Genomic DNA, 48,678 nt, shown 5'->3' with positions numbered 1-48,678 from the left:
GAACCCGAGCCCGCACCACCGGCCGCGCCTCCCCCGCCGCCGCCGGAATCCGGTGGTGATGACGGGGAACCGCGCCAGGTCGCCTACCAGGGGCGCGCACTCGGCTGATCCCGCCGACGTGACGCCCACCCGATCGACAGGAGAACGCCACCGTGTCCGAAGAACAGACCACCCCCACGCAGTCGGCCGCTGCCGCCGTAGACACCGCCTCGCTCACCGAGGAGCAGTCCGCGGCCATCACCGAGGCGATCGACAGCCGCGTGGAGGCCACCTCCGAGGGCCTCAAGGAGCTGGTCGACCGGCGCGAGGCGCTGTTCACCGAGATCGGCGACCAGTACCCGGAACTGGCGCAGGCACGGTCACTGCGCGAGGCGGTGCGCAGCGGTTCCCTCGGATTCTCCGATGCCGCCGACCTCGCGGTGCCGGGACGTGACAAGGCCCCGGCGGGCACGCAGCGCACCATCGGCGGCTGGCTGACCGCCGACGCGACCACCGCGCCGAAGGTCACCGGCCCGTCGACGTGGTTCACCGTCAGCCACTGGCACTGGTTGGCGGCCAAGGGGTTCGTGCGTCAGATTCCCTCGCAGCTCGGCCCGGTGTTCCCGCACCTGTTCGTCTCCGAGGCACAGGTCATCTACGACTTGAAGCACTGGGGCGTGTTCGGAACCGTCGACAGCGACGAAGATGGCGATGGTTCCACCGATGACGAGGCCGACAACACGATCACCGATGAGGCCGCTGACATGTTCGCCGCTGTGACCGGTGACGCCGAGATCACCCTCTACGGCATCGTTTTGCTGCACGGGCAGCGCCGCGCACCTGTGGCGATTCCCAGGGAGCTGGACCAGTTCGGGATGCGCGAGGCGGTGCGCGACGTCCCGCGCGTGAACTTCGCCATCGGCGTGGGCAAACGCGAAGTCGTCACTGCCACGGTGAACAACAACATCGTCGTGTTCACCCGACGCCTGCGGCGCACCACTGCCACCGCCGATGCGGCCGAAGCGCTGCGCACCCTGCTCGATCCGAATGGTGACTGGCCGCCGTTTCCGCTGCCGTCACCGATCACCGTGACCGCCGACGTGGCCGGTCAGCTCGCCCACGACCCCGATACCGCGGGCATCATCGACGCCGAACCGGGCGAAGATGCCGACACTGAAACGCGTGTCGCGGATGAGAAAAGGCGCGCCGCGGCGCGCCAGGCGGCGAAGCGCATCGTCAAGTCAGCGAACCTGCCGACGCGAGCCGCCGATGCGCTGTCGGAGATCGCCACGGCCACGACCCGCGCCATGGCGGTGATCACCGTGCGGACCTGCGACGTTGATGTTTCGCGGGGGCCGAAGTCGTCGCTGTCCATGGCCTTCCTCACCGACCGTGGTGTGGTGGCCTCCTACCCCACCGGCGAGGGCCAATGGCGGCGCATCACCTACGTATCGGGGACCACAGAGGGGGTCGAGAAGGGCATCGTCGCACTGCGCGACGCTTACCGCGGCTGCGGCTGATCTGCTATGGCGGCGAAAATCACCGCTACCATTAGGCGAACGTGATCCGGTGTGATCACCAGAGATACGGGAGGACATCAGACATGGCCACAGTGGTGGGAATCAGCCCAGAAGAAGTGCTTGCGATCGCCGAGAACCTCAAGTCGCACTGCGAGACGATGCTGCACGCGGATACGGTCATCCACCAGAACGCGCAGGAACTGGCAGGGTTCAACTACAGGGCGGCAGTGACTGCCACGCTGTTGGGCAAGTACGAGACCGAGACCAACCCGAAGTTCGTCCCCCTCCTGGAGCGGGCACGGGACGCCGCTCAGGGCGTTATCACCACCTGCGAAGCTCAGATGCAGAACCAGGACGCTGGTGCGAGCGAAGTCGCCAAGCACTGACACCGGACCGCCAGAAAAGAGGAATAACTATGGCTAACGAATTGCACCTCAACATCCCCGGAGCTATGCACAACGTCGCGGAGATGCAGAAGTCGCTGCAGATCATCGACACTGAGGCGGCCGACCAACTGTCGGCATACAAGCGCCTCTCTGACGTGATGCAGGGCGCTGGCATGGAGGATGCCGACGCCTACTCTATTGAGCTGCACGCAGCCATCGGAGGAATCCAGGACAGCGTCAACGGAATGACCGTGGCCACGGAGAACGCCTGCCACGAGACCATCGACTACGACAAGGTGCAGGCCGGATCGAACATGACCGGTCAGGCGTAAGCCTCCTGCAAGAAACCGCCCCCGCCCAATTGTGGACGGGGGCGGTTTCTTGTGCGTGTCACGCCGCCTTCGGGTTCCCGTACCAGCGCAGCTGCGTGCGCAACCAGTCGGGCAGCCGACGACACGGCCCGAGGCGAGCCACCGGGACGCCGCCGCGCACCGACGGCGGCACCGGCACGACGACGTCGCCCGAAGTGATCACACAGCCGCCCACCGTGAACCCGGCACCGGCCACGTCCGATCCCGCTTCGTCGCGGAACAGATACAGACCCCCGCCGCGGCACGACGGGTCTAGCAGAGTCGGCGCGGTGTACTGCTCGTAGCGGTCGCCGCTGGCCTGCGCCGACCAGGCATGCCACTGCGCCATCGCCGCGGCATCGGGAACCTCGACGACTACGAGATTCGACAACGCCACATGAAGCGCCACCGTCGGCGTCATACAGCGGTCCTCCTCGATGAGGCGGCGCACCAGCTTCTCCCCGTCGGCCTGCTTCATGGTGCCTTTCGCCACGGCGGCCAGGCTGCGGTAGTAAGAGTCCACGCGCAGGTTGACGCGGCCGGGATCGGTCTCCACCGTCGAGGCCCCGGCGAGTTTCCCGCTGGTGTCGACCGGCATGGGCGCAGACGGCGGGTAGCACTGGGAGACGGCGGCCAGTGCCCGCAGCGTGTGGTCGTCGGCGGCGTCGGGCACCCGGATATCAGGGCCGAGCATGGCGAGCGCGCAGCCGCCCGAAACCAGTTGGCGCAGATAGACCTTCCACTGCGATTTCGGAGAGTGCGGGTCCAGACCGATGCCGAGGACAGCGGAGAGTGGATCGGAGCCGAGCATAGTGGCCTCCTTCGCCTAAACGGACTTCCAGAAATGGCCGACGTCGTTGGCGTCGACGGCCAGGAACGGTTCGATGCCCATCGCCGCGGCGGCCGCGGCCAGAAACGGTGGCGGAGTCGACATGACGCACTTCAACTCCTCCTCGATGGACTTGTCGGCCACCAGCTCGTCGTGCATCCACAGGTGGATGTGGTCGGACAGACCGAGATCGTCGAGTTCGAGGATGCTGTGGTGCAGCACGTCGAGGGCTGATCCCTGGCAGAAGTGATTCGGGGCGATGTGCTCTTTGATCACCGTGCGCCCCTCGGCCGGGATGAATAGGTCTTGGTTCAGTACACGTCCGGTCAGCGTCATCACGTAGCTGCGCTGTCGCGACTGCGCCTTGATGGCGTCGATCAGCCGGTAGATCACCGGAAGCTCCTCGCGGAGCGTGGCGAAAGTTTCCTCCACCTTCTCCCGCGTCAGGTTGTGGGTGGCCGCGGCCGATTCCGCTCCTTGCCCGTAAAGGTTCGCCAGCATCAGTCGTTTCGCGGACTTGCGGTCGAGTCCGACGCGGTCACCAATCGGCTCATACGGGTCCGCCCCGGCACGCATCGCCGCCAGGAAGTCGCCGTCACCGGCGGCGGTGGCCATGACCACCGGCTCGATCGACTTCCAGTCGACCGACACCCACTCATCATCTCCGTCGGGGACGATCACCCCGCGCGCCGCATCGGTGAACTGTTGAACCTCCGGCCCCCCGCACGACATCCGCCCCGTGGCATTGCCTCCGAGAATGTTGAACTCGGGGTGCATACGTCCGGTGACTTCGGCGTTCTCCAGGGCCTTGGACACGTAGCGGTGGGTCTTGCTGTGCAGCATCCATTCCTGGTGCGCAGCGAGCATCGGCGACTTGTTGTCGCCCTGAATAGACTCCAACCGTTCCATCGCCTTCTTATCCGCCGACAGCCGCCCGCCCTTGGTGAGCGGCCACGGCATCGGAAGCTCCCCGCGCTGATGAAGGGCGGTGACGATGTCGATGCCCTGTCCGGGGCGCACTCCCATGGACTGCAGACGCTGATGCGCTGAGGACCACTCAGGGCCGTACTCACGGTGGAATTTGTCGAGGTAGTCGGTGTCGACCGCGTAGCCGCGGGCGGTGCGCGCCAGCACGATCTGGTTCACCCGCTGGATGTCGTCGACGAGCTTCTCGGCTTCGGCGGCGCTGAGTCGGCCACGGCCGCCGTAACCGGCCCCGTACGCCGAGATGTAGCGCGCCGCCTCTGCGGGCATACCTTGTCCGCCGATTCCGGGCACGCCCCACAGCCGCAGCGTGGCCACGGTGTCGGCCATCGCGCCGACCACGTACGTGGGGCTGTCGATGTCGGCGTAGAAGAACCCGTCGTCCTTCTTGCCGCCGCGGGACGCCATCACCTCGCGCAGCTTGATGCGGTCGTCGGACATCAGCTTGTAGCGCGAGGTCAGCTCCTCCAATGACCGCCCGCCGCGGCTGTGGGTGTTGACCATCCGCGCGGCCACCAGCGTGTCTTTGATCTTGCGAATCTGCCCGGCCGTGATGAGCCGATGGGCGTACAGCGGGGCCACGTCGAAGGTGCTGTTGTGGAAGATCAGCTCGGTGGCGTGGTCGTAGACCGCGGCGAGCAGCTTGCGGTGCTCTGGTCGGCGCAGCGGGTCGAAAAGCAGCGAGTAGACGTCGCCGTTGATCTGGAACGCGACCGTCACGCAGGTGATTTGGAACCGCGCCTGGCCGAGGCCACGGGTCTCGATGTCAGTGGCGACCGGTACAGGTGGACGCGAGCGCAGCGTGGTGACGAGTTCGGCCACCGTGTCATCAGCGGTCACCAGGAACGCGCCCACGTTGTGGTCGTACTGCAGGAACTGCGGCACGTCCACGCGCTGCAGGTCGATGCGCGGGATCGCTGGTTCACGGGTCACTGGGCAAGTAGACCATGCATCTGCACAGTATTTGCTGCTCTGCAACACGACACGCCGATGCATGTTCAACGTGGCGTGAATCGGTGGCCACAGCCGCCCCTGCCAGCACTCCCTCATCACCGTCTTAATGCCCTATAAGCAGGTCATTAGCTGTTTACCTTGCGGACGTGACAGCTACGTCGCGGGCGTCGAAATCCAGGGCTGAGAACGATGGTGTTGTTGCATGTGGTTTTTACACTCGTTGTGGTACCGTCTATCCCGTGCATAACGCACATGACAAATACACACCCGACACCAGGTGCCTGTGAGCCGAGACGGCGACGAGCACCAACACCCGACAACCGAAAACAAGGAGACGACAGTGTCCGCTCCCACCGCCGAAGGCGAAAAAGTCATCGACCTCGCCGACATCGTGTCCGCCATCGCGGCCACACCCGATCCGGCCGGAGTCACCGCGCAGCTGGTCACCGCGGTCGCCGCTCGCGCCGAGTCCGCCGCCGCGCAGGGCCAGACGCTCGCCGCGGTCAAGACCGCGTGCGACCGCGTCCTCAGGCTGGTGCGCGACGCCCTGCTCGACAGCGTCGATTCCGTGCCCGGCGCTTACGAGGGCTTCGTGGTGTTCAGCCGTTCCGGCAGCCGCACCCTCGACTACGACAAGTTCAAGTCCCGCTACCCCGACGCCTACCGCGACCTGGTGCGCACGGGCAAAGACGTCCTGTCGGTGAAGTACACCGGCTGATCAACCCCCACCGATCACGAAGGAGAAACCATGTCCGTCGCCCCCGTGCATCCTGCCGCGTTGCAGGACGTCGCACATCAACCGGCCACGCCGCGCAAGGTGTCGATCACCCCGCCGGTCGCCCCCGGCCCCGCCGAGACCCCGATCGCCGTGTCCGGACCGGTCATCCCCGAGGTCGCGGTTCCGGTGCAGCGCAGCCCCTACAGCGCGGAGCCGCCGGTGGTCACCAAGGCCCCCAGCCCCATCGACGGGCTGGACACCGACGTGCCGGTGATCAGCACGGTCCCCGTCAGTGACCCGGTCGCCCCGGACGCGGCCCCGACCGCAGGAGCAAAAGTGCACGTGACGCCTCCGCAGCAGCAGCAGCAGGACCAGGTGCAGCAGCCGGAGCCGCAGGTGAACCCGCGAGTCTCCGGTGGGCCGACCGTGCCGCCGGTGATCGCCGCGCCACCGGAGCCGCAGCCGGAACCAGCCGCGCGCCCCAGCGTCGCCCCGTCGGTCCTCAAGAAGGCCGAGAGGCACGGCATCGACGTGAACCAGCTCGTCGGCACCGGTTCCGGGGGCAAGGTGGTCGGCCGTGACGTCGACGCCGCCATCGCGGCCCTGGAAGCCAGCGCCAACGGCGCGGATTCCGAGCAGCCCGCCGCGGCGGCCGCACCGCCGGTCGCGCAGCCGCCCGCACCGACCGCTGAGACCGCACCGGTCGCACCGCCGGTCACCGAGGCTCCCCCGGTCGCTGAACCTCCCCCCGGATACTTCGACGTCGACCCGGCGCTGGCGGGCCGCCTGGAAGCCAGCGCGAACGGCGCGGATTCCGGGCAGCCCGCTCCGGTCGCCGAGCAGCCTGCCGCTCCGGCGCGGGAGGGGACGATCTCCTCCGACCTGACGCGTCAGGGTGCCGAGCAGACCGCCCCGGTCGATCAGACGGACGCTGGCGTCGGCGTGGCGACTCTGCGGCTCAAGATCGCGGATCGGCACATCGTCAGTGCCAACGACTTCGCCGCGCTGATGGCCGAACTGAACCGCAAGGCCCACGACCGACTGCCGAATCTGGTCATCGGTACCAGCCGCCTGGACTTCGGTCCCGACGGCGCATACCTGCTGGTGAAGGTGGACCTGAATGTGGCGGTGGAACTGTGACCGCCGCCATGCTGGGAGCCGAAGCGGAAGCGCCGCTGATCCCGTCGATTCCCGCCGGTGGCGGGACGCTGCGGGTGCGCATCTCGCCGTTGGTCAGCGACGCTGCCAGCGGTGAGATGTGGGCGGACACCGATGCGGTCGTCGAGCCGCGCGCCGTGGACATGCAGCAGGTGCTGGTGTCGCTGCGCGCGGTGGCCACCCGCGCCGCCGCATTGGTGCGCGATCGCCACATCGTCACGATCAAGCAGCCGCACCTTCACCCGGCTAACGCCCCGTGCCTGCGCTGCGTGGTCAGCAGCGCGTCGCGCAACGCCACCCTGGCGGCCACGTTGCTGGAGATTCTCAATCTCACCGACGCCACCGAGGAGTGGAACATGTCGCGGGACTGCAACTGGAACAACACCGCGACACAGCTGCGCCGCCTGGCCATCAGCGACGCCACGCTGGTGAACATCTACGGGCTGTACTGGAGCGAGATTATGATCTGCGCGTTGCGGATCGAGAACACCGACTTCTCGATGATCCGCCACCTGATCGACAAGTTCCAGGCTCCCAAGGACATGGAGATCGACGTCGACGCGGCCAACACCCGCCACCGCCTCGCCGCCTATCACCTGGGCACCATCGCATTGCCCAAGCGGTACCGCGACGGTGAGGAAATCTCGCCCATGCAGCGCAACCAGGTGCTGCAGGCCGTCGGGTCGGCCCTGGGCAACGTGGCGGTCGGACGCGCGCCGTACTGGACCGATCACCTCTGCGAACCCGTGCTGTAGGTGGGCCGATGACGCTGACCACCTCAACACCTGAACTCGACCACCTACCACCTGCTGACACCGCCCCGGCCGCCGCACCGACGGCCGAGGCGCGCAAACTGCGCGACTACCAGGTGGATGCGGCAAATGCTGTGACCGCAGCGTTCGACGCCGATGTGGTCGGTCCTGCGGTCGTTCTGCCGACCGGATCGGGCAAGACCACGGTCATCGCCGAGCTGGTGCGCCGCGATGTCGTCGGGGGTAACCGGGTGCTGCTCATGGCGCACCGCACCGAGCTGATCGAGCAGATGTCGGCGGCGGTGACCGCGGTGAACCCGACCGGCCCGGTGCCGTCGATGATCGGTGGTATCTACCGCGACGATCCCGACGCCCAGGTGGTGTCGGCGACCGTCCAGTCGCTGCAGTCGCAGAAGTCGCTCGCGGCGCTGGGTGTGCGCGACCTGGTGATCTGCGACGAAGCACATCACAGTCCGGCTGCGAGCTACCGAAAGGTGTTCGAGCACTTCGCCGGTGCGCGTCGCGCCGGATTCACTGCCACCATGACGCGGCTGGCCCCGGTGAAGGGCGAGCCGACGCTGCGCGAAATCTGGAGCAAGGTGGTCTACGAGCGCGACCTCGTGTGGGCGGTGGACAGCGGGTTCCTGATCGCCCCGCACGGTGTGACCGTCGAGCTTCCCGAACTCGACGTTTCCTCGATCCACGCCGGTTCCGGTGAGATCACCGACGGCGAGGCCGAGCTGGCGATGATGCGCGACGCCACCTTGAACGCGACCGTCGACGCCGTCGCCGAACACACCGCGGGGCTGTCGACCATCGTGTTCGGCGCGTCGGTTCCGCACTGCCGCAAGGTCACCGAGGCTCTCAACGGTGTCGGAGTCTCCGCCGAGATGGTGGTCGGTCCGACATCGCCGCGTGAACGAAGCGCTATCTACAGGCGGTTCAACCACGGCGAGACCCACGTGCTGGTCACCGTCGACGTGCTCACCGAGGGAGCGGACTTCCCCCGCTGCGAGGCCGTCGTGCTCGCGCGGCCGACGCGCAGCCAATCTCGGCTGGTGCAGTGCGTCGGCCGGGCACTGCGCCCGTACACCTTCGACGGAGGCCGGATCAAAGACCGCGCCCTGGTGGTGGACCTGGTCGGTGCCGGGTCGCTGGGGCTGATCGTCGAAACCGAACTCGACAAGGAGCACACAGGACGCGGTTCCACCCAGTGCGAGTGTGACCAGCCCTGCTTCGGCAGCTGCGGCGACACCTGCCGCGGTTCCGGGTGCGGCTGCCGCTGCGACTGCGGCACTCCGCTGGTCGACGAGGAGGACGACGACCTCAAAGGCTCCATCGTCTGCACCTGTGAGTGCTCACTGCCTCATGGGCTGTGCCGGTGTGGATGCCTGTGCGACGCACACCGCATCGACCCGCTGGTCACCTTCGACCCCGTCACCGGTCAGCGCGAGACGACGAAGCTGCGCCGCGGTGACTCGCCGTGGTCACAGCGCACCCGCACCATCCGCTGGTCCAAGCACGACCGCGGCCTGGCGCGTCCGGTCTACCGGCAGACCGGCTCCAAGGGCGTGCTGATGCTCGCCGACATGCGCGGGGTCGCGGGATCGGTTCCGGGCCGGGACTGGGCGCTGGGCTTCTACGACAACGATCTTCGCCGCATGTTCTGGGTGAACACCTCCGGGCAGTGGCAGCAGCCGGGGCCGACCTGCCACCTGCAGGGCTACACCCTCGCCGAAGCCGACATGACCGCCACCGCGCTGTTCGACGGCCACATGAAGGACCAGCCCCGCAAGCCCCCGAGCGCTGCGCAGGTGTCGTTCGCCAAAGCACACGGCATCGACGACGCCGAATCGCTTGACCGGCGCGACCTTTCGGACATGTTCGCGCTCTCGCGCGCCGAGGAACACCTTCCGAGATTCACCACCGCAACCACCGACGATGACTGACACCCCACAAGGAGGAATGATGACCGACAACAATCAGGGCCGCAGTGTCGGCGACGAATACCGCGAACACCTCACCGACCTCGACTGGGTGCGCGACGCCGACGCGGTACAGCTTCGGGTGGCTCTGCACGCACTGTGCTGGCGCTGCGAGCGATCCACCGTCGACGCCTTCGCCAGCGATCCTGTGATCGCGCGCAAGGTGCTGATCGTCGCGCGCGGCATCCGCGACGAGCTGGAGGCGCGCATCAAGGCGGCGCGCGAGGAAGGCAGCAAGAACGTGATGTCGCTGCTGCGGCGGCGGGCGTCGGCGGAAACCATCGTGAGCACCTGCGATGCGGCGATTCAGCTGCGGGCGGTAACCGGCGGGGGCGGCCAGCGCGGCGATGAACTGATGCGCGCCATCGCGCGTCACGCCGAGGCGATCGCGCCCGAAGACGCGTGTGACGCCGACCGGGAGCTGTGGCGGGTGCTCGAAGAAGCACCGGCCGCGAGCTGAGGGGGTTTCCACCATGTCCATGACGGCTGAACTTCGAGACGAACTGCTCAAGGTCGCGCCGGGGCCGCAGAGCTGCCGCCGGGCGCAGGTGGCGTGTGCGCTGCGCATGTGCGCCGAGATCAGGGTGTCGCGCGGCGGATTGAAGATCATCGCTGAGCTGCCGACCGCATCCTCGGCGAGGATGTTGCGCCGCGAGCTGCGTGAGCTGTTCGGCGTGGATTCGGTGACCGTGGGGTCGCGCAGCACCAGCTACCTCGGCGGGAGCTTCATCTTGATCGTCGATGCTGAGCAGGGAGGTGCCCGACTCGCCAAGGAGGCTGGGCTCATCGACCGCTACGGCGACATGGTGTGGGGCCTGCCGACGTCGTCGCTGGCGTGGACTCCCGGCGAGGTGGCCGCGGCGCTTCGCGGGGCATTCATCGTCGCCGGGGCTGTGAGCGGTCCGGTCAACGGGCGCACCTTCGAGTTGAAGTGCCCGTCGCCGGAGGTGGCGCACGCGCTGGCCAGCTTCGCCCGCCGGTCGGGGGTGACCATGATCGTGCGCGAGCTGCGTGGTGTCGCACGGCTGACGGTGCGCGACACCGACCACATCGGCACACTCATCGCGATGATGGGGGCCAACGACGGGCGGATGGTGTGGGAGCGCCACTCCGCACGCCAGGCCACGATCATGCGTGCCCAGCTGGCCCAGGCCAACCAATGCCGCGCGGTGCGCGCCGCGGCCACCACAGCCAACCGGATCGCCGAGGCGCTGGAGATTCTGGGCGCGGACGCACCCGAACACCTGGCGGCAACCGGCCAGTTGCGGGTGGCCAAGCGCCGCGCGTCGCTGGAGGAGCTGGGCCGCATGTCCGATCCGCCGCTGTCGAAGGACGCGGTGGCCGGTCGGCTTCGCCGGTTGCTCGCCCTGGCCGACAAGCACCAGGGGCCGAAGCCGCACCTGGTCTCCGCAAGCTGACACGCGGCGGTACAACGGGCGATACAAAGCGCGATATCTCCCTGGCCTGGAAAACGCGAAAGCCGGGCGACCAAGCAAAACGTGCTGGCTCCCGGCTTCACTTCCTCGGCTCTCCACCGAGGCACCTGTAACAGTACCGCCGCGGTGTGCAACGCACCATTTCTTCCGACAAACGCCAGGTCAGGTAGGGCTCGCGGAGGACGTGACAAGACTTTGTTCCCTATCCGGGTCGCGCCAGCTTAGACTTCTGCTCAGACAGTCACGACGACTCGGTGAAAGGAGCAGAGAAATGTCCGACGACGTGACCATTAGCGGAAAAGAGATCGCGTCGCTGGTTGGGTTCGTGGGCACCGTCTCCGTCGGTGTCTACCAGCTCATCGACGGCGCGCCGGTGGCATTCGGCGTCGTCGGCTGCGTCGCCCTGCTCCTCGCCATCCTCATCTGGGTGATGTCCAGCGGCGACAGCGGCGGCAACCAGCAGCAGCCTCCGCAGCCGCAGCAATTCGTCCAGCCGCCGGTGAGCGGATTCCTGGTGGGATCACGTATCCGGGTCCACGGCCATGACTTCACCATCCTCGACGACACCGCGCCGTCGATGGCCGCGGCTGTGCGCAACGGCGGCCGCGGGGTCGTCACCGCCGCGGACGCCTCGGGCAACGTCGGCCTGCTGTTCCTCGGCTTCGACGCCGCGGGCACCGTGGTGGAGGCGTCCACCAACGAGAGCGGCTGGCAGCGCGCCGACCTAGTCGGCTGAGACCGCCGTACGCACACAGCACGAGCCCGGCTGAATCTTCCGCCGGGCTCGTGCTGTGTCTAGTCGCTGCCAATCACCCCGCCTGTCGGCGTTCCTCGGGCGCAGCGAGGTCGTCGGCAACGTGCCAGCCCTGTTCGTCGTGGTGGCTGGCGAAGGCTTCCCACAGCGGTCCCGCGGTGGTGTCCGCCGACTCGCGGCCGGTTTCGTTTCCCCGATCCTGTGCCATGTGCTGCTCCTGATCCCCCGCGCCACTACCGCGTCGCGGCCTCGGCCTCATCGGCTGCTGCGCGAAGCTGTGCGGCCAGGTCGCGGTGGCCGTCGATCTCCAGACCGTTGGCTATCGCCCGTGCCCCGCTGGGGGCCAGATGTGCGTCGTTGTGCAGGATTCCGAGGACGTCGTTCGGTGACCGGACGATCACCTTCCCGCTCCCCCGGTCAACGTCGAACCGCATGTTCCTGACTCCCCTCTGATGTGCCGCTAGTAACGGTGGCCCACCCAGTCGGGTTGCCGCGGCGGCGGCGCGGGTGTCACGTCCCGTCGGACGCGGCACGTAGGCGGGCGGGTGCGGGCGGTGAATCTAGACGGCGGCGACGGTGACCGGGTGGTTCTCCGGCACGGCGATGTCGCAGATGTCGGTGCCGATGAGAACCAGTCGCTGGGACGGGTCGGTGGCCCACGGCTCGACGGCCTCGACCGATTCCACAATGGCGTAGCGCTCCTCGGCGGCAGCCCGCGACCCGTAGTCGAAGGCCGTCTCAGCGGCGTCCATCAGCGCCAGCAGGTCGATCGCATCGCCCTCCTGCAGTTCCAGCGGCTTCGTCTGCACGGTGCGCATGGCATCTCCTCGTGTCGTCGGCCGATGAGTTATCGCCCGTGTGCCGGATCGTTTCAGCCGCTGCGCCCCACTGCCGCCCGCGGCGCGCCCCGGTCGTCGGCGGCGTCCACCGCTGCGTACGTTTGGCCGCAATCGCTTCGTCCGCGAAGCGAAACCCTCGACGCGAGGCGGACCGCGACTCCGCTTCGCATCGCGGAGGCAAGCTCCCGTAGGGGCAGCGGACATCGCCCCTGCACATGTTCGGGCGTGATCGAAGGTCGCGGCGTACGGATCACGCCCGATGTGTTCAGGAGGAGCCCCATGACATCGAAACGCCTCAAGGCCGACGTCCGTCGCCACATGGCCGAGAACCCCGACGCCAAGTACACCGAGACACTTCGTGCGCTCACCGCTGACGGCGGGGGCGCGGCACCGGAGTCGGGTCTGATCACTGCCCTCGGGATCAGCGACATCGACACCCACGACTTCGGTTCAGCGTGGCGCGATGCCGCTGTGCGCAACACGCTGGCTTTCCCGCTGGGCGTCGCACACCGCCCATCGGCGGACCCATCACCGGCAGAGACAGTGTGGGTGGACTTGGCGCAGGACCACAACCCACACATGCTGATCGTCGGCCGCACCGGATCAGGCAAGAGCGTGTTCCTGGAGACCATGTTTACGTCGCTGGCCGCGCTGCACGGACCAGACACCGTCAACTTCGCATTCCTGGATTGCAAGGGCGCGTCCACGTTCGCCTTCGCACGCTCCCTGCCCCATACGTTGGTGTGCCTGCAGGCCGACAATGCCCCGGTGCTGACGAAGCAGCTCGGGCAAAAGGTGGGCTATGAACTCGATGCACGCCACCGGCTTCTGGCTGACAAGCAGTGCCGCGGGATCAGTGAATATCGCACCCAATGGGCGCAAAACCGTGGAGACGACACGTGGCCGCCGATGCCGCATCTCATTGTCGCACTCGATGAGTACACGCCGGAGCGCGAGAACGGGATCACAGCACTTCGTGAACTGATGGACCGAGTGACCGAGGATGGAGGTGACGTGGGTGTGCATCTGGTGTGGGGACTCCAACGCGTTACTTACATGTTCGCTCACACTGACATCGCCCCGCGCATGGGATGTCGCGTAGTGCTCAATCCGCTCGGCTCGCGGTCGCTCTCACAAGATACGGTCGGAGACCCCGCGGCCGCAGAGCGCCTCATGCCTGGAGAGGCCGTCTGCGCACACGTTCAGTGCCGCCCGCCACACCCAGGGTGGGACGACGATCACCCCGTCAACTCCATCCGCGCGCGCAGCCGTGCGTCAGACCCGCGGCACGTCGATCTGTACGTCCGCAACCACGCATCCGATCTGCAGGAGCGAATTACCGCCGCTCCCTGCGCCAGCCCGATTGGGCAGTGGAAGATTCCCGACATCGACACACGGCTGGCGGTCCTCCAATCAGAAGTCGACACGCTCCCCGCCGCGCTGGGTACCGAGATCGAAAGCGTCACGGCCGCGGTACGCTGGGGCGCCGAAATGCGAAGCCGCGGCCTTCACAGTGGGCCGATTCCCGCGGCGCGCACCCTGGTCTTCTCCGGACCAGCCGGGTCAGGAAAGCGACGGGCCGCCGAGGTCATTGCTCGGCTGCTCAGCGGGCTCGGGATGTACGCATCGGCCCATCTCGTCGACGTGCGGCCTGGGCAGGTGACTCATACCCCACCTGTTGATGTCGTCGACGATCACCGGGGCGAGGTGTTGTTCATCGACGTGGACTCGTTCGCAGTGCCCGGCGTGCCGCAGTATTCGCCTGCGACCAGTCGGTTCGATGTCGAAAAGATCGTGAACTGTGTGCGACAGGCCGAAGCCCACGGCGGTGATACCTTGCTGATCCTGTCGGGCACCCCGGTCGCCATCGGCGCGCTCGTGGAGCACAGCCCTGACGTGATGCGCGCACAGACCCACATCGAGTTCGCATCGGCGAGCGCCGATGAACTGTGGCGTCACCTCATCCGGTGCGCCAACCGGGTGCATCGCACCGTCGACGCGGAAGCCGAGGGCGGTTTCCGCCAGCAGATCGAGACGCTCCTCGATGTGGACGCCGATGGAGTACCGGCGATCGACAGGCTCGGGAACTACCGATTCGCCGAGGCCGTCGCTGATCTCGCGATGCGCCTGGGCACCCGGCGGCTGGCGGAGGCTTCCTTGTCCGAACTCACCGATGACGAGCTGACGACCCTGACTGTCGGCGACATCACCGCCGCGGTGCGCCAGGCCGCCGCCTCCGTGGGCTGACACCCGCTCCCCGGCACCGCCGACGCCGCGGTGCCGGGGAGACGAGGACGTGACATCTCCGGCGGGTGGGCGACACGCGAACCGAAAGCGCGCCGCGGGCAGCTGGGTTCACCTGGGGTCGATAGACAAGGTGGCCGCACCCCCGACGGGTGCACACCGCCGATCCCACCGGCCCACGAGAAAGGTCACTCATGTCCGAGATCACCGTGTACACCGCCCCGCAGTGCCCGCAGTGCACCATGACCAAGAAGCTGCTGGACAAGCGCGGTGCCGACTACACCTGCGTGGACCTCAGCACCGACTCCGACGCACTGGCCCTGGTTCGTGAACTCGGGTATTCCGCTGCTCCGGTCGTGGTGGCCGGTGATGTGCACTTCTCCAGTTTCCGTCCCGATGCACTCGACCGCCTGGTCGCCGACCAACTCGCGTCCACTGCTGCTGCTGCCGCTGCGTAGTCGCGGTGGTCGCGCCGCGGCCGTCGCTGGCGACTGTTCTCTGATAGTCTCCACTTTAGAGACGGCGAGGAGGGCTCGATGGAGATTCCCGATTCAGTAATTCCACCAGCCTCGGCTGTGGTTGGCCGCGACTACACCATCGCCTTCGCCGACGACGACTGGCACTTCTGGGACCACATCGACCAGGCGCTCCTCTACCGGGGACGCCGGTCGCCCAACGGGCGCTGGGACATCACTTCTTTGGACGGCGAGGACGTGGAGTGGGACTACGCCGACGACGAGATCGTGGTGATCGCATGAGCGCGAACATCACCGCCGCAGGCACCTGCACCTGGGGTCACAACGTCACCTGCTCACGCTGCGGGGTGAGGCGCTGGCATGTGGTCAGCGGAGCGTGGACCTGCACCAACTGCAACAAGCCGATGAACATCGCCGAGGTACGTAGCTACCACGACAGCCTGGAGGGCCGATGACCGTCGCTGAACTCATCGCCCAGCTGCAGAAACTGCCGCCGGACACGGGGGTCGTGATCCCGGACGCCCACCATGCAGCAGCGGAAATCTCGTCAGTAGAGCTGCGCGATGTCCCCGGCGGCATCGAGGGCGGCCGCATCGTCCACACACGGCGGGTGGTGATCGCATGAGCGCGAACATCACCTTGGAGACGCTCGCTCGCGAGCAGCTGGTCGTCATCGGACGCGACTACGTGACCGGCACCGCCGCTCGATTCCCGTGGTACCGATGGGCCGACCAGTACCGTTCGGTCGTCAGCCTCGCCATCCGCGCTTACTCCAGTGTGTACGGCCGCAGAATCAGCCTGCGCGGAAACGCCGAACGCGGGGCCGTAATCGTGCGAGAGGCCAACGGATCGGTTGTGCTGCACGTCGATTGGGACTCCGCGTTCATTTCATCGGGATGACCCTACACGCCAGCTTGCGTTGTGTCAGTGCCATGGTTTAGTCTCGATTTTAGAGACATTCACTACCTCAAGGAGCAACTGCCCATGAAGCTCGCAGACCCCACCTCGACCCTGGTCAACAGCACCGAAGCCCCGGCGCTGCCCACCATGACCAGCCGAATCGACCCCGACAGCGCGGCGCGCATCATGGACATGCTGATCAACGCCTACAGCGACCAGCGCCTCGCCGTCGTCCGCGAGAACGTCTCCAACGCGGTGGACGCCACCCGCCGCGCTGGCTCCACCGAGCCGGTGCAGATCACCTCCCCCACTCTCATCGAGCCGAACTTCGTGGTGACCGACCGCGGCACCGGGATGTCGGCGGCCGAAGTCGAGGCCGCGTTCCTCACCTTCGGCGGCAGCACCAAGCGCCACACCGATGACGAGATCGGCGGCTACGGTGTCGGCGCGAAGTCGCCGTGGTCACTGACCGAGTCCTTCCTGATCGACACCGCCAAGGACGGCAAGCGCACCCTGGTGCGGGCCTCCCGCGACCTCAACCACCAGGTGCTCATGCTCGACGAGCCCACCTCGCTGCCCAACGGCACCACCATCAGCATCCCGGTGGACGTGGAAGGCCACGCCTCCGACTGGGCGCGGGTGATCCGGGAGGTCTCCATCGCCCACGACAGCGGCATGATCGAGGTGGACGGCTCCCCCGCCGCCAGCATCGCCGACAGCCCGACGTGGATCGGCCCGGTCTCGTGCGCCCGCATCCCCGGCCGCGAACACGATCAGGTGATCATCCGCAGCGGCGGCACCCTGTTCGCCGCCACCCGCGACGTGGCCCGCCGCGTCCTCGACGCGACCGGGCTGATGCACTGCATCATCGAGCTGCCCATCGGTTCGTTCGACCACTCCCTGACCCGCGAGACCGCGACCACCACCGACCGCACCCTGGCCGCCGTCGATGCCGCCCTGGCCAGCTATGCGACCGCCTACGCAGCGCTGGAGGCCCGCGTCAACGAGCTGGCCAGCCGCGACGTGTACGCGGCGGTCACGCTGCGCAACGAGACTCTCGGCGAGGCCGGGCGGCCCAACCACCTGCGCATCGAATATCGGATGGGGGTGCCCGAGGGCATCGGCGCGTGGAATTGCCGCCGCAGCTCCGGTTACTCCAGCCGCCAGCGGTGGATGTCCGCCGACACCCACCACATCGAGGACCGCTTCGCAGCCACCTCGGTGGCGGGCGAGATGCGCCGCACCCTGGTGGTGACCGACGTGCCCAAGGGGCGCAAGCTGCGCGGTTTCGCCACCTGGATTCGCGACAACCACCCGAGCATCACCCGCGTCGTCCCGGTCCCCGAGGGCCAGACCCACATCCTGGCCGACGTTGTGAACGTCGATGGCGACCCCACCGGCCAGACCTGGAAGCTCGGTGCCGACACCGACGGCGTGACGCACTACAGCTTCGCCGAGTGGGCCGCGGAACTGCGCGCGAACCGCAAGCCGAGCAGCCGCGCCACAGGCTATCTGTGCCAGGTGATCGCCATCGACGGCGAGACCGCCCAGGACGCGGAGCTGACCGGCCAGGAGATCGTCGATCTCGGGCTGCCGGTCTGCTACGTGACCGCGACCCGTCCCAGCTACCCCAACGTCACCGGACCTGCCGTTGTGGTGGTCTACCTGGGGCGGCGCAAGGTGGAGCCGCTGCTCAAGGCAGTGCCCACCGCGGTGACGCAGTCCCGGTGGAATCAGATGCGCTTCGAGAAAGCCATCGCGGGTATGACTCACCTGCAGATGCTGGCCGCGGCATCGGATCACGGTTATGGGTTCCGGGCGCGCGGCCGGTACATCCGGCTGGCCGACGCGGTGCTCGCGGCGTGCCCAGACCACCCGCTGCAGGAGACCCTGCAGACGCTGGTTGCGGTGCACGACGCCGATAAGCAGGTGACCGCCGCGCAGCGCGAAGCCTTCGGCAGCGCGCAGTACAGCGATCGCGCACAAGAACTCACCGCCGAACTCAACGGGCTGCAGGAGAAACTCACCGCCGCTTACCCGCTGCTGGCGAACATGCCCTACAACGGCGGCGACGATGTGCTGCCAGCCGCCGTCGACTACATGGTGCACACCCCGCCGCGGTCCTGACCGGGCCGCAGTGGGGAAGCCACCCAGCCACCCAGCAGAACAGGAGCTAGATGTGCCGGACGTGAACACGCCACTGGCAGACATCATCTTGAGCCGCGCCGTCTGCGAGGGGCGCGAAGGCGGCGGCGTCACCGCCGCCGCCGACCGCGACTGCGAGAGCTACCTGCACTGCCAGCTCGCCGCCGACATGATCCTCGACCACATCCGCGATCACCTGATGGTCTACGCCGAGAGGCTGGAGGTAAGGCGATGACGGACGCAGCCGAACACAGGCGTGATCGTGCCCGCGAGGCCGCAGCTGGGCTGGAGTACCTGGCCGGGTTGGCACGCGGAAACGACTACGCCGACGAGTACCACCTCGGCGGCAGTGAGACCGCAATGCTGCTGGGCGACGCTTTCGAGAAGTTCGCCGAGGCACTGGAATCGAAGGTGCACGGCGATGAGTGAGGTTGCTTTCCTCATCCACACCGAAGCATCGGACGTGCATTCGTCGTGTGTGGCGTGCGAGCGCCCCATTCACAGCCACGATGGCAAGCGCGGATGGATTCACACCTCGTCGGGAACCTACCGCTGTCCGACGTTCCCGTTCGGATGGGCCGATCCCGGCAAGCCCCGCGACATCGAGGCCGTCATCGAGGCGGCTGCCGCTGAGGCCGAAGCGGAGGGCCGCCAGAACGGCTACGACGAAGGCTTCGCCGACGGCAAGGCCGAAGGCCGCGACGATGGGCACCAAGAGGGCGTAGCCGAAGGACGTCAGCAGATGCACGACGAGTTGACGCGCGCTCTGACATCGTTCCTGGCCGAACTCGGCGATCGCGTGGCCGGTGACCCCGCAGTAGTACGCCGCGCTCTCGTGCGGGCATGGAATCGGGTGACGCCGTGACCGAGTACACCGAAGTCGTCGAAGCCGCGATCGAGCACGCCGAGAAGCCGAAGCGCACCGCGCAGCTGCTGGAGGTCGCCACAGAACTGGGCGTCACCGCGGTGAGCATCGACGTGCGCCACCCGAGCCTTACAGAGCGGGACTGGCCCCACAGTCCGCGCGGCTGCATCTTCACCCCGCCCGATGAGTACGTCGGAAGTTGGCCCGCCGCCTGGGCCATCGCCGATCGAGCTGGAATCAGCCGCGGTGCGGGAAGCACCGGCTCACACCAGGCCGACACCAGCGGCCTTGTGCCCGGCATCTACGAGCACCGCGGTGGCCAGTGGACGCGTTTCGACGAGGAGGAAATCTGATGGGCACGACGACGACGATGCGGTGGACCAGGCCGGAGCCGGGCCGCTACACCGCCGGTCCATACACGGTGTCCCGGTCGCCCTCCGGCGGCTGGCACGCCGCGGGTCCGGGCTGGCGGCCAGAGACCGGCTGGCCGCTGCTTGCCGAAGCGAAGGCCGCGTGCGCCGAGGCAGCGTTGCACCGCCTCGATGACCCGCACGTCGAGCCGGTCGTGGGCGACCTCGCAGTCACCGGCGAGGACCGCCAAGGACGCATCACGGCGATCTTCCCCACACCGGGAGGCCAGGTGTACTGCATCAAGCTGCCGCGGGGACGGCGGGTGTGCCTGTCTCGGGCCGAGTTCGCGGTGGTTTCGGCATGACGGACACCGCTGTGCACACCGTGTCCGGGCTCGGGATCGCCGCGGCCGACCATCACATCGAGGTCCGCGAGAATTTCGCGGCCGACAGGTTCTACGCCCGATGCACCTGCGGATGGAGCGCGCTCGATGTCATCCATCCCGACACGGCGGCCAGGGTCGGCCGCGAGCACGTGGACAAGATCGCCGACGTGGACAAGCGGGTGGCCGGTCGGCACCGCGACGGGCATCACGCGGTGGTGGTCGCGGCAGGCGGACGCATCACCGTGGCTTGCTCCTGCGAGGGGTTCCGCATCACCGAGAAGAAGGCCGACCAGGTGGTCGCCGCATGGGGCCGCCACCTCGACGCCTGCCCGCCCGCCGAACAGGCCACCGCAGCTGGCAAGCGAGCCCGGCGGTGCCCCACACCGGGGAAAGTCGGGTTCAACAGCCGTCGCTCCGCTGAGAAGGGCCTGGAGCGGTTCTGGCGGACGTTTCGCGGCAAGAAGGCCCCGGTGCGCTGTTACAAGTGCCCCTGCGGGCGCTGGCATCACACCTCCAAACCCAAGGCGGCGGGGGTGCCCCGATGAACGATCCAGTCCGGCCTACCGCCGCCCAGCGTGCGGAGATGGCGGCCTACATCGACACCAACGATCCCGGCCTGCTCTATGAGCTGGGTATCGCTCGGGAGGTCGACGCCGAACTGGCTGAGGAGTTCATCCCCGCTTTCGACGCGGTCTGGAGGGCCGGGCGATGAGCAGCGGAGCGGAAACCCGAGGACGTGACAGTGTGCGGCCCTCTGAGCTTCCCGCCCTACAGTTGCCCGTCGCGGGGTCGCCCGTGGACGGTGACCTGGCGGCCGATATCGCAGGCATCCTGCGCGGACAGTTCCCCTCCGATCCCGCTCACCAGCTCCACTACGCCGCGCACTGCTTGGTCTCCTACCTGCGTGAGCATCTCGCTGAGCACGCGGAGGAACTGGGGCTGCGCCCGGAGCTGCGCGTGCTGGAAGACGGGTACGGCGGCATCGCGACGTCTTGGCCCGGCGGTGAGACCAGGCTTATCCACCGCCCCGCTACCCGGCAGATTCGCTACGCCACCGACTGGAAGGAACAGAGATGAGCGTCGGCATCTGCGCCGCCTGCTTCGTGCTGGGCTTATTGGTGCATGAGGTGTTGAGCAGCTGGGACGATCCGGCGTTCCGGTGGGGGTTCACCCACCCGTTCGGCCCGCCGCGACCCTGGTGGCCGCGCGAGAGGCGGACACGCTATTTCATCGAGCACGGCGCTGCGTGGCGGAAACGTCCGCACCGTGGCGAGCGTGGCGTCTGAGCGGCGGCCGCGACGGTCGCGCCTGATGCCGAAACGCGCCGCCGGTGATGGTTGCGTGGAGATGCAACCCACTATAGTCTCTGTTTTGGAGACATCATGGAGGAGCGTAGCCGGATGGCGAGTGACGACATTATCGACCGGGCAAGGGCGTCGATTGAACTGTGGGCCGCCACCCCCGGCGTGACCATCGAAGTGCACACCGGGATGGTCGCCGCCGAGGACGCCTACCGGAACGCGCCCGAGCTGGTGTCCGAGATGGCCGCCGAAATCGAACGCCTCCGCGCCGAGGTGGAGCAGCACGAGATAAACGTCAGGATGCTCGGTCACTGACATGGACAGGGATGAGGAAATGACCACGATCACCGACGAGACAATGCCCCAACGCGAAGCAGCCGACATCCTCGACACCGCAAAGAAACTCATCACCCGCGACCGCAACGAGGACTACGGCGAGGCGATCGACGACTTCACCCGGACCGCAAAGATGTGGGAGCAGATTCTTGGCATTGAAATCAGCGCCGAGCAGTTCGCGCAGTGCATGATCGTGGTGAAGCTCTCCCGGCTGGCCCACACCCCGAATCACGACGACTCTTGGGTGGACATCGCCGGGTACGCCGCTCTCGGCGGGTCGATCGCCGCCGTTCCAGGGAGGCACGGGTGATGAGAGGCCCAACGGTCGGAGTGTGTCGCGAGGGCTCTTTGCCCTCCGGCGGGTGCAACCCCAACGGTGGGCACAGGTACGCAAGTGCTGCCCTGCCGCACCCATGCCGCGTTGTTCCAGATGACTGCGCTGGTCGACACCTGCGAGATGGAGCCCGATGATGATGATGATGAGTGAACCGCCACACCACCGTTTGCGCGACGTTCCCGCTGAGGTTGCGTGGGTTCGGTCACGTTGCTTGTGTCAGACCCCTTTGTTAGTCTCTGTTTTAGAGACGTTCCGACGGCCCCACCGCCACCACAACGAAAGGTCACCGCAGCCATGCACTCACTCATCGACGACAACTCGATCATCGTCCGCTCCGGCGACGAGACTCTGATCGTCTCAGCATCTGACCCCACCTACACCGCGGTGCGCCGGTACCTGCTCGATGAGCGCGGCGAGGACTTCGACGAGCTGCGCGCGATGATCGACGGAATCCGGGTACCGGTGAAATCCGCCGCCGCCGACGCCGTGGCCGCGGTCGACGGCGACGAAGGCAGCGCCTACCGCATCGAGCACGGCGACCCCGTCGAGGAGATCATCCTTGCCTCGGCCCTGCGGGTGGCGCGTGAGAACGCCGACATGGCCCCGCTGGGCCGCTTCCTGCAGCGGCTGGAGAACAACCCGTCGCAGGCTTCCCGCTCACAGCTGTTCGGCTGGCTCAAGGCCGGTGGGTTCACGATCACCACTGACGGGATGATCGTGGGCTACAAGTCGGTGCGCAGCGACGGGCGGTCGTCCAACGGCGGCCGTGAGCCGGTCACCGTGGCGTACCAGGGCGGCCGCAGCGAAACCATCACCGGACACATTCCCTACCCGCTGGGCGCGTGGGTGTCGATGCCGCGGGAGCTGGTCGACGACAACCGCGACTCCGCGTGCTCGGTCGGCCTGCACGTCGGCACCTACAACTACGCGGAGAACTTCTCCGAGAAGATGCTGGTGGTGCTGGTCGACCCCGCCGACGTGGTCTCGGTGCCGCGGTGCAGCGGAGCGCAGAAGATGCGGGTGTGCCGCCTGTACGTGGCCGCGCAGCACGACGGCGAGCAGATCAGCGAGACCGTGGTCGATAACATCCGCACCGTGCCGGACTTCGACGCGGCCGAGGAATACTACGGCCGCGAGGAGAACCAGGCTCCCGCCCTCGCAGGGTGCGACTACAGCTACGACATCGACGACCTCGACGACGATGACGACCTCGACGACGATGACGACCTCGACCTCGACGACGACGATGACGACCTCGACGACGACGAGGATGAGGACGACGAGGACGACGAGCGCGAGAACTCGGAGTTCGGCGAGTACGCCAAGGCCACGTATGCGGGCGACGATGATGGGTGGGACGACCGGGCAGCGTCCGTGACCATCTAGTCGCCGACACAGCGCCCGCAGCCGCTACCGAAGTGGCGGCTGCGGGCGCTGCTGTGTCTGCGGCTCCTGCGGCTCCTGGCCCTGCTGCTTGCACTGCTCGGCTGCCGCCTCGGTGGCGGTGGCCAGGCACAACGTGGCGTAGACCTGGGCCTGCTGCATCAGCACGGCGTGCAGCCCGTAGCTGGCGTCGGCGGCCTCCAGCTGGTCGCAGCAGGCGATGGCCAGCAGCGCCGCCGACTCGTAGTCGCGGCGGCCTTCGGCCTCCAGCAGCTTCTCGCGGGTGCGCGACGGTGCCGGTCGCTGCCAGCGCCCCGCCGCCATCAGTCCTCGGCCCCGACGAACTGATCCCACTCCTGCGGGGTGATGCCGGTGGCGATGAACTCCCGCAACCCAGGTGCCAGGTCCGGCATGGCCTGCTGGATTAACGCGCCGCGCTCATAGGCGCGCATCTGCTCCTCGGTGATCGGCAGATCGAGCGTGTGCGTCACCCCGGTGATGCGGGAAACTCGCGTGACCTCCACGGTGGCCGGTCCTTTCGGTCGGGTCTGGCTGTGCCGTCGAGCATCCGACACCGGCGGTGCGGACACCGGACGCGGCGCGGCGGGCAGCGGACGGGGGACGTGACAACCTCCCCGACGGTCAGGCCCCGTCGCCGACTTCGACCCTGTCCTCCTCGTCGACGGAGCTGGAGAGGATGTCGACCGCCACCGGATCGGACAGACCCCGACAGCAATGTCGCGGCTGCGTAGGAATCTCCCGCCTTTAGGCGGGAGAGGATGTCAACTCCGCTTCGACAGCCGCCACCAGCCGCTCTAACTGGGCATGGGAAATCGAGGAGTCCGCGGGCAGATGGAACCGCATATCGCGCGCTCCTATGATCGGGGCCGCGCATGATGTGCGAGGTTCCGCGCAGGTCACCTCTCGGCCGCTGTATCGGTCGGCGTCATGGAGGAGCCTTTGCCGGAAGATGGCACGAAAACCGGCTTTTCACGCGGAACCTCGCACACCAAGCATCGTCGACCGCCCAGGCAATCCCGCCCCGAGTAGCGCGACACGCCGAGAGATGCTTTCAGGCTGCGCAGCAGCAGCAGCAGCGCTTCACATCGCCGCGGGGCGATACGTCGCCACCGTCTCCGGCCTCGCGCTCATCACCGCAGTGTCGGCCTCGTCAGCAGAAACCCGGCACCGCACATTCGACAGTCCCGCGTCGCCGCGCTGGATGAGCCACAGGGTTCCGTCGCTGGACACCGAGCTGACCTCGAACAGGTGGCGAAACCCGCGGTCGGCGTCGTAGCGCAACTCCACCAGGTCACCGCGCCGGAAGTAGCTCACCGGGCCATCTCCGCCGCCAGGTGCGCGAAGAAGTGCATGGCGTCGCCGTTGCGGAAGTCGATGGCCACCAGCGTGTCCTTGATCTTGTCCTGCTCGGCGGTGCTGCACTGCTTGGCCACATCGACCACCGATCCCAACGGGATCGAGTTCCAGCCCCACTGCGGACCTTCCACGTCGAACCGGTGGTCGAGGTCCAGCCCCTTCTCGCCGATGAACGTGTCGAGCCACGTCGCGAAATCGGCCATCAGAACAGCTCCCCGTTTCGAGCCTCGGTGATCAGGTCGTCGATCGAGATTCCGGGGGCCGCCACATACAGCGTGTCGCCGACGATCGCATGGCCGCCCCCACCGGCGGCGGAAACCGCGTCGGCCACGATGATGTCGCGGGCCGCGTCCAGCGCGTCGGAGCCTTCCGGCGTGATCTGAATCCCGCGGCTGGCGGCCGCCGCGTTGATCGCCGCAAGAACCGCGGAGTCGGTAAGCCTCGATCCGTCCGGGGCCGCCACGACGAGATACGCGAAGCCGAGTGCGCGCGTGCTTGCCATCAGACTGCCACCTCGATCAGCTCCGCGCTGTCCGCCTCAGCGGTCACCAGCCATTCACCCATGGCGTTTCCTTCCTGTCGGGGAGTCGGTTGAGCGTCCGCATCAGCCGCCCTCCCAGTCCAATTCGTCGGGGAACGCGTGCGCGCACGCCCCGGTTCCGGTGCCGGTGCCGGTGTGCTCAACCTCGAACATCTGCCCCACCTCGGCGAGGTCGCGTTCGCCGTCACCGAGTTCACGAGTCACCTTCACGCGACCGGCCGCGGCCAGCACCTCCGGCGTGGTGCTGCCTTTCGGGGCAAAGTGCGCGTACGCGCCCACTTTCGACATGGCCTATCCCACCGCCTTTTCCAGCACGGACAGCTCGGCGATGATCGACCCGCCGCGGTCAACCGCGACGATTGCGTGCGGATTGTGCGCCGTGGCCCAGACCACGCGGTCGGTCTCCGGCACCGCGTCGCGCACCTCGGTGACTGTCCCGCGGCACATCGCACCGCGCATCGTGAACATGACGCGGTCCCCGGCGGATAGCTCACGCATCGGCGGCCTGAGCATTAACGGATTCGGGCGGGCCGCTGTCGGCGGGCGACTCAGTTGCTTGCCCACGAATCCGGCGAACCATAGGCGACCAGATGCGGTCACGCCACTCCGACGTATTCATGGCGAAGATGATGTGCGCCGAAACCACGGACCATGCGAGCGCTCCAACCACTACGCGGGCCACCGCACCGAATACGAGAATCGTCGACCAGAGTCCGTCGCCGTCTCCTACCGGCTCCGTCATCCACTGTTCAGTGACGACGGGATAGCCACGTGATGCTGCGATATGTGCGACCACCACGGCCAGAGACACCAGGGCCGTCGAGAGCCCATACAGCCTGTATCCGAGCCGGAGCGTTCCGTCACTCATGTCGCGCATCAGGCGGAGAACGTGGCGGTAGAACCTCGGGGTATTGGCCAGCAGGACACCTGCCAGCACGATCAGCATCAACGAGCTGCTGATGAGGAAGGTGAAGCAGGCGATGTCATTGGGAGTCATGTTTGTCACGTCCTCACTGTCGGTTCGGTTTCCTCGGGAACGATCTCGTCGACCGCAGCGAAGACCCGGCCGCCGGTGTCGGCCGCGATCGCCACGTGCGGCGAGTTGTCGAAGTTCGAGATGTGCGGATGTGTGCGCGCAACCGCGGAGCGCACCTCGGTCACGGTGCCCACCCCTTCACCACCGGTGATGGTGTAGCGCACCCGATCACCGACACGCGGCCAGCTCACGCGACGTCCCGCCGGTACAGGTCGCCTTCGATGTACTCGACGACGCTGCCGTCGCTTTTCGCGGTTGCCTTCCACCAGTAGTCGCCTTCGATCCAGTCGATGTGCCAGTGCCCGCTGTCGTCGAGCGCCTCGACGAGCTGGTCGTCTCCACCGGACCCGGCGAAGAACGCCTCCCCCGACCCAGCGGACTGGTCGGGGCCACGGCTCACCGCGGTGATCAGCTCATCGGCGGTGCGCGCCTTGCCCGCCGCGGCCAGCACGGCGGCGATCGAATCCCAGAACCCTTGACTCATCTCGGTTATCTCTCCCGGCGCGCTCTCCAACTCGTCGCGGCCAGTGCACCAAAGAAGTGGGCGGCGCAGCGGGTGAGGCGCGGCTGCCCGATTCCTCCGGCGTGTCGCGCGCCGCGGGGCGGGCGCACCGTCGCGGCCGGGCAGCATAGCTATCACCCACCTACCGACGGAGGAGGTCGGACGCCATGATCGTCGGAACCCAAGCAGGCATGATCACCGTGCGCGACGCCCACACCGAGCTGGGTGTGCGTGAGCCGTTCACCGTCAGCCGGGCGCAGGCACGCATCATCGCCAGCTGCCTCGACCACAAGGGCCTGCACCCCCTGGCCGCCGCCGACCTGCGCCGCGCAGCCGAAGAAGCAGAAATCGGTTGACCATGCCTGTGTGCGACGCGATCATCGAGTACCTGCGGATGTTCGACGCCGGAGTGGCACCGTCGGCCAACGACATCGTGAACAGCTTGATGGGCACCCACGGTGCTTCCGACATCCGCCGTGGCCTCACCCAGCTCGACCACGCCGGTGCCATCAGCTCCCGCTGGGACGGCGACGCCTTCGTCTACTGGTGCGATTGAACGAGAAGACCTGACATGACCGACAACCCGCTGAACTCCCCCGGCCCCGACCGCATCGTCGTGGCCGGTGACTGGCACGGCAACACCAGCAGGGCCTGCGGAGCGATCTGGTACGCCGGTCTGCGCGGCATCCCGCTCGTGCTGCAACTCGGCGACTTCGGCTACTGGACGCCGGGAGCGTGGACCGACCGCTACCTCACCGCGGTGGAGTCGGCGTGCGCCGAGGCGGACGTGACACTGCTGTGGGTCGATGGAAACCACGAGTGCTACCCGAACCTGTACGAGACGCCCGTCGACCCGGATACGGGACTGCGCACCATCAGCGAACACGTTCACCATCTGCCGCGCGGCCTGCGCTGGAGCTGGCACGGCAAGACGTGGATGGCGCTCGGCGGGGCGCACTCAGTGGACCGGCACATGCGGATCGAGGGCCGCTCCTGGTGGCCGCAGGAGCATCTGTCCGACGCCGACGTGGAGGCCGCGATCGCAGGCGGCCCAGTGGATGTGATGGTCTGCCACGACGCCCCCGACGGGGTGCACATCCCCGGCCTCATGCCGGGCCAGTTCCCAGACGATCAGATTGCCACGGCCGAGTGGCACCGCCGCCAGCTGGGCAACGTGGTGCGCTCCGTGAACCCGAGCCTGCTGCTGCACGGCCACTACCACGTGCGCTACAGCGACCGCCTCGGCCAAACCTCGGTGATCGGCCTGGCCGACGACTCCGCGATGCAGTCCGACAACCTGCTGGTGCTGGACCTGCAGGGCCAGCGGTAGCTGCTGATGCGGATTAATCACCCATCCGACTGCTTCATTGCTTCACGGGCGAGGATCGACACCGACCAGTCGAACCTGCGGAACCCCTCCCACACCTCGGCGATGAGGTCACGGTCCGCCTCGGTGTACTGGCAAACCTGCGCCTCGCGGCCATCGACGTCCACCGTCTCCACCGGCGGCGGGGTGCCATGCGCCTCGATATGGGCCGCCTTCACCGCCTTGCCGAACGCGGAGCGGTACCGGTCGGCGTAGTCAGCGTCGCCGGTCACCTCAACGAGGAAATCCGACAGGTACAGCGGCCGATCTCTGGCGTCGGCGTCGACGTCGGCGGAACTGGCCGCTCCCCCACCCTCAGCCGCGAGACGGTCCGCGAAGTATCTGCGCACCGCGCTGTCGGGTCCGAGCAGCGACGCCGCAGCGATGTACGCGGCCAGCGCCGACAGGCGAAGTTCGATGTAGGTGTGCAGAACGTCGCCGCCGGTGGACTCCCGCACCTCGACACGGTCGACACTTGCGGGTCCGGTGCCGGGAAGCTGCGCGAGCACATCGTGCGGGGCACGTGCGCCGATGGCCGAAGTGACTGCTGACAGTGGCCAGCTGACCCTGCCGCTGTCGTCGACCCGGCGGGTGGCATCGAGCACGGCGGTGGCGATGTCGGGCAGTGCGGCGGTGTCGGTCACGGTGGCATCCTCTCACAAACGTCTCTATAGTGGAGACTATTGGATACCGCCGACACCGAGCAACTAGGGACATCGGCGTGCCGCGCGCCGCGTAGCGGTTATGTCACACGAGTGGGCGACACTGGTGGCAGTGTCTGATTTAGAGACGAAGTAGGCGTCGGTGCGCGGTATGATGCACCGACACAGCACTGGGAGGAGGTGAACCGATGGAGACCTTGACGCTGAGCACCGCGACTGTCGCGATGGAGCACGCCTACGCGCTGCTGCTCCGGGCCGGGCTGCTGACCGTGGACCCAGAAGACCCGTCCAGTACCGCGCACATCTCCACCGGAGCCCGCCTCTCAGGCAATGGACAGTCCACCGACGCCGTGACCTCCTGGTCACCGGCGTTGATGAATCGTGCCGAAAAAGACCTCAGCCGCTCGCAGCGGGGGACGTGGGCGATTCACCAGCCCGCCTTCTACGAGAGGCTTCGCTCCGTGCCGACTTCGGCACTCGCGCACCGCGGCATCTGCCCCGGCACGGAGGCTCCCTCGCAGATGTGTGACACAGATCACTTCAACTTCATCTTCGCTGGCAGGAACGTCGCCTGACGTTCCTCGGCTCGTTATACCCGAAACGCCCTGTCGCATACCGCAATTCGACGTATCGACGCTTGACAGCCGCGATTCTTGGCGTAGCGTTTCACCCATCACGTACCGCGGCCTCGGCCCGGAACATGAAGCGCCGCATACGGTTCGCCGGATGCACCGCGGCGGGACATCCTCCCGCAGCGCCTTGAGAACTACACAGTGAACGGCATGAAATCCCCGGACACCGGACCGCAGCACACCGAAGCCGCGGACCGACACCGCACGTGTCCGGGAAATACGCCGAGCGGCCCGGAGCCCCGCGCAAGCGCACGCACCTACAGGTGCGAGTGTCTGCGCGATATGTCTCTGGCTCCGGGCCGCTCGACACCAATGCGTCCTTGACATCCTCCCCGCCCTCAAGGGACGGGGATTCCCGTGTGCCGAAGCTCTAGGCGACGGCAGGAACGGGTGGTTTTCGCTTCGTCGCGGCTGCGATACCGGCCTTGGCTGGCAGCGTCTTACATCGGCTCCGCGCAGGAGCTGTCCACCCCTGATGGTATTTCGCGGCGATGTTTTTCGCCGCGTTGATGTCAGCGTTGTCGCTGTGGCCACACGCAACGCAGCAGAAAACCGCTTGGCTCTCGCGGTTCTCCGCTGCGATGTGCCCACAGCCGTGACAGCGCTGCGAGGTATAGGCGGGGTTCACGGTCACCGTGTTGCCGCCGGTCTTATAGGCCAGCTGGTGAAGCAGGGTCGCCCAGCGAGCGTCACGGATACCGTGGTTGGTCGACCCTTTGCGCCGACCTTCGCCCTTGCGTGACATCGCTTCGGCGTGCAGGTCTTCACAGATCACCAGGCCGTAGGTCTCGGCTGTCCTCCGGGTGAAGGCGTGCAGGGCGTCGTTGTTGATCGCAGCTCTGCGGGCCTGCAACCGGCGGTGACGGTCACGCAGCCGACCGTAGCGCTTGCCGCGACGCCAATCCCGGCCTTCCCGCTGTGCAACCACCCGCGATTTCGCCATGCGCTTCTGCACAGCGGTGATGTCATGGTCGAGTTTGGTGGTGTCGGGCAGGTCGAAGAACTCACCGTCACTGGTGACCGCAGCGTGTTCCACGCCGCGATCAACTCCGACGTCACCGGTTGCCCGGCTGCGATCGGCGGTCGGTGGTGGGCTGGTGAACACGAGCGAGCGTTTCGCCAGATCAACGTGCACCGAGGTGTAGTCACGGATCGGCTGGGAGACGATCACATGAAACCGCAACATCCACTTTCCCGGCCGGGAGCAACCGTGAGGGTTTTGCCCGCGGATCACCACCATCCCCGAACGCCGACCGGTCGGGTGGAACACCGCGTTGCGCCCACCGTTGAACCAGCAGGTGAACCGCAGGTCACCACGCTTGCGGGAACGAAACCTCGGCATCGCACCACCACGGCGCTTACGCCGCTTCGTCGCGGCGAACCACTCACCGTTCTCGATCTTGGCCGGGGCCTGCAGCACCAGCGACGGCATGGCTGCCAAGTGGGGAAACTGCTCGCGAGCTTGGCTGTCGGTCAACGTGACCGGATCACCGCCGAGGAACTCCAACTGCGGGGAACCGTCATCGCTGAGCAGCCGCTCACCGTCGCGGTAGACGTAGCGTCTGCGATGTGCGCGGTGCTGGTTGAACCGTGACCGGAAACCGTCGCACAGCCACGTCGCCACCTTTTCGGGGTTGCCGGAGAAGACCGGCTGACCGTGGCGCTCACCGAGAAACACAGGTGTTCCGCGAAACGAGACCCGACGGATACGCACCACCTGCGACATGACCGGAAACGTAACGAGAAACCGGCGGTGCATTAGCTCGCGGCGCGCTCACCGTGGTCGCCAGCAGTTGGGCCATTCCTCCCCCCGGCTAAAGCCGGGGGCTCCCTGGCCACTCATGGTGGCGGAACTGGGAGACACGCCAGGCTTAGACCCTGGTGCTCGTGGGAGCGTGCAGGTTCGACCCCTGCCGGGCGTACGTTCATGCGCCGGTGAGGCACCAGTTGGCAGGTGCGGCGGGCCGTAACCCCGCTGCCTTCGGGCTTCGGGGGTTCGATTCCCTCCACCGGTACGCAACGCCTCGCTAGCTCAGTTGGCAGCAGCATCCGACTCTTAATCGGAGGGTCCGGGGTTCGATTCCCTGGCGGGGCACGCTGTGTGATCGCCTCCTGTGGCGAGCGCACAAGGACAACCGGCACGTCCTAAAACAGCAGGCCGGAGGAGCCGAGAGTGCCGATCGAACAAACTCCGCGGTCTTGGCCCGAGCCGCGTGCACAGCGATCGGCGACCGCCCCTTCCAACGGAGTCGGTGCTTCATCGGGCTGCCAAACGTCCAGCGCCTCGCTAGCTCAGCTGGTAGAGCTGCCGACTTTTAATCGGTAGGTCCGGGGTTCGATTCCCTGGCGGGGCACTTTCCGGCCTGGCGGATAAGCACGGGTGACCGTGCGAAAGGCGGGTTGACATCCGCCGCCGCGCAAGCGGTGATCCAGGCACGTCGCATCGTTGAGTAGTCCGGCGAAGAAGTCGGGCTACCAGCTGGTGAGCCAGTCAGGGGCCAGAGGCAATCGCTGAGGCCAGCATCCCACGCCGGGTGAAACTGACGCGTCGGCGAGCTGGCTGTCGGTGCGGGAGGCGTAGAGGTCCGAGGTCGCCAGCCGAGGGCGTACGCCACGACACTCACCGATGGACCGGCGGGTTCACGTCCGCGAGTGGAGAGTACAAGTAGCTTGGCGGCGAAAGTACGGAAGGTGTGAAGTATTCTTTGCCCCAAAAGGGTTCGGAGCTTCGAGGCAAGCACATCTTCGGTCAACGAACACTAGCTCATCTGGTAGAGCATCTGTTTATGGGACAGACGGTAGTCGGTTCAAACCCGACGTGTTAACCAAGCGAAAGCCTTGTCTCGCTGCGGTGCGAAAGCGCCTTAACGCTCGGCCCCTCGGGGAACCGAGCCACCGGGAAGCCCGCAAGGCCAACGGTGTCGGTAGGGCGGTAGTGCAGCCAGGAGCTTGCAACTCCTCGGCGAATCGAAACCCGCTGAGTAGCACCCAGCGTAGGGAGTGGTCGGCCCAACCGACCAGGCGCGACGGCTACCGCCGGGAGGCGGTGGACAAGTCGGGAACTCCGAGCGGAGATAATCCGGCGAAAGGCCGTCACTGGCGGGCAGAGTCTAGGCCCGCTCCCCCATCCCCTTGGTGTAGTGGTAGCGCGGCGGATTCCAAACCCGCAGGCGGGGGTTCGATTCCTCCAGGGGGTGCCAAACCCGTGTAGCTCAGCGGAGAGAGCGCCTGACTACGGATCAGGAGGCCGGGGGTTCGATCCCCTCCACGGGTGCTCATGCCTCCGTAGCTCAGCGGACCAGAGCGCCCGCCTCCGGAGCGGGAGGACGCAGGTTCAATTCCTGCCGGGGGTGCGTGCGGGTGTGGTCCAACGGCAAGACACCTGGCTTCCGACCAGGCGACGCGGGTTCGATTCCCGCCACCCGTTCCAATACCACCCACCGCGGCGGTGCACATCTTGGCCCTGTAGCGCAGTAGGTGAGCGCGCCGCCCTGTCACGGCGGAGGTCGCGGGTTCGATTCCCGTCAGGGTCGCTTCAACGGCACTCGCGTCTGTTCCGGCCCGAGTGCCGGTCGCAGGACTGACCTGGCTGCGACGCCGCGCCGCGTGAACGGAACAGTTCGCGGGTCTCGTGGAAACAGGGTTCGGCGTGAGGACGCCGATGCGCAGCTGGGGTCGCTCCCGAGCCGCGAATGAACACCCGACGATGTGTACGCCTCAATGGCAGAGCGGCAGCCCCTTAAGGCTGCGGGTGCGGGTTCGAGTCCCACCACATCCGAGGGTGCCTCACGCGGTGCTATAGTCAGCTCAACGATGCCCGCCAAGGCTAGAGCCACAGCTTCCTTACTTCGGCGGGCCTTCTCATCTCCAACTCCCGGTCTGTTGGAGTAGCTGGTCACCTCGCCGACCTGTCACGGCGGGATGTCGCAGGCTCAGCGCTGTCAGAATCACCGCGCACGTCGCGCGACGTGGCGGCCATGCTCCCGTGGTCCATGGGTAAGATTCCTGGTTCTCAGCCAGGCGAAGCGGGTTCAAGTCCCGCCGGGAGTGCAGACGTAGATTCCTCGGGGCCATAGCTCAGTCGGAAGAGCGCCTGTTTTGCAAACAGGAGGCCGGGAGTTCGATCCTCCCTGGCTCCACGTCCCCGCCTCGTAGCTCAGCTGGTAAGAGCGCCGCTCTGATAAAGCGGAGGTCACAGGTTCAACTCCTGTCGGGGCGACCAACGAAACCCATTGCCGCGTGATGTAATCGGCAGCATCGCTGACTCTGATTCAGTGGGTCTAGGTTCGAGTCCTGGCGCGGCATCCACGCCTTCTTAGCTCAGTCGGGAGAGCGTCCGGTTCACATCCGGAAGGTCGCTGGTTCGATCCCAGCAGAGGGCACTCAAGGTCGTGTAGCTCAGTCGGGAGAGCGCTGCACTGAAAATGCGGAGGCCGCTGGTTCGATTCCAGCCATGACCACGTCCACACGAAATGCCGCATAGCTCAGTCGGTTAGAGCGCATCTCTGATAAAGATGAGGCCGGAGGTTCGATCCCTCCTGCGGCAACTGTGATCGAAGTCGAAGTGGCCGAGACACCTGGCTGTGACCCAGGAGGAAGCGGGTTCAAGTCCCGTCGATCACCCCAACTGTGCGGTCGAGGTTCCGGTAAGGACCAGGGGTAGCGCGCTGAGGAGTTGGGCGCGAGGCGTCAGTCTGCCCCTGGTCACCGCGCACGCCGGATTGGCGCAACTGGAAGCGCAACCGCCTTGTAAGCGGAAGGTTGCGGGTTCGACTCCCGTGTCCGGCTCCACCAAACTTGGGCTGTTGGCGCAGTCGGTAGCGCGCCGCTTCGGCAGAGCGGAGGTCGCGGGTTCGATCCCCGCACGGTCCACGCAGTTCTCGCTCGGTTCGTCTAGAGGCCCAGGATGCCGCACTTTCAATGCGGGCGGCGCGGGTTCAAATCCCGCACCGAGCACCACGCCGACGTAGTCCAGCGGACACGACACCGCCTTGCCATGGCGGAGACGCGGGTTCAACTCCCGCCGTCGGCTCCACGCCGCGCTAGCTCAGTCGGAAGAGCGCCGCCTTGGTATGGCGGAAGTGGCGGGTTCGATCCCCGCGTGCGGCTCCACGCCTCCCTAGCTCATCGGGTAGAGCGCCGCCCTCGTAAGGCGGAGGCGGGCGGTTCGAGACCGCCGGGAGGCTCCACCCGGCACCGCGGGCTGTAGCGCAGCTTGGCAGCGCGCCTCGTTCGGGACGAGGAGGCCGCAGGTTCAAATCCTGCCAGCCCGACAGAGAAAAACCCACTTTGAACTGTGGAAACAGGACAGGGCGGGTTTTCTCGTTGAGTGGCAGAGACCGGCTGAGTGGCAGTGGAGTGGCAGGAGAAAAAGTCAGGCCCGTTTCCGCTGGTCGCAGGAGGGCGTTTCATCTCCGTCATGGCGGAATCACCGTTGTATCTAAGCCTCGTTGGGCGGTAACATGTCTCCAGTTTGGGACAACCGAAGCCGAGCGAACGCAATAAGGAGGTGCGAACGACATGACTTCAGAAGCTCGCGCCCGCATTGCTGCTTGGCGCGCATTGTCCGCCGAGGAAAAGACTCGTCGCCGCAGGGCGGCGGTGGTTGACCAGGTAGTCGCTTCCATGTCGATGGAGGGTGAGCCAGTCAGTGCCGCATGGGAACAGCGCGCACGGCAGCGCCGCGCCGCGTTTTCCATCGCACCCTGACACGGTGCGAGAATCTGGCCGCGATCAGGATATCCCGGACCCGCTCGCGCTCTTGGTGAATCAATAGATCACCAGCCTGGCGCAGTTCGACCGCGAATACCCGGGCGCGGACGACGAGTACCCGGACGCGCGAGAACTCATTCGTCGGCACCTCCACAGCAGCTGAACACAGCCAACGCCCGCCTAGCTCAACGGATCAGAGCAGCGATGTCCTACGTCGACGGTTGGGGGTTCGATTCCCCCGGCGGGCACACAGCACCAGGAAGCGTGGCGGAGAGGTAACGCGCCGCATTGCTAATGCGAGGCCCGGACGCCAGTCCGGCGGGGGTTCAACTCCCTCCGCTTCCGCCAGGTCCAGCCGAGGTTCCGGTGAGGGCCGCCACGGGAGGCGTGGCAGAGCGGTAATGCAGCCGGTTGGAAGCCGGTGACGTGTCAAAGCGTCCGGGGGTTCGATTCCCTCCGCCTCCGCAAGACCCGGCCGACATCGCCGGGGCCGTTCAGGAGAGTAGCGCCGGGTGGTCCGGCAGCCCGCCTCGAATGCGGGAGCGGCGCGAAAGCGCCGGGGTTCGACTCCTCTGCTCTCCGCTGAGGAAGGACGCGCCGTGGCGGCGAAGCGGCGTTGAACACCGCGCCGGGCAACGTGTCCCGAGGGTTCGATTCCCTGTCCTTCCGCGCAACGGGGTGTAGCGCAACTTGGTAGCGCGCCTGGTTTGGGACCAGGAAGTTGCAGGTTCAAATCCTGTCACCCCGACAACGCCGACCCGATGTCCGGGCGGCACGGACCCCAGGCTGTGGGGAGAAACGGAGGTGTGTTGCGATGACCGCCACGATCCCGATATCGGTGGAGGTGTTCAACGCCGACTACCGGGCGTTCGCCACGGTGGGATGGATGGACGCCGTGCGGCTGATGCTGCGCGACGCCGTGCACGTCATCGAGACGCACACCCCAGCCGTGCACGTCCACAGCCCCTCGGTGGTGATCGAGCTTCCGGCCTCGGTGGTGCTCAAGCGCTACGCACATCGCCCCTACCGGCCGGTTCAGGTGGAGCGGGCCACCCGCGAAGGCGTGCTGGTGCGCGACAAGCACACCTGCGCCTACTGCGGCGGGCGCGCCAACACCATCGACCACGTACTGCCGCGGTCCAAGGGCGGCGGTGACGGGTGGCTGAACCTGGTCGCCGCGTGCGAGGCGTGCAACGGGCGCAAGGGGGACGCGGCCCCGCAGGAGCGCGGGATGCGGCTGCTGTGGGAGCCCTACGTTCCCCGTGAGAAGGACCGGTTCGCCCTGATGTGTTGAACCACCCGCCGGGCCTGCGCTGTTCTGCGCAGCGCAGGTCCGGCACCCCGAAGCGGTGTAGCTCAGCTAGGTAGAGCGCCGGGCTCATAACCCGGACGTCGCGGGTTCAAATCCCGCCACCGCAACCAGTGCCCTGTAGCTCAATCGGCAGAGCAGCGGATTGTTAATCCGCAGGTTGCAGGTTCGATTCCTGCCAGGGTAGCCAGGTGCCCGTGACCGAACGGCGAGGTAGCGGCCTGCAAAGCCGCCGATGCGGGTTCGACTCCCGCCGGGCACTCCACGCGCGGCCCCTGTAGCTCAACGGATCAGAGCAGCGGGTTTCTACCCCGCCGGTTGCGGGTTCGACTCCTGCCAGGGGCACAGCCGCCTACCGGCGTCCGTGGCGGAACAGGCAGACGCGCCGGACTCAAAATCCGGTTCCCCTCGCCGGGAGTGCGGGTTCGATCCCCGCCGGACGCACCGGTGCCCGCTAGCACAATTCGGCAGCTGCGCCCGGCTTTGGACCGGGAGGTTCCAGGTTCGATCCCTGGGCGGGCAACCGATTCATGCCGCTCACTGTGTAGAGGGCGATGTCTCAGACCTGCCCCGTCCAGCGCAGCGTGGCGGTGTCGTCGCCGCCGTCATGGTCCAGGACCACACCCGATGCGTCACGAACCTCCCAGCGCCCCTCGTGCGCGGCGCGGGCCAGGTGCGCGCCGCGGGCTGACGGATAGTCGGCCAGCTCGTCGTTGACGCGGCGGACCTCATCGGCGGTGAGAGGCTCTGCGCGGCTGATGGTGAACTTCACCTCGGTGGAACCGGTAGGTCGGTGCACACGCAGCATCACGCTGCCGCGGCTGTAGCTGTCGATCATCGGTGCTCCCTCTGTCTGCTTGAACCATTTCCTGCGTCACGAAGCCTGAGCCTCGGCGTTGGGGTCGATCTCCCAGCCGTAGCTACGCGCCAAGTCGAGCGCTTCGTGGATGGCAGCCTTCTCCTCCGGGGAAGGTCCGTCCGCGCCTGCGATGCGACCGCTGGGATGCCCGAAGCTATGCAGCTCGCCGCGGGTCCGGGTGACCGCGGCGGGCCACGCCGAGTGCAGCACCCCGACCACCTTCTCCTACTCGATCACCAGTACTTCACCGGAGTGGATGTCGTCGCCGACCTGGGTGCAGTCGTAGCACTCGCCGGTGGACGGGAAGTGGTGGGTCGTCATCAGCAGTGTCCTGTCTGGAGGCGGGCGGGTAGGTGGATCACGTCGCCTGTTTCCGGCAGTGTTTCCCGGCTGAGCCGCGTGGATCGAGCGAGGCGCGTGCGCGTCAGTCGTCGCCGCCGTGTTCGAGGCGTTCGCTCTCGCAGACGGCGCACTCGACGTTCTCGCCCAGATCGGTGCGGTGCCAGTGCTCCTCGCAATAGGATTCGCCGCAGGTCAGGCACGACCACCACGCGCCGCCGCAGGTGTCGGGGGTCGGCGTAGTAGCAGTCCTCGTGGGCGGCCATCAGCCCGACACCGCGATGCGGGCCGACGGACCGAGCAGCTCCTCGGTGATCCGCGCCGCCTGCTCGGGCGTGGTCTTCCCAGCGAGAAGGGTCTCGACGACCTCCTGGGCCGCCAGGCGGCCGCGGTTGGTGGTCACCTCCACGGTGAGCCGGTGTACGTCGGCCATTTCAGTCCTCCGTCCTGATTCCGAAAACCCAGGTGTCTTCCAGCGCCCCGTATCCGAGGACGACCTTGCTGAGGTAACCGGCGGCCAGGTCGTCGAGTGCGCCCTCGTAGTTGTCACGTCTCGGTGCGGTGTAGCTGGCGTGGTACTGGAACGCCACCCACGGCCCGGCGGTGAACGCCACCCGGCCGTGTTCATCGGCGTCGGGGTGCACCTCGTAGCTGGAGCCGATGTCGGACACGTATGGCCCGCCGCGCACGTCGGTGATGGTGAACCGGTCGCCGCCTGCGCAGGTGATCTCGATGTCGAGGTCATCGAGGTGCAGATCGTCGATGTGGGTGTGCAGCTCGTCGCGCGTGAGAGTCATCGGGTGCCTTTCTCGTCCGCAATCCCCGGCAACGGCAACTCCACCACCATTGGGTCCGTTCTGGAGACCGCGGCGCGCTCCGCCGCCACGCGCCGCGAGCCGGGTCCGCGGCGCTCCCCCGTTACGTTTCCTTCCACGCCGGGGTCGGCACAAACTCGAACGGCGGCGGCGTCGGCCACCGGTGGAGACGCACTGTTATAGTCTCTGTTATGGAGACGTTTACGGGATGGGGGTCACGCCGGTGAGCGCTGCGGAAGCACTGAACCTGCCACCGCGTCCGCTGCGGGCGCATCAGCGCGCCGCTGTCGCGGCCGTGGACCCCACGCTGGCGCGCCAGCAGGTGATCATGGCCTGCGGCACCGGCAAGACCCTGACCGGGATGCACGCCGTCGCCAAACTCCTCGGCGCGCAGTCGACGTCGGGGCGCGTGCTGGTGCTGGTGCCCACACTGACGCTGCTGGAGCAGACCTACCGCGCCTGGCGCGATGACGCACCGCTGAGCTTCGACGCGATCGCCGTGTGCTCGCGGCTCTCGGCGGCGCAGCGTCGCGGCGTCGGCGTCGAGTCCGACGCCGATCCCAGCGAACTGTCCCTGCACGCCACCACCGCGCCCATGGAGATCGCGCGGTTCCTGTCCGGGGCGGGCCGCAAGCTGGTGTTCGGCACCTACCAGAGCCTGGGCGCGCTCGTCGACGCCCACCGCAGCGGTGCCCCCGGTTGGGACGTGGTGGTCTGCGACGAGGCCCACCGCACGGCCGGGGCCGCCGGTAAGGCTTTCGGCCGCGTGCTGCACGACGAGCACATCCCCGCTGACCACCGACTGTTCCTCACCGCCACCCCGCGTGTGCACAGCGCACCGGCCGCCGGGAGTAAAGGCGGAGCGCAGATGCTGGCGTCCATGGACGACGAGGCGCTCTACGGACCGGCGGTGTACACCCTGTCGGTCGCCGAGGCGATCCGGGACAAAATCCTCAGCCCCTACCAGGTCGCGGTGATCGGGGTGAGCGACGCGGAGATCGAGGCCGCCACCAGCGGGATCGCCACCGTGACCGTCGGCGGCCACCGGCTCGACGCCGACCACGTGGCCTCCATCATCGCCTTGTCGAAAGCCGCCCAGCAGCGCGGCCTGCACGCGGTGATCGCCTACTTCAACTCGATTCGCGCCAGCCGCGAGTTCGTGCAGGCGTTCCAGGTGGTCCACGCCGCGCGCACGCTAGGCGGCGGCACCGCCGAGCACATCGACGGGTCCATGAAGCTCGCGCATCGCGGGCAGGCGCTGTCGCGGCTGGCCGCCGAACGCACGGGGCTGCACCTGGTGTCCAACGCGCGGTGCCTCACCGAGGGCATCGACGTGCCGGTGCTCGACGCCGTGCTGTTCGGCCAGCCCCGCACCTCCCAGATCGACGTCGTGCAGTGCGTGGGGCGCGCGATCCGCCGCAACCCCCGCAGCGACGCCCCGGCGCTCATCGTGCTGGCCGTGCGCATCGGTGACGGCCAAGACCCCGAAGCCGCGGTCGCCGAGGCCGGATTCACCAAGGTGCGCCAGGTGATAGCCGCCCTGGGTGACCACGACCCGCGCATCGAAGAGGCCGCCCGCACCCTGTCCCGCGACTGCGGCCGTGACGGCAACGGCCCGAGCGACGACGACCTGGACAGCGCCCGCGGCATGATCAGCCTCGACATCCCGCAGGAGCTGTTGCACAACGGATTCGGGCTCCGTCTGCTGCTCGACCACGCCGATCAGGCGTGGGAACGTGGTTTCGCTGAACTCAGCGCCTACGTCGACGAGCACGGCCACAGCCGAGTTCCCCAGAGTTACGTGGCCGACGACGGCTACCGTCTCGGGAAGTGGGTGCGCAATCAGCGCGAGGCGTACCGCAACGAGAAACTCTCTACTGACCGGGTCGCGCGACTGGAAGCACTGCCAGGATGGGCGTGGAACACCCTCGACGACAAGTGGGAGCTAGGTTTCGCTGAACTCAGCGCCTACGTCGCCGAACACGGTCACAGCCGAGTTCCCGTCAGCTACGTCACCGCCGACGGCTACCGACTCGGGAGATGGGTGGAGGCGCAGCGCAGGGCGTATCGGAGCGGAACGCTCTTCGCCGATCGCATCGTGCGACTGGAAGCCCTGCCTGGGTGGACGTGGAGCGACCTCGACAGCAAGTGGGAGCAAGGCTTCGCTGAACTCAGCGCCTACGTCGCCAAGCACGGCCATGGCCGTGTACCCGCCAGGTACGTCACCGCCGACGGCTACTGCCTCGGGCAATGGGTGGTCAATCAACGCGAGATATACCGCAGCGGGGATATCTCCACTGATCGGATCACGCGACTGGAAGCCCTGCATGGGTGGGCGTGGAGCGACCTCGACAGCAAGTGGGAGCAAGGCTTCGCTGAACTCAGCGCCTACGTCGCCAAGCACGGTCACAGCCGCGTCCCGCAGTGTCACATCACCGCTGACGGCTACCGCCTCGGGCAATGGGTGGCGACGCAGCGCAGGGCGTATCGCAACGGGAAACTCCCTGCCAACCGGACCGCGCGACTAGAGGCACTGCCGGGATGGGCGTGGAACACCCTCGACGAACAATGGGAGCGGGGTTACGCCGAGGTCCAGACTTACGCCGCCGAGCATGGCCACAGCCGAGTTCCCACACGCCACGTCACAGCCGACGGCTACCGCCTCGGGAATTGGGTAAACGTGCAGCGCACGGCGTACCGGGATGGGAAGCTCTCCGCTGACCGCGTCGCGCGACTAGAGGCACTGCCGGGATGGGTGTGGGATGCGCGCTGACAATGAAGACGCCACCGCGTCCGCAACTCAGCGTTTCCCGGTATCGTCCACCACCCGGTAGGCGATCCCTCCGGGGCCGAACTTCGCCCAGCCGAACTCGCCGCCGTCGGCCTGCGCCCAGAATCGGCTCATCCCGTCGCGTCCGAAGAAATCCTCCGGGTCGTCCTCGCGATCCTGCAGCAAGGTAACCACAACTCCCTCGCGGTAGACGATCCGGTCACCCGCCCGCAACTCCTCGAACGCAACCTTCTCGGTCTTCATTACCTACCGCCAACCTTTCGTTCCGAATCCCGACCAGTTAACGGCCACCGTTGATGGAATCGCCGAAGAACTCGCCGTCGTTGCCCAGTGCGCGCAGCTCGTCGGCCACCGCAGCGTCGGGAACCGCGACCGTCTCGCGGGAGGTCTCCAGGCCCACGGCGTTGCCGTGGTCGGCCTCGTGGATCGCGACGCCGAGGTCGGCGGGCGGGTCGTCGCTGCGGTGCAACACGGTGAAGGTGAAAGTGGTCTTGCTGATCGTCGCCATCGGGATGCCTCTCTGCGGTGGTCAGCGCCGCGCCCGGACGATCTCGTCGCGGATGAAGGCGCGGGCCGCGCCCGATCCGGGGTCGGAATCGTTGCGCACGAACAGCGCCTGAATCAGCTCAGCCTGCCCGCGGCTGTACTCACCGTGAGCGTCGGCGGTGAAGGCGTCGAAGTCCGCGGCGGCCTGGATGGCGTCACGGAAACCCGGCAGCGTGGCGAACGACATCGCGCATCCTCTCGATCGGTTTCCCCGATTCAAGAGGCCAGACGCCCGTACCGGCGGCCGGGGCGCGACCACGCCGATCCAGACTCACCGAATTGCGCGCGAGAAGCCCCGGCTTTAGCCGTGGGGAGGATTCAAGCCCCCGGAGGCAGGACACGGTCGCGCCGATGCTCAGCGACAGGGGACGTGACACCCACCACCCAGGTACGCTCCCCGCCGCCCAGTCCGAGCGCGGCGGCTCGCGCGAGAGCATCGGGCATGGAATCGGCCACCACGTACACCGACTCGTCGCTCAGGTTCCGCACCCGCCAGGTCGCGCCCTTCATGTCCCCGACCTCTCCTCGTCGACGGCGGCGTCGAGTGCCGCCTCGGCCTGCTGCTTGGCTGTTTCCAGGTCCGAGCACTCGCCGGAAGACAGCGCGCTCTGGTACTGCGGCCCGAACACCGCCCAGCACCAGACCGGCCCGACGTTTGTGATCTCGGCGAAGTGGCTGCCGCGCTGCGTCGTCCACCATGAGTGGCCGGGGCCGATCGGAGTCGACGCCGGTGCCCAGTCGGTCACGGCTGCCCCTCCTCGTCGCGCGGCGTCAGTTCCTCGGCCGGGACCACCACATCGCCGCTGGCCAGGCGCACCTCGTACATGCCGGGCAGGTACTCGCCGATCACCACGCCGTCGTATCCGGCGCGCGTCACCTTGTCACCGGCGGCGAAGCTGCGCCGGGCCGATCCCGCGCTCAACTCACGCTCGTTTCGTCGATCTCGAAAAACTCGTCGCCCTGAGTCGCGAAGTACATGTCGATCGCCGCGCTCGAATCAGCCGGTGGCTCAGCGGGAATATCGGCCCCGATACGGGTGGCCGCCTCATCCCACCATTCGTGCACGTACGCCAGCAGCGCCTCCTCAGCACCCTGCTTAGTCTTGTGCACGGTGGCATCGGTTCCGTGCCGGTGGTCGATCTTCAAGACCCACACCGTGTCACCCATCAGCGCATCCTTTCGCCAGTCCTGTATCGGCCAATACCGGTTCTCACTGATCACTGCGGCAGCACCAACGTCACCGCGACCGGGGACGCCTCGGCTACCTCGCGGATGGCCTGCTCGGCAACGGCGGGGTCGAGGCCGCCGATGCCGCCGCCGATGAGCGGCACCGCCACCGACGCGATGCCGTGTTCGTCCGCCTGTTCCAGCCCGGCGGTCAGCGACTCGCGAAGCCACTGCTCGGTGGCGTCCGGTCCCGGCTCACGCTGGCTGGCGCAGTGGATGATCACCCGACCGCTTCGGTCGCTGGTCAGCAGTGCCTGGCCCGGCCGCAGGTCACCGCGGTAGGCGGCCTGGCTGTACTTCAACATCGCACTGGCGTAGCGGTCGGCCATCGCCGAGGCCAGCCCGCCCACGTATCCGCGGCAGTTCACGCCGTGCGCCAACGCCTCGGCGGGGTGGGCGAACAGGTCGCCGTGTTCGATCGTGAAGCTCATTTGTCACGTCCTCATCTGTCGGGGTCAGTCGTCGATGCGCTCGAAGGTGGCCCAGCCGAGATAGCCGCGGCCGGAGGTCGACAGCCCGTCCCAGGCCGCCTGCACATAGGCGTTGCCCTCGGAGAGGTCCATCGCCATCGGGTACGGCGAGTGCGTCAACTCGCGGCGGAACCCGTCGAGGTCATCGGCACTGGCCACGCGCTCGTTGCGGAAGTCGCCGTGGCTGATCGTCTCGCGGAACCTCACGATCCCTTCCCCTTTCGTGATCGGGTTCGGAACGACACACTGGAAAGACCCAGCTCGGCAACGCGAGCCCGGCACAGCTTCTCGGCTTCGGGCTTCGTGTCGGCGCTGCCGGAGGCGATGGTGTCGAAATGGCCGTCGACCGGGCTGATCTCGAAGAACCACGTGCTGGCCTCATCCGCGGCGGATGCGTCGCGGAACACCAGCGCGTAGCACGGGGTCGCCGCGGTCACGCCGTCGGGAAGCTCGCTGCTGATCATGGGTCTACGGCCGGTCCTCGGTCCAGCCGACCAGCTCCATGTCCTCATCGGTATCCGGGTCGACCAGTCCCCCAGCGGTATCCACGTCCTGCCACGGCTGGTAGTGCTTCTCGCCGGTGGAGTCCTCGTAGATCAGCCACATGTTCGATGTCTTCATCACGCATCCTTTCGTTTCACCAGCGCCAACTCACCGGCGCTGACACCGTCGGCGCGCTGCTGTTCGGGGTCGGCCCCGGCCTCCAGGCCGTTGTCGAGCCGGATGTCGTAGCGTCCGTTGCCGTGGACGGCCACCACATAGACGTTCGCGCCGATGTGGGTTTGACATCCTCCCCGCCCTCAAGGGACGGGGAGGATGTCAAGAAGGTTCCCGCCGCGTTGCCGTTGACGTCGAACAGCTTGCGCGGGTGATTCGGCAAGTCGCAGATGCCGTCACCGTCGACCGCGTCGGCCACCTCCCGCAGCAGGCGGGCGATCTCGGTTCCGGGGTACTCGAAGAAGGCGTCGCCCTTGAGGTTGATCGTGACGGTGAACGTGCACGGCGTGCTCACAGCTGCACACCCGCGTCGGTGAGCGCGTCCACATCCGCGGTCTTGAGCGCGTTGGTGATCGCTGCCGGGTTGTACTGGAACTCCACCGGCCCGTCCTTCGGGTGGATCAGCGCCAGCTCGACCAGACCCTTGTCGGTGGCCGCGGCGAACACCTCCACCCAGTTGATGTCGGTCTCGATCAGCGCGTGCGCCAGCGTCGGGTCCAGCGCCGAGGTGCCCACCGCGTCGTTGTGGTAACCGGCGGGGTTCTCCGGGGCGGTCGGGCAGGCGTCGAGGTAACGCCGGTAGGCCGACAGCGCGTAGCTGGCGTCGTCGACGCTGGCGAACCGTGCCGCCGACACGGTGCCGAACCACCCCTGGGTGTCGCCGCCGAACCCGGCCGGGCGCAGGTCTGCCACGTACACCGGAGAGGTGGACTGCACCCGCGGGTCCAGGTCGGTGTCGACCGGCACCCCGCCCCACGAGCAAGCACCCATGCCGGGGTAGAAGTCCATCACCCGGTCGTAGTGGACGATCGGCTGCCAGTTGGCCGACGGGATCGGCAGAGCGGAGACGTCGAACACCGGCGGCGCGGGCTCGGGTGGCCCGAACGGGTCCGCAGCGGCGGAAGGGGCGGCACCCAGGGCGATGGCGGCGGCCGCTGCCGCGGCGAGAAGTCGCTTCTTCATGGCCGCCACGCTAGGTGCGTGCCGCGTGCGAAAACGAGCGCGGCGCGCATCAGCCGATCATCGGCGCGGCTGCAACTCGACACCCTTGAGCACGATGCGGCCGATAGCCACCTCACCATCGTCACGCGCGTCGGCCCAACCGGCGTCTGCATCCAGAATCGTCATGCTCATGGTCCGATCGACATCCACACCGCCGCTGGGGAAGGTGGACACGCTACCGGCACGTTCGGGGCCGATGTTCTGCACGAACCTGCGCCCATCAACATTCCACCGAACCTTCGTGACCAAGGGGCGCTGTGCCCACTCGTCGACCCCGTCCGGCTCGACGTAGTTCCATCCGGGCACAACCGTGGCCGACTGCAGGCGCACCGGCCGAGCGAAGACGATGTTCATCGTCACCTCCCCGCCCGGCTCCGCGCCCCGGCAGGTGACCCACGCCTGTGCGGGATCGTCGACGAACACGCGTACGGGATTGTTACTGGCCGCGGCGGGTGATGGCGTCGAAAACTTCGGGCAGGTCGACGTCGCTGCGGCCTCCCACGGCGTCAACTCCACAGGCTCCGGGGGTGGCCCGGCGATCATGGCCTCCATCGGCGGCGGCGGCGAAGACGCCGTTGAGGGTTGCTCTGCCGCGGGATCGGTGCCGCCGGGAGAGCCGCACCCAACGGCCACGGCCAGCAAGGCGGCAGCGCAGGGCAGTGCCGCACGCACACGTGAGGTCCGGTTTTCGATCCGCAGTCCATTCATGCTGGGCACGCTACGGCGTGCCGCCAGGAGCGCCCGCCCACTGAGCGCGACACGCCGACGCGAGTTCGATCCAGCCACCCCACAGCGGGCGGACGCGACCGCGGCGTGGGCGACCGGCCCCGAGTTACACCGCCGCGTCGGGGAACTGGGCGACCACCAGCTTCCACAGCCGCTCGATCTCCTCGGGCACATCGTCGATCGGACCGAACGGGTCGCCACCCGGTGCGGGCACGCGGTGGTACTTGCCGCTGGCGTCGATGGCCACGATCTCCTCGCCGCCGATCACGCTGTGGCGCGCCACCACCGGGTACTGGCCCGAGCCCTGGACGGAGATGTCCGGGTTGCCGTAGTCGTCGCGTTCGCTGGTCACCGTGGCACCGATGCCGCGCAGCTGGGTGAGTACCTCGGCCAAGATGTCGTCGGTCAGCATCGCTTACCCCCACTAGATTCCGGTCACTGCGGCCGCCACATGCAGCGAACCTCCGCCGATACGCCACGGTAGGGCCGCCCGGCCGCGGTAATCCGGTGCGGCGCGGCGGGGCGGCCCCGGCGCATCAGCGCAGCCCGCGGTGCGCGATCCACGGATCGTCGTCGAGGTGCGCGGGGTCGGGCACCCAGGTTCCGTCCACGCGACGGTCCAAGGTGACGATGTCGTCGCCGTCCATCCACAGCCGCGGGTGCAGCCGCGGCCCCGGCTCGCTGTCGAGCGCCGAGAGGTCGGGAGTGAACACCGATTCCGCCGCAGTCGACTCGCTGCTGCCCTTGGCTCCGATCCCGCTGGGACGCAAGGATGCCGAACCGTCGCCGCGGGTGATGTCACAGACCCACTTTCCGGCCCGATGCCCGTAGCGGCTCGACCTGGGCGGCTCAGGTGCGACGATCACCATGTGAATCGCAACGCGGTGCCCAGAAAGCTCGAAATGATCAGCGTGGTCACTGGCTTTCGAGACCAACTCGCCGTACACATTGCCTCCGGCACCGTCAGGACCATCGAGCACCACCAAGATCGGTACGGTCCTGCTCACCATCTCGCAGCGCTCCTCAACGTCACCGGCCGCCCACACCTGCGCGTACCGGTGGCCGAAGATGCTCCTGGCGATGTCGATAACCGCACCCATCTGGCCTTCACGCACCGGGCCGGACGCTTCCGCGTTGGCGGCCACCAGGTGCGCGTTCTCCAATGGGTCTCCCGCGGAGCCGCTGTACTTGGCGTAAAGAACCGCCCACCCCTGAGCGTGCGCCTGGCGGGCCATCGCCGAAGGCATCGCACTGCGGGGGTCGGCACCGTCGTCACCGTCGCCGGAGACCATCCACAGGTGACCGTCGTCCTTCGGGCTCCACGTGACCGGCTGACCGTCGGTGTCACGTCCCAGCACCAGGGGCTCGTCACGCCACCGCACCACACCGTCGGCCGCGACCGTCAGCGGGTCGCGCAGCGGGTAGACGCCGCCGTCAGCCGACCTCGGCGGCAGCACAAGCTGCGTTTCACCCGACAGCCACCTACGCAGAGCCACTTCACCGCGGGTGCCTTTCAGGGCGAGGTTGATCTTCCTCCACAGCCCCTCGGCATCCCGAATACCCCAACTGCGCATCCGCTCCGTGTCCAGCGACTCCCACAGCGCGCGCGCGCAATGCGCCCGTCGGTGGGCACGAAGCACGGGTCCAGCAGCTGCATCGCCTTCAAGAACAGCTCGCGGTGGGCGGGGCGGGACCGCTCCCCAGTGGATTCACGAAAGTGACTCCGCCGCTGCCCTCCTCAGCCGCCACATCGGACAGGGCCGCCACACTGCCGGTGCCGTAGCGCACCACCAGCTCACCGGCGAGCACCATTCCCAGCCACTTGCCGTCCGCATCGCGCACCAGATACCCCGGCTGCGCATCCGCGGCAGTCGATGCTCCTGACGAGGAACTCGCCGCCGATCCGGAGGACGTGACAGGCACAGCTGCTGGGGCGGGACCGGCACCAGAGGTGGACACACCGTCGGCCGGGGCGGGCAGGTAAGACAGCGGCTTGGCCGCGAACACCTGGTGCGGGGCGTCGATCACCGCGCGGGCGAAGCCGCGCGCGTTGTGCAAAGTGAAGTCCGGCCGGGCGTCCTTGAGCGCCTTGGCCAGCCGGTCGGTGCGATTGGTCGAAGAAACCATGAGAGGAGAGCCTCCCTTTCCGTTCGATGCGACCGCGTCCCCGGCCCGCGACCGCCACGAAAAGGGTGGGTATGACGATGAGCCGGAGCGTGACCTGCGCGAGAACCTTCGGCCCCTCTGGACGATCGACCGGCCCCGCCGGGGAGCGAGCGCTGCGAACGTCCGGGCGCGGGGACCGCTCCGGTCCCACTGCTCGCGAACGCTACGCAGCCGTGCACCGCTGCTGCGAGCGCGGCGCGTCCGGCACTGTCGGGCTCGTTCACACCATCGCGGGCGGCACGCTCGGAGCTGGCAGCAGCGCCACCACAGCAGTCTCGCTGCCTCGCGTCCGGCACTGGCGGCCGAAACGCCCTCAGCGCCCCGCTGCGGGGCCAGCGGCGGCCACATGGGGTCCGGGGGCGTCCGAGAGGCCGCTGCGGTGCCACAGCTGCGTTCAGGGCCGAAACGCGGCACCCACCGGACCACGCCGGTGACGGTGGCCGGTGACGGTGGCCGGTGACGGTGGCCGGTGACGGTGGCCGGTGACGGTGGCCGGTGACGGTGGCCGGTGACGGT

Annotated in this window: 72 protein-coding genes and 35 tRNA genes; 70 read left to right on the top strand and 37 right to left on the bottom strand. The window is 67.4% G+C overall.

From position 1 onward, the window contains the following. The first annotated feature begins 152 nt into the window (after positions 1 to 152). From B8W67_RS14160 to B8W67_RS14150, 3 genes are all read left to right on the top strand, one after another. The gene (locus tag B8W67_RS14160) at positions 153 to 1,499 is read left to right on the top strand and encodes a hypothetical protein (protein WP_085304601.1); all 1,347 of its coding nucleotides are present in this window, start codon (positions 153 to 155) and stop codon (positions 1,497 to 1,499) included. A gap of 83 nt (positions 1,500 to 1,582) precedes the next feature. Further along, on the top strand, positions 1,583 to 1,885 hold the full coding sequence (locus B8W67_RS14155) for a hypothetical protein (RefSeq protein ID WP_085304600.1): 303 nt from the start codon (positions 1,583 to 1,585) through the stop codon (positions 1,883 to 1,885). Positions 1,886 to 1,914: 29 nt separating this feature from the next. Then, on the top strand, positions 1,915 to 2,217 hold the full coding sequence (locus tag B8W67_RS14150; RefSeq protein ID WP_085304599.1) for a hypothetical protein: 303 nt from the start codon (positions 1,915 to 1,917) through the stop codon (positions 2,215 to 2,217). Between the two features lie 58 nt (positions 2,218 to 2,275). Here B8W67_RS14150 and B8W67_RS14145 read toward each other — a convergent pair whose 3' ends face one another. Further along, entirely contained in the window at positions 2,276 to 3,046 is a 771-nt protein-coding gene (locus B8W67_RS14145) for a hypothetical protein (protein ID WP_085304598.1), read from the bottom strand. Between the two features lie 15 nt (positions 3,047 to 3,061). Beyond that, entirely contained in the window at positions 3,062 to 4,981 is a 1,920-nt protein-coding gene (locus B8W67_RS14140; RefSeq protein WP_085304597.1) for a DNA polymerase, read from the bottom strand. Positions 4,982 to 5,342: 361 nt separating this feature from the next. On the opposite strand from B8W67_RS14140, the gene B8W67_RS14135 reads away from it, so the two are divergent. The 7 genes from B8W67_RS14135 (at position 5,343) to B8W67_RS14105 (ending at position 11,787) form a co-directional block, all read left to right on the top strand. Beyond that, positions 5,343 to 5,720, top strand: coding sequence for a hypothetical protein (locus B8W67_RS14135; protein ID WP_085304596.1), 378 nt, complete (start codon positions 5,343 to 5,345; stop codon positions 5,718 to 5,720). A gap of 30 nt (positions 5,721 to 5,750) precedes the next feature. Further along, on the top strand, positions 5,751 to 6,860 hold the full coding sequence (locus tag B8W67_RS14130; RefSeq protein ID WP_085304594.1) for an E3 binding domain-containing protein: 1,110 nt from the start codon (positions 5,751 to 5,753) through the stop codon (positions 6,858 to 6,860). After that, on the top strand, positions 6,857 to 7,633 hold the full coding sequence (locus B8W67_RS14125) for a hypothetical protein (RefSeq protein WP_085304592.1): 777 nt from the start codon (positions 6,857 to 6,859) through the stop codon (positions 7,631 to 7,633). The genes B8W67_RS14130 and B8W67_RS14125 overlap by 4 nt, the downstream gene beginning before the upstream one ends. Before the next feature lie 8 nt (positions 7,634 to 7,641). Continuing rightward, positions 7,642 to 9,579 (top strand): DEAD/DEAH box helicase, encoded by a 1,938-nt coding sequence (locus B8W67_RS14120; protein WP_085304590.1) that lies wholly within the window; start codon positions 7,642 to 7,644, stop codon positions 9,577 to 9,579. Positions 9,580 to 9,598: 19 nt separating this feature from the next. After that, complete coding sequence (locus B8W67_RS14115; RefSeq protein WP_133056123.1) at positions 9,599 to 10,075, top strand: hypothetical protein; 477 nt, start codon at positions 9,599 to 9,601, stop codon at positions 10,073 to 10,075. A 13-nt stretch (positions 10,076 to 10,088) separates the two neighbouring features. Continuing rightward, a complete protein-coding gene (gene whiA, locus B8W67_RS14110; protein WP_085304586.1) occupies positions 10,089 to 11,033 on the top strand; it encodes a DNA-binding protein WhiA in 945 nt (314 codons plus the stop codon). Between the two features lie 289 nt (positions 11,034 to 11,322). Beyond that, a complete protein-coding gene (locus B8W67_RS14105) occupies positions 11,323 to 11,787 on the top strand; it encodes a hypothetical protein (RefSeq protein ID WP_085304584.1) in 465 nt (154 codons plus the stop codon). Positions 11,788 to 11,860: 73 nt separating this feature from the next. On the opposite strand, the gene B8W67_RS20910 is transcribed toward B8W67_RS14105, so the two are convergent. The 3 genes from B8W67_RS20910 to B8W67_RS14095 form a co-directional block, all read right to left on the bottom strand. Continuing rightward, the gene (locus B8W67_RS20910) at positions 11,861 to 12,013 is read right to left on the bottom strand and encodes a hypothetical protein (protein ID WP_163797042.1); all 153 of its coding nucleotides are present in this window, start codon (positions 12,011 to 12,013) and stop codon (positions 11,861 to 11,863) included. 25 nt (positions 12,014 to 12,038) lie between these two features. Then, a complete protein-coding gene (locus B8W67_RS14100; RefSeq protein ID WP_085304582.1) occupies positions 12,039 to 12,239 on the bottom strand; it encodes a hypothetical protein in 201 nt (66 codons plus the stop codon). A gap of 126 nt (positions 12,240 to 12,365) precedes the next feature. Further along, the gene (locus B8W67_RS14095; RefSeq protein WP_085304579.1) at positions 12,366 to 12,623 is read right to left on the bottom strand and encodes a hypothetical protein; all 258 of its coding nucleotides are present in this window, start codon (positions 12,621 to 12,623) and stop codon (positions 12,366 to 12,368) included. Between the two features lie 300 nt (positions 12,624 to 12,923). Here B8W67_RS14095 and B8W67_RS14090 point away from each other — a divergent pair, with 300 nt between their 5' ends. From B8W67_RS14090 to B8W67_RS21130, 19 genes are all read left to right on the top strand, one after another. Beyond that, on the top strand, positions 12,924 to 14,891 hold the full coding sequence (locus B8W67_RS14090; RefSeq protein WP_163797044.1) for an FtsK/SpoIIIE domain-containing protein: 1,968 nt from the start codon (positions 12,924 to 12,926) through the stop codon (positions 14,889 to 14,891). Between the two features lie 191 nt (positions 14,892 to 15,082). Beyond that, positions 15,083 to 15,346 (top strand): glutaredoxin domain-containing protein, encoded by a 264-nt coding sequence (locus B8W67_RS14085; protein ID WP_085304575.1) that lies wholly within the window; start codon positions 15,083 to 15,085, stop codon positions 15,344 to 15,346. A 78-nt stretch (positions 15,347 to 15,424) separates the two neighbouring features. Further along, a complete protein-coding gene (locus tag B8W67_RS14080) occupies positions 15,425 to 15,646 on the top strand; it encodes a hypothetical protein (RefSeq protein ID WP_085304573.1) in 222 nt (73 codons plus the stop codon). Then, the gene (locus tag B8W67_RS20905; RefSeq protein WP_163797046.1) at positions 15,643 to 15,819 is read left to right on the top strand and encodes a hypothetical protein; all 177 of its coding nucleotides are present in this window, start codon (positions 15,643 to 15,645) and stop codon (positions 15,817 to 15,819) included. Before B8W67_RS14080 ends, B8W67_RS20905 begins: the two co-directional genes overlap by 4 nt. Then, positions 15,816 to 15,989, top strand: coding sequence for a hypothetical protein (locus tag B8W67_RS20900; protein WP_163797047.1), 174 nt, complete (start codon positions 15,816 to 15,818; stop codon positions 15,987 to 15,989). The genes B8W67_RS20905 and B8W67_RS20900 overlap by 4 nt, the downstream gene beginning before the upstream one ends. Continuing rightward, a complete protein-coding gene (locus B8W67_RS14075; protein ID WP_085304572.1) occupies positions 15,986 to 16,264 on the top strand; it encodes a hypothetical protein in 279 nt (92 codons plus the stop codon). Before B8W67_RS20900 ends, B8W67_RS14075 begins: the two co-directional genes overlap by 4 nt. Positions 16,265 to 16,348: 84 nt before the next feature. Further along, entirely contained in the window at positions 16,349 to 18,391 is a 2,043-nt protein-coding gene (locus tag B8W67_RS14070) for an ATP-binding protein (protein WP_085304571.1), read from the top strand. Between the two features lie 61 nt (positions 18,392 to 18,452). Beyond that, positions 18,453 to 18,644 carry a hypothetical protein gene (locus B8W67_RS14065; protein WP_133056122.1) on the top strand — a complete coding sequence of 64 codons (192 nt, stop codon included), beginning with the start codon at positions 18,453 to 18,455 and terminating at the stop codon, positions 18,642 to 18,644. Then, positions 18,641 to 18,838, top strand: coding sequence for a hypothetical protein (locus tag B8W67_RS14060; RefSeq protein WP_085304569.1), 198 nt, complete (start codon positions 18,641 to 18,643; stop codon positions 18,836 to 18,838). The genes B8W67_RS14065 and B8W67_RS14060 overlap by 4 nt, the downstream gene beginning before the upstream one ends. After that, positions 18,831 to 19,274 carry a hypothetical protein gene (locus B8W67_RS14055; RefSeq protein ID WP_085304568.1) on the top strand — a complete coding sequence of 148 codons (444 nt, stop codon included), beginning with the start codon at positions 18,831 to 18,833 and terminating at the stop codon, positions 19,272 to 19,274. The genes B8W67_RS14060 and B8W67_RS14055 overlap by 8 nt, the downstream gene beginning before the upstream one ends. Next, positions 19,271 to 19,627 carry a hypothetical protein gene (locus tag B8W67_RS14050; RefSeq protein WP_133056121.1) on the top strand — a complete coding sequence of 119 codons (357 nt, stop codon included), beginning with the start codon at positions 19,271 to 19,273 and terminating at the stop codon, positions 19,625 to 19,627. The genes B8W67_RS14055 and B8W67_RS14050 overlap by 4 nt, the downstream gene beginning before the upstream one ends. Continuing rightward, positions 19,627 to 19,989: a hypothetical protein gene (locus tag B8W67_RS14045; protein WP_085304566.1), complete on the top strand. Its 363-nt coding sequence runs from the start codon at positions 19,627 to 19,629 to the stop codon at positions 19,987 to 19,989. Before B8W67_RS14050 ends, B8W67_RS14045 begins: the two co-directional genes overlap by 1 nt. Further along, entirely contained in the window at positions 19,986 to 20,555 is a 570-nt protein-coding gene (locus B8W67_RS14040) for a hypothetical protein (RefSeq protein ID WP_085304565.1), read from the top strand. Before B8W67_RS14045 ends, B8W67_RS14040 begins: the two co-directional genes overlap by 4 nt. Further along, complete coding sequence (locus tag B8W67_RS20895) at positions 20,552 to 20,722, top strand: hypothetical protein (protein WP_163797049.1); 171 nt, start codon at positions 20,552 to 20,554, stop codon at positions 20,720 to 20,722. The genes B8W67_RS14040 and B8W67_RS20895 overlap by 4 nt, the downstream gene beginning before the upstream one ends. A gap of 83 nt (positions 20,723 to 20,805) precedes the next feature. Continuing rightward, positions 20,806 to 21,087 carry a ribonuclease III domain-containing protein gene (locus tag B8W67_RS14035; protein ID WP_133056120.1) on the top strand — a complete coding sequence of 94 codons (282 nt, stop codon included), beginning with the start codon at positions 20,806 to 20,808 and terminating at the stop codon, positions 21,085 to 21,087. After that, entirely contained in the window at positions 21,084 to 21,296 is a 213-nt protein-coding gene (locus tag B8W67_RS14030; RefSeq protein ID WP_085304563.1) for a hypothetical protein, read from the top strand. Before B8W67_RS14035 ends, B8W67_RS14030 begins: the two co-directional genes overlap by 4 nt. Before the next feature lie 114 nt (positions 21,297 to 21,410). Further along, on the top strand, positions 21,411 to 21,626 hold the full coding sequence (locus B8W67_RS14025) for a hypothetical protein (RefSeq protein WP_163797051.1): 216 nt from the start codon (positions 21,411 to 21,413) through the stop codon (positions 21,624 to 21,626). Positions 21,627 to 21,645: 19 nt separating this feature from the next. Next, positions 21,646 to 21,957, top strand: coding sequence for a DUF6378 domain-containing protein (locus B8W67_RS14020; RefSeq protein ID WP_197747583.1), 312 nt, complete (start codon positions 21,646 to 21,648; stop codon positions 21,955 to 21,957). Positions 21,958 to 22,278: 321 nt separating this feature from the next. Beyond that, the gene (locus tag B8W67_RS21130; protein ID WP_163797053.1) at positions 22,279 to 23,370 is read left to right on the top strand and encodes a hypothetical protein; all 1,092 of its coding nucleotides are present in this window, start codon (positions 22,279 to 22,281) and stop codon (positions 23,368 to 23,370) included. A 24-nt stretch (positions 23,371 to 23,394) separates the two neighbouring features. Here B8W67_RS21130 and B8W67_RS14010 read toward each other — a convergent pair whose 3' ends face one another. The 10 genes from B8W67_RS14010 to B8W67_RS13970 form a co-directional block, all read right to left on the bottom strand. Further along, on the bottom strand, positions 23,395 to 23,691 hold the full coding sequence (locus tag B8W67_RS14010) for a hypothetical protein (protein WP_085304560.1): 297 nt from the start codon (positions 23,689 to 23,691) through the stop codon (positions 23,395 to 23,397). Beyond that, complete coding sequence (locus tag B8W67_RS14005) at positions 23,691 to 23,891, bottom strand: hypothetical protein (RefSeq protein ID WP_085304558.1); 201 nt, start codon at positions 23,889 to 23,891, stop codon at positions 23,691 to 23,693. The genes B8W67_RS14010 and B8W67_RS14005 overlap by 1 nt, the downstream gene beginning before the upstream one ends. Positions 23,892 to 24,468: 577 nt before the next feature. Then, positions 24,469 to 24,702 (bottom strand): hypothetical protein, encoded by a 234-nt coding sequence (locus B8W67_RS14000; protein ID WP_085304556.1) that lies wholly within the window; start codon positions 24,700 to 24,702, stop codon positions 24,469 to 24,471. After that, complete coding sequence (locus tag B8W67_RS13995; RefSeq protein WP_085304554.1) at positions 24,699 to 24,947, bottom strand: hypothetical protein; 249 nt, start codon at positions 24,945 to 24,947, stop codon at positions 24,699 to 24,701. Before B8W67_RS13995 ends, B8W67_RS14000 begins: the two co-directional genes overlap by 4 nt. Further along, positions 24,947 to 25,246 (bottom strand): hypothetical protein, encoded by a 300-nt coding sequence (locus tag B8W67_RS13990; RefSeq protein ID WP_085304552.1) that lies wholly within the window; start codon positions 25,244 to 25,246, stop codon positions 24,947 to 24,949. The genes B8W67_RS13995 and B8W67_RS13990 overlap by 1 nt, the downstream gene beginning before the upstream one ends. 102 nt (positions 25,247 to 25,348) lie before the next feature. Further along, positions 25,349 to 25,573, bottom strand: coding sequence for a hypothetical protein (locus tag B8W67_RS13985; protein WP_085304550.1), 225 nt, complete (start codon positions 25,571 to 25,573; stop codon positions 25,349 to 25,351). A 3-nt stretch (positions 25,574 to 25,576) separates the two neighbouring features. After that, entirely contained in the window at positions 25,577 to 25,753 is a 177-nt protein-coding gene (locus tag B8W67_RS20890; protein WP_163797055.1) for a hypothetical protein, read from the bottom strand. Positions 25,754 to 25,775: 22 nt separating this feature from the next. After that, positions 25,776 to 26,291 (bottom strand): hypothetical protein, encoded by a 516-nt coding sequence (locus tag B8W67_RS13980; RefSeq protein ID WP_133056119.1) that lies wholly within the window; start codon positions 26,289 to 26,291, stop codon positions 25,776 to 25,778. Beyond that, entirely contained in the window at positions 26,288 to 26,512 is a 225-nt protein-coding gene (locus B8W67_RS13975) for a hypothetical protein (protein ID WP_085304546.1), read from the bottom strand. Before B8W67_RS13975 ends, B8W67_RS13980 begins: the two co-directional genes overlap by 4 nt. Next, entirely contained in the window at positions 26,509 to 26,805 is a 297-nt protein-coding gene (locus B8W67_RS13970) for a hypothetical protein (RefSeq protein WP_085304544.1), read from the bottom strand. The genes B8W67_RS13975 and B8W67_RS13970 overlap by 4 nt, the downstream gene beginning before the upstream one ends. Positions 26,806 to 26,990: 185 nt before the next feature. On the opposite strand from B8W67_RS13970, the gene B8W67_RS13965 reads away from it, so the two are divergent. From B8W67_RS13965 to B8W67_RS13955, 3 genes are read left to right on the top strand one after another with little or no spacing between them, the layout of a single operon-like run. Then, positions 26,991 to 27,179, top strand: coding sequence for a hypothetical protein (locus tag B8W67_RS13965; RefSeq protein WP_085304542.1), 189 nt, complete (start codon positions 26,991 to 26,993; stop codon positions 27,177 to 27,179). Continuing rightward, on the top strand, positions 27,176 to 27,379 hold the full coding sequence (locus B8W67_RS13960; RefSeq protein WP_133056118.1) for a hypothetical protein: 204 nt from the start codon (positions 27,176 to 27,178) through the stop codon (positions 27,377 to 27,379). The genes B8W67_RS13965 and B8W67_RS13960 overlap by 4 nt, the downstream gene beginning before the upstream one ends. A 15-nt stretch (positions 27,380 to 27,394) precedes the next feature. After that, positions 27,395 to 28,153 carry a metallophosphoesterase family protein gene (locus B8W67_RS13955; protein WP_085304538.1) on the top strand — a complete coding sequence of 253 codons (759 nt, stop codon included), beginning with the start codon at positions 27,395 to 27,397 and terminating at the stop codon, positions 28,151 to 28,153. Between the two features lie 17 nt (positions 28,154 to 28,170). Here the strand turns inward: B8W67_RS13955 and B8W67_RS13950 are convergent, their stop codons facing one another. Next, positions 28,171 to 28,833, bottom strand: coding sequence for a hypothetical protein (locus B8W67_RS13950; protein ID WP_085304537.1), 663 nt, complete (start codon positions 28,831 to 28,833; stop codon positions 28,171 to 28,173). A gap of 206 nt (positions 28,834 to 29,039) precedes the next feature. On the opposite strand from B8W67_RS13950, the gene B8W67_RS13945 reads away from it, so the two are divergent. Continuing rightward, positions 29,040 to 29,426, top strand: coding sequence for a hypothetical protein (locus B8W67_RS13945; RefSeq protein ID WP_085304535.1), 387 nt, complete (start codon positions 29,040 to 29,042; stop codon positions 29,424 to 29,426). Positions 29,427 to 29,853: 427 nt separating this feature from the next. Here the strand turns inward: B8W67_RS13945 and B8W67_RS13940 are convergent, their stop codons facing one another. Then, the gene (locus B8W67_RS13940; RefSeq protein WP_163797057.1) at positions 29,854 to 30,990 is read right to left on the bottom strand and encodes an RNA-guided endonuclease InsQ/TnpB family protein; all 1,137 of its coding nucleotides are present in this window, start codon (positions 30,988 to 30,990) and stop codon (positions 29,854 to 29,856) included. A 424-nt stretch (positions 30,991 to 31,414) separates the two neighbouring features. Here B8W67_RS13940 and B8W67_RS13930 point away from each other — a divergent pair. The 36 genes from B8W67_RS13930 to B8W67_RS13755 all read left to right on the top strand — a co-directional run bounded on the left by B8W67_RS13930 (position 31,415) and on the right by B8W67_RS13755 (position 37,027). Next, a tRNA-Tyr gene (locus B8W67_RS13930) sits at positions 31,415 to 31,498 on the top strand. A gap of 6 nt (positions 31,499 to 31,504) precedes the next feature. Further along, a tRNA-Lys gene (locus B8W67_RS13925) sits at positions 31,505 to 31,578 on the top strand. A gap of 186 nt (positions 31,579 to 31,764) precedes the next feature. Further along, positions 31,765 to 31,837, top strand: a tRNA-Lys gene (locus B8W67_RS13920). Positions 31,838 to 32,236: 399 nt separating this feature from the next. Beyond that, a tRNA-His gene (locus B8W67_RS13915) sits at positions 32,237 to 32,311 on the top strand. Between the two features lie 298 nt (positions 32,312 to 32,609). Further along, positions 32,610 to 32,683, top strand: a tRNA-Trp gene (locus B8W67_RS13910). A gap of 1 nt (position 32,684) precedes the next feature. Beyond that, positions 32,685 to 32,757, top strand: a tRNA-Arg gene (locus tag B8W67_RS13905). 5 nt (positions 32,758 to 32,762) lie between these two features. Then, positions 32,763 to 32,836: transfer RNA gene (locus B8W67_RS13900), tRNA-Arg, on the top strand. A 3-nt stretch (positions 32,837 to 32,839) separates the two neighbouring features. Beyond that, positions 32,840 to 32,913 (top strand) — tRNA-Gly (locus B8W67_RS13895). A gap of 29 nt (positions 32,914 to 32,942) precedes the next feature. Further along, positions 32,943 to 33,016, top strand: a tRNA-Asp gene (locus B8W67_RS13890). 446 nt (positions 33,017 to 33,462) lie between these two features. Further along, a tRNA-Glu gene (locus B8W67_RS13885) sits at positions 33,463 to 33,533 on the top strand. Positions 33,534 to 33,549: 16 nt separating this feature from the next. Further along, positions 33,550 to 33,622: transfer RNA gene (locus B8W67_RS13880), tRNA-Ala, on the top strand. Positions 33,623 to 33,628: 6 nt separating this feature from the next. Beyond that, positions 33,629 to 33,705: transfer RNA gene (locus B8W67_RS13875), tRNA-Ile, on the top strand. Positions 33,706 to 33,716: 11 nt separating this feature from the next. Next, a tRNA-Gln gene (locus B8W67_RS13870) sits at positions 33,717 to 33,791 on the top strand. Position 33,792: 1 nt separating this feature from the next. After that, positions 33,793 to 33,865, top strand: a tRNA-Val gene (locus tag B8W67_RS13865). A 5-nt stretch (positions 33,866 to 33,870) separates the two neighbouring features. After that, positions 33,871 to 33,943: transfer RNA gene (locus B8W67_RS13860), tRNA-Phe, on the top strand. Between the two features lie 13 nt (positions 33,944 to 33,956). Further along, positions 33,957 to 34,030 (top strand) — tRNA-Ile (locus B8W67_RS13855). 2 nt (positions 34,031 to 34,032) lie between these two features. Continuing rightward, positions 34,033 to 34,109: transfer RNA gene (locus B8W67_RS13850), tRNA-His, on the top strand. A gap of 89 nt (positions 34,110 to 34,198) precedes the next feature. Continuing rightward, a tRNA-Thr gene (locus B8W67_RS13845) sits at positions 34,199 to 34,274 on the top strand. Positions 34,275 to 34,282: 8 nt separating this feature from the next. Beyond that, a tRNA-Ala gene (locus B8W67_RS13840) sits at positions 34,283 to 34,355 on the top strand. 10 nt (positions 34,356 to 34,365) lie between these two features. Continuing rightward, positions 34,366 to 34,442 (top strand) — tRNA-Glu (locus tag B8W67_RS13835). Between the two features lies 1 nt (position 34,443). Further along, positions 34,444 to 34,518: transfer RNA gene (locus B8W67_RS13830), tRNA-Gly, on the top strand. Position 34,519: 1 nt separating this feature from the next. Next, positions 34,520 to 34,595, top strand: a tRNA-Thr gene (locus tag B8W67_RS13825). A 1-nt stretch (position 34,596) separates the two neighbouring features. Further along, positions 34,597 to 34,672: transfer RNA gene (locus B8W67_RS13820), tRNA-Thr, on the top strand. 10 nt (positions 34,673 to 34,682) lie between these two features. Further along, positions 34,683 to 34,756, top strand: a tRNA-Pro gene (locus tag B8W67_RS13815). Between the two features lie 613 nt (positions 34,757 to 35,369). Further along, positions 35,370 to 35,443 (top strand) — tRNA-Arg (locus B8W67_RS13805). Between the two features lie 10 nt (positions 35,444 to 35,453). Next, positions 35,454 to 35,543, top strand: a tRNA-Ser gene (locus B8W67_RS13800). A gap of 33 nt (positions 35,544 to 35,576) precedes the next feature. Then, a tRNA-Ser gene (locus B8W67_RS13795) sits at positions 35,577 to 35,660 on the top strand. 32 nt (positions 35,661 to 35,692) lie between these two features. Next, positions 35,693 to 35,777 (top strand) — tRNA-Ser (locus tag B8W67_RS20885). A gap of 92 nt (positions 35,778 to 35,869) precedes the next feature. Next, a tRNA-Pro gene (locus B8W67_RS13790) sits at positions 35,870 to 35,943 on the top strand. 66 nt (positions 35,944 to 36,009) lie between these two features. Then, positions 36,010 to 36,489: an HNH endonuclease gene (locus tag B8W67_RS13785; protein ID WP_085304530.1), complete on the top strand. Its 480-nt coding sequence runs from the start codon at positions 36,010 to 36,012 to the stop codon at positions 36,487 to 36,489. Positions 36,490 to 36,540: 51 nt separating this feature from the next. Beyond that, positions 36,541 to 36,617: transfer RNA gene (locus B8W67_RS13780), tRNA-Met, on the top strand. 1 nt (position 36,618) lies between these two features. Beyond that, positions 36,619 to 36,694: transfer RNA gene (locus B8W67_RS13775), tRNA-Asn, on the top strand. 1 nt (position 36,695) lies between these two features. After that, positions 36,696 to 36,769, top strand: a tRNA-Cys gene (locus B8W67_RS13770). Between the two features lie 6 nt (positions 36,770 to 36,775). Then, positions 36,776 to 36,849, top strand: a tRNA-Arg gene (locus B8W67_RS13765). Between the two features lie 13 nt (positions 36,850 to 36,862). Beyond that, a tRNA-Leu gene (locus B8W67_RS13760) sits at positions 36,863 to 36,948 on the top strand. A gap of 4 nt (positions 36,949 to 36,952) precedes the next feature. Beyond that, a tRNA-Gln gene (locus B8W67_RS13755) sits at positions 36,953 to 37,027 on the top strand. 36 nt (positions 37,028 to 37,063) lie between these two features. On the opposite strand, the gene B8W67_RS13750 is transcribed toward B8W67_RS13755, so the two are convergent. From B8W67_RS13750 to B8W67_RS13740, 4 genes are all read right to left on the bottom strand, one after another. Then, entirely contained in the window at positions 37,064 to 37,342 is a 279-nt protein-coding gene (locus B8W67_RS13750; protein WP_085304528.1) for a hypothetical protein, read from the bottom strand. Between the two features lie 36 nt (positions 37,343 to 37,378). Next, on the bottom strand, positions 37,379 to 37,573 hold the full coding sequence (locus B8W67_RS13745) for a hypothetical protein (protein ID WP_133056117.1): 195 nt from the start codon (positions 37,571 to 37,573) through the stop codon (positions 37,379 to 37,381). A 394-nt stretch (positions 37,574 to 37,967) separates the two neighbouring features. Further along, entirely contained in the window at positions 37,968 to 38,135 is a 168-nt protein-coding gene (locus tag B8W67_RS20880) for a hypothetical protein (protein ID WP_163797059.1), read from the bottom strand. A 1-nt stretch (position 38,136) separates the two neighbouring features. Further along, a complete protein-coding gene (locus tag B8W67_RS13740) occupies positions 38,137 to 38,499 on the bottom strand; it encodes a hypothetical protein (RefSeq protein ID WP_163797061.1) in 363 nt (120 codons plus the stop codon). A 241-nt stretch (positions 38,500 to 38,740) separates the two neighbouring features. Here B8W67_RS13740 and B8W67_RS13735 point away from each other — a divergent pair, with 241 nt between their 5' ends. After that, complete coding sequence (locus tag B8W67_RS13735; RefSeq protein ID WP_163797063.1) at positions 38,741 to 41,290, top strand: DEAD/DEAH box helicase; 2,550 nt, start codon at positions 38,741 to 38,743, stop codon at positions 41,288 to 41,290. A gap of 27 nt (positions 41,291 to 41,317) precedes the next feature. Here B8W67_RS13735 and B8W67_RS13730 read toward each other — a convergent pair whose 3' ends face one another. The 16 genes from B8W67_RS13730 to B8W67_RS21340 all read right to left on the bottom strand — a co-directional run bounded on the left by B8W67_RS13730 (position 41,318) and on the right by B8W67_RS21340 (position 48,123). Then, a complete protein-coding gene (locus B8W67_RS13730) occupies positions 41,318 to 41,551 on the bottom strand; it encodes a hypothetical protein (protein WP_085304521.1) in 234 nt (77 codons plus the stop codon). A 37-nt stretch (positions 41,552 to 41,588) separates the two neighbouring features. Then, on the bottom strand, positions 41,589 to 41,816 hold the full coding sequence (locus B8W67_RS13725; protein ID WP_085304520.1) for a hypothetical protein: 228 nt from the start codon (positions 41,814 to 41,816) through the stop codon (positions 41,589 to 41,591). 21 nt (positions 41,817 to 41,837) lie between these two features. Next, a complete protein-coding gene (locus tag B8W67_RS13720) occupies positions 41,838 to 42,041 on the bottom strand; it encodes a hypothetical protein (protein WP_085304519.1) in 204 nt (67 codons plus the stop codon). Positions 42,042 to 42,360: 319 nt separating this feature from the next. Then, positions 42,361 to 42,600 carry a hypothetical protein gene (locus tag B8W67_RS13710; RefSeq protein WP_085304517.1) on the bottom strand — a complete coding sequence of 80 codons (240 nt, stop codon included), beginning with the start codon at positions 42,598 to 42,600 and terminating at the stop codon, positions 42,361 to 42,363. Continuing rightward, positions 42,597 to 42,776, bottom strand: a complete 180-nt coding sequence (locus B8W67_RS13705; RefSeq protein WP_085304516.1) for a hypothetical protein — start codon at positions 42,774 to 42,776, stop codon at positions 42,597 to 42,599. Before B8W67_RS13705 ends, B8W67_RS13710 begins: the two co-directional genes overlap by 4 nt. Further along, a complete protein-coding gene (locus B8W67_RS13700) occupies positions 42,773 to 43,021 on the bottom strand; it encodes a hypothetical protein (RefSeq protein ID WP_133056116.1) in 249 nt (82 codons plus the stop codon). Before B8W67_RS13700 ends, B8W67_RS13705 begins: the two co-directional genes overlap by 4 nt. 50 nt (positions 43,022 to 43,071) lie before the next feature. Further along, positions 43,072 to 43,512: a macro domain-containing protein gene (locus B8W67_RS13695; protein WP_085304514.1), complete on the bottom strand. Its 441-nt coding sequence runs from the start codon at positions 43,510 to 43,512 to the stop codon at positions 43,072 to 43,074. Between the two features lie 24 nt (positions 43,513 to 43,536). Beyond that, entirely contained in the window at positions 43,537 to 43,758 is a 222-nt protein-coding gene (locus tag B8W67_RS13690; RefSeq protein WP_085304513.1) for a hypothetical protein, read from the bottom strand. After that, entirely contained in the window at positions 43,755 to 44,015 is a 261-nt protein-coding gene (locus tag B8W67_RS13685; RefSeq protein ID WP_085304512.1) for a hypothetical protein, read from the bottom strand. The genes B8W67_RS13690 and B8W67_RS13685 overlap by 4 nt, the downstream gene beginning before the upstream one ends. A 4-nt stretch (positions 44,016 to 44,019) precedes the next feature. Next, positions 44,020 to 44,172 carry a hypothetical protein gene (locus B8W67_RS20875; RefSeq protein WP_163797065.1) on the bottom strand — a complete coding sequence of 51 codons (153 nt, stop codon included), beginning with the start codon at positions 44,170 to 44,172 and terminating at the stop codon, positions 44,020 to 44,022. Continuing rightward, on the bottom strand, positions 44,172 to 44,306 hold the full coding sequence (locus B8W67_RS21540) for a hypothetical protein (RefSeq protein WP_264033390.1): 135 nt from the start codon (positions 44,304 to 44,306) through the stop codon (positions 44,172 to 44,174). Before B8W67_RS21540 ends, B8W67_RS20875 begins: the two co-directional genes overlap by 1 nt. Before the next feature lie 253 nt (positions 44,307 to 44,559). Then, positions 44,560 to 45,231 (bottom strand): hypothetical protein, encoded by a 672-nt coding sequence (locus tag B8W67_RS13680; RefSeq protein WP_085304511.1) that lies wholly within the window; start codon positions 45,229 to 45,231, stop codon positions 44,560 to 44,562. Positions 45,232 to 45,288: 57 nt separating this feature from the next. Next, complete coding sequence (locus tag B8W67_RS20585; protein WP_133056115.1) at positions 45,289 to 45,978, bottom strand: hypothetical protein; 690 nt, start codon at positions 45,976 to 45,978, stop codon at positions 45,289 to 45,291. A gap of 124 nt (positions 45,979 to 46,102) precedes the next feature. Further along, on the bottom strand, positions 46,103 to 46,408 hold the full coding sequence (locus B8W67_RS13670) for a hypothetical protein (protein ID WP_085304508.1): 306 nt from the start codon (positions 46,406 to 46,408) through the stop codon (positions 46,103 to 46,105). Positions 46,409 to 46,532: 124 nt separating this feature from the next. Further along, positions 46,533 to 47,570: a hypothetical protein gene (locus B8W67_RS13665; protein WP_133056114.1), complete on the bottom strand. Its 1,038-nt coding sequence runs from the start codon at positions 47,568 to 47,570 to the stop codon at positions 46,533 to 46,535. Between the two features lie 88 nt (positions 47,571 to 47,658). After that, positions 47,659 to 48,123, bottom strand: a complete 465-nt coding sequence (locus B8W67_RS21340) for a hypothetical protein (RefSeq protein ID WP_085304505.1) — start codon at positions 48,121 to 48,123, stop codon at positions 47,659 to 47,661. Positions 48,124 to 48,678 lie beyond the last annotated feature (555 nt).

This window comes from Mycolicibacillus koreensis, assembly GCF_002104795.1.
In the GTDB taxonomy this organism is placed as follows: domain Bacteria; phylum Actinomycetota; class Actinomycetes; order Mycobacteriales; family Mycobacteriaceae; genus Mycobacterium; species Mycobacterium koreense.
The sequence above is the reverse complement of the archived record's forward strand: the minus strand, read 5'-3'. Positions and strand labels throughout refer to the sequence as shown.

What these genes read in the sequence shown, in the direction of transcription:
- B8W67_RS14155 (WP_085304600.1), top strand. Translation starts at nt 1,583, where the DNA reads ATGGCCACAGTGGTGGGAATCAGCCCAGAAGAAGTGCTTGCGATCGCC.
- B8W67_RS14150 (WP_085304599.1), top strand. Translation starts at nt 1,915, where the DNA reads ATGGCTAACGAATTGCACCTCAACATCCCCGGAGCTATGCACAACGTC.
- B8W67_RS14145 (WP_085304598.1), bottom strand. Translation starts at nt 3,046, where the DNA reads ATGCTCGGCTCCGATCCACTCTCCGCTGTCCTCGGCATCGGTCTGGAC.
- B8W67_RS14130 (WP_085304594.1), top strand. Translation starts at nt 5,751, where the DNA reads ATGTCCGTCGCCCCCGTGCATCCTGCCGCGTTGCAGGACGTCGCACAT.
- B8W67_RS14120 (WP_085304590.1), top strand. Translation starts at nt 7,642, where the DNA reads ATGACGCTGACCACCTCAACACCTGAACTCGACCACCTACCACCTGCT.
- B8W67_RS14115 (WP_133056123.1), top strand. Translation starts at nt 9,599, where the DNA reads ATGACCGACAACAATCAGGGCCGCAGTGTCGGCGACGAATACCGCGAA.
- whiA (WP_085304586.1), top strand. Translation starts at nt 10,089, where the DNA reads ATGTCCATGACGGCTGAACTTCGAGACGAACTGCTCAAGGTCGCGCCG.
- B8W67_RS14105 (WP_085304584.1), top strand. Translation starts at nt 11,323, where the DNA reads ATGTCCGACGACGTGACCATTAGCGGAAAAGAGATCGCGTCGCTGGTT.
- B8W67_RS20910 (WP_163797042.1), bottom strand. Translation starts at nt 12,013, where the DNA reads ATGGCACAGGATCGGGGAAACGAAACCGGCCGCGAGTCGGCGGACACC.
- B8W67_RS14100 (WP_085304582.1), bottom strand. Translation starts at nt 12,239, where the DNA reads ATGCGGTTCGACGTTGACCGGGGGAGCGGGAAGGTGATCGTCCGGTCA.
- B8W67_RS14095 (WP_085304579.1), bottom strand. Translation starts at nt 12,623, where the DNA reads ATGCGCACCGTGCAGACGAAGCCGCTGGAACTGCAGGAGGGCGATGCG.
- B8W67_RS14090 (WP_163797044.1), top strand. Translation starts at nt 12,924, where the DNA reads ATGACATCGAAACGCCTCAAGGCCGACGTCCGTCGCCACATGGCCGAG.
- B8W67_RS14085 (WP_085304575.1), top strand. Translation starts at nt 15,083, where the DNA reads ATGTCCGAGATCACCGTGTACACCGCCCCGCAGTGCCCGCAGTGCACC.
- B8W67_RS14080 (WP_085304573.1), top strand. Translation starts at nt 15,425, where the DNA reads ATGGAGATTCCCGATTCAGTAATTCCACCAGCCTCGGCTGTGGTTGGC.
- B8W67_RS20905 (WP_163797046.1), top strand. Translation starts at nt 15,643, where the DNA reads ATGAGCGCGAACATCACCGCCGCAGGCACCTGCACCTGGGGTCACAAC.
- B8W67_RS20900 (WP_163797047.1), top strand. Translation starts at nt 15,816, where the DNA reads ATGACCGTCGCTGAACTCATCGCCCAGCTGCAGAAACTGCCGCCGGAC.
- B8W67_RS14075 (WP_085304572.1), top strand. Translation starts at nt 15,986, where the DNA reads ATGAGCGCGAACATCACCTTGGAGACGCTCGCTCGCGAGCAGCTGGTC.
- B8W67_RS14070 (WP_085304571.1), top strand. Translation starts at nt 16,349, where the DNA reads ATGAAGCTCGCAGACCCCACCTCGACCCTGGTCAACAGCACCGAAGCC.
- B8W67_RS14060 (WP_085304569.1), top strand. Translation starts at nt 18,641, where the DNA reads ATGACGGACGCAGCCGAACACAGGCGTGATCGTGCCCGCGAGGCCGCA.
- B8W67_RS14055 (WP_085304568.1), top strand. Translation starts at nt 18,831, where the DNA reads ATGAGTGAGGTTGCTTTCCTCATCCACACCGAAGCATCGGACGTGCAT.
- B8W67_RS14045 (WP_085304566.1), top strand. Translation starts at nt 19,627, where the DNA reads ATGGGCACGACGACGACGATGCGGTGGACCAGGCCGGAGCCGGGCCGC.
- B8W67_RS14040 (WP_085304565.1), top strand. Translation starts at nt 19,986, where the DNA reads ATGACGGACACCGCTGTGCACACCGTGTCCGGGCTCGGGATCGCCGCG.
- B8W67_RS20895 (WP_163797049.1), top strand. Translation starts at nt 20,552, where the DNA reads ATGAACGATCCAGTCCGGCCTACCGCCGCCCAGCGTGCGGAGATGGCG.
- B8W67_RS14030 (WP_085304563.1), top strand. Translation starts at nt 21,084, where the DNA reads ATGAGCGTCGGCATCTGCGCCGCCTGCTTCGTGCTGGGCTTATTGGTG.
- B8W67_RS14025 (WP_163797051.1), top strand. Translation starts at nt 21,411, where the DNA reads ATGGCGAGTGACGACATTATCGACCGGGCAAGGGCGTCGATTGAACTG.
- B8W67_RS14020 (WP_197747583.1), top strand. Translation starts at nt 21,646, where the DNA reads ATGACCACGATCACCGACGAGACAATGCCCCAACGCGAAGCAGCCGAC.
- B8W67_RS21130 (WP_163797053.1), top strand. Translation starts at nt 22,279, where the DNA reads ATGCACTCACTCATCGACGACAACTCGATCATCGTCCGCTCCGGCGAC.
- B8W67_RS14010 (WP_085304560.1), bottom strand. Translation starts at nt 23,691, where the DNA reads ATGGCGGCGGGGCGCTGGCAGCGACCGGCACCGTCGCGCACCCGCGAG.
- B8W67_RS13995 (WP_085304554.1), bottom strand. Translation starts at nt 24,947, where the DNA reads ATGGCCGATTTCGCGACGTGGCTCGACACGTTCATCGGCGAGAAGGGG.
- B8W67_RS13990 (WP_085304552.1), bottom strand. Translation starts at nt 25,246, where the DNA reads ATGGCAAGCACGCGCGCACTCGGCTTCGCGTATCTCGTCGTGGCGGCC.
- B8W67_RS13985 (WP_085304550.1), bottom strand. Translation starts at nt 25,573, where the DNA reads ATGTCGAAAGTGGGCGCGTACGCGCACTTTGCCCCGAAAGGCAGCACC.
- B8W67_RS20890 (WP_163797055.1), bottom strand. Translation starts at nt 25,753, where the DNA reads ATGTTCACGATGCGCGGTGCGATGTGCCGCGGGACAGTCACCGAGGTG.
- B8W67_RS13970 (WP_085304544.1), bottom strand. Translation starts at nt 26,805, where the DNA reads ATGAGTCAAGGGTTCTGGGATTCGATCGCCGCCGTGCTGGCCGCGGCG.
- B8W67_RS13965 (WP_085304542.1), top strand. Translation starts at nt 26,991, where the DNA reads ATGATCGTCGGAACCCAAGCAGGCATGATCACCGTGCGCGACGCCCAC.
- B8W67_RS13955 (WP_085304538.1), top strand. Translation starts at nt 27,395, where the DNA reads ATGACCGACAACCCGCTGAACTCCCCCGGCCCCGACCGCATCGTCGTG.
- B8W67_RS13945 (WP_085304535.1), top strand. Translation starts at nt 29,040, where the DNA reads ATGGAGACCTTGACGCTGAGCACCGCGACTGTCGCGATGGAGCACGCC.
- B8W67_RS13785 (WP_085304530.1), top strand. Translation starts at nt 36,010, where the DNA reads ATGACCGCCACGATCCCGATATCGGTGGAGGTGTTCAACGCCGACTAC.
- B8W67_RS13750 (WP_085304528.1), bottom strand. Translation starts at nt 37,342, where the DNA reads ATGATCGACAGCTACAGCCGCGGCAGCGTGATGCTGCGTGTGCACCGA.
- B8W67_RS20880 (WP_163797059.1), bottom strand. Translation starts at nt 38,135, where the DNA reads ATGGCCGACGTACACCGGCTCACCGTGGAGGTGACCACCAACCGCGGC.
- B8W67_RS13740 (WP_163797061.1), bottom strand. Translation starts at nt 38,499, where the DNA reads ATGACTCTCACGCGCGACGAGCTGCACACCCACATCGACGATCTGCAC.
- B8W67_RS13730 (WP_085304521.1), bottom strand. Translation starts at nt 41,551, where the DNA reads ATGAAGACCGAGAAGGTTGCGTTCGAGGAGTTGCGGGCGGGTGACCGG.
- B8W67_RS13725 (WP_085304520.1), bottom strand. Translation starts at nt 41,816, where the DNA reads ATGGCGACGATCAGCAAGACCACTTTCACCTTCACCGTGTTGCACCGC.
- B8W67_RS13720 (WP_085304519.1), bottom strand. Translation starts at nt 42,041, where the DNA reads ATGTCGTTCGCCACGCTGCCGGGTTTCCGTGACGCCATCCAGGCCGCC.
- B8W67_RS13700 (WP_133056116.1), bottom strand. Translation starts at nt 43,021, where the DNA reads ATGGGTGACACGGTGTGGGTCTTGAAGATCGACCACCGGCACGGAACC.
- B8W67_RS13695 (WP_085304514.1), bottom strand. Translation starts at nt 43,512, where the DNA reads ATGAGCTTCACGATCGAACACGGCGACCTGTTCGCCCACCCCGCCGAG.
- B8W67_RS13685 (WP_085304512.1), bottom strand. Translation starts at nt 44,015, where the DNA reads ATGATCAGCAGCGAGCTTCCCGACGGCGTGACCGCGGCGACCCCGTGC.
- B8W67_RS20875 (WP_163797065.1), bottom strand. Translation starts at nt 44,172, where the DNA reads ATGAAGACATCGAACATGTGGCTGATCTACGAGGACTCCACCGGCGAG.
- B8W67_RS13680 (WP_085304511.1), bottom strand. Translation starts at nt 45,231, where the DNA reads ATGAAGAAGCGACTTCTCGCCGCGGCAGCGGCCGCCGCCATCGCCCTG.
- B8W67_RS20585 (WP_133056115.1), bottom strand. Translation starts at nt 45,978, where the DNA reads ATGAATGGACTGCGGATCGAAAACCGGACCTCACGTGTGCGTGCGGCA.
- B8W67_RS13670 (WP_085304508.1), bottom strand. Translation starts at nt 46,408, where the DNA reads ATGCTGACCGACGACATCTTGGCCGAGGTACTCACCCAGCTGCGCGGC.
- B8W67_RS13665 (WP_133056114.1), bottom strand. Translation starts at nt 47,570, where the DNA reads ATGCGCAGTTGGGGTATTCGGGATGCCGAGGGGCTGTGGAGGAAGATC.
- B8W67_RS21340 (WP_085304505.1), bottom strand. Translation starts at nt 48,123, where the DNA reads ATGGTTTCTTCGACCAATCGCACCGACCGGCTGGCCAAGGCGCTCAAG.